45 protein-coding genes, 1 tRNA gene and 1 pseudogene (2 of these 47 only partly in view) are annotated in these 57,671 nt (G+C 60.7%); 34 read left to right on the forward strand and 13 right to left on the reverse strand.

Going from position 1 to position 57,671, the window contains the following annotated elements; all coding sequences use genetic code 11:
- The 3 genes from BLLJ_RS02285 to BLLJ_RS02295 all read left to right on the forward strand — a co-directional run.
- On the forward strand, positions 1-1,182 hold the 3' portion of the coding sequence (locus BLLJ_RS02285) for an ABC transporter substrate-binding protein (protein WP_013582425.1). 171 nt of this gene lie to the left of the window's left edge; 1,182 of the gene's 1,353 nt are visible here — the last part of the coding sequence; the start codon falls outside the window, past its left edge; the stop codon is at positions 1,180-1,182.
- Positions 1,183-1,513: 331 nt separating this feature from the next.
- Positions 1,514-2,857: an ABC transporter substrate-binding protein gene (locus BLLJ_RS02290; protein ID WP_007053697.1), complete on the forward strand. Its 1,344-nt coding sequence runs from the start codon at positions 1,514-1,516 to the stop codon at positions 2,855-2,857.
- Positions 2,858-2,972: 115 nt separating this feature from the next.
- A complete protein-coding gene (locus BLLJ_RS02295) occupies positions 2,973-4,394 on the forward strand; it encodes an ABC transporter substrate-binding protein (RefSeq protein ID WP_032682473.1) in 1,422 nt (473 codons plus the stop codon).
- A gap of 59 nt (positions 4,395-4,453) precedes the next feature.
- Here the strand turns inward: BLLJ_RS02295 and BLLJ_RS02300 are convergent, their stop codons facing one another.
- Positions 4,454-5,224, reverse strand: a complete 771-nt coding sequence (locus BLLJ_RS02300; RefSeq protein WP_007051273.1) for a type III pantothenate kinase — start codon at positions 5,222-5,224, stop codon at positions 4,454-4,456.
- A 125-nt stretch (positions 5,225-5,349) separates the two neighbouring features.
- On the opposite strand from BLLJ_RS02300, the gene BLLJ_RS02305 reads away from it, so the two are divergent.
- From BLLJ_RS02305 to BLLJ_RS02335, 7 genes are all read left to right on the forward strand, one after another.
- Positions 5,350-6,969, forward strand: a complete 1,620-nt coding sequence (locus BLLJ_RS02305) for an ABC transporter substrate-binding protein (protein WP_007053695.1) — start codon at positions 5,350-5,352, stop codon at positions 6,967-6,969.
- A 64-nt stretch (positions 6,970-7,033) separates the two neighbouring features.
- Positions 7,034-8,011: an ABC transporter permease gene (locus BLLJ_RS02310; RefSeq protein WP_008783137.1), complete on the forward strand. Its 978-nt coding sequence runs from the start codon at positions 7,034-7,036 to the stop codon at positions 8,009-8,011.
- Positions 8,008-8,910, forward strand: coding sequence for an ABC transporter permease (locus BLLJ_RS02315; protein WP_007057803.1), 903 nt, complete (start codon positions 8,008-8,010; stop codon positions 8,908-8,910). Before BLLJ_RS02310 ends, BLLJ_RS02315 begins: the two co-directional genes overlap by 4 nt.
- The gene (locus BLLJ_RS02320; RefSeq protein ID WP_013582427.1) at positions 8,907-9,698 is read left to right on the forward strand and encodes an ABC transporter ATP-binding protein; all 792 of its coding nucleotides are present in this window, start codon (positions 8,907-8,909) and stop codon (positions 9,696-9,698) included. Before BLLJ_RS02315 ends, BLLJ_RS02320 begins: the two co-directional genes overlap by 4 nt.
- On the forward strand, positions 9,691-10,476 hold the full coding sequence (locus BLLJ_RS02325) for an ABC transporter ATP-binding protein (protein ID WP_008783136.1): 786 nt from the start codon (positions 9,691-9,693) through the stop codon (positions 10,474-10,476). Before BLLJ_RS02320 ends, BLLJ_RS02325 begins: the two co-directional genes overlap by 8 nt.
- A gap of 483 nt (positions 10,477-10,959) precedes the next feature.
- Entirely contained in the window at positions 10,960-12,027 is a 1,068-nt protein-coding gene (locus BLLJ_RS02330) for a pyridoxal-phosphate dependent enzyme (protein WP_013582428.1), read from the forward strand.
- Between the two features lie 91 nt (positions 12,028-12,118).
- Positions 12,119-13,303: a cystathionine gamma-synthase gene (locus BLLJ_RS02335; protein ID WP_007053689.1), complete on the forward strand. Its 1,185-nt coding sequence runs from the start codon at positions 12,119-12,121 to the stop codon at positions 13,301-13,303.
- A gap of 137 nt (positions 13,304-13,440) precedes the next feature.
- On the opposite strand, the gene BLLJ_RS02340 is transcribed toward BLLJ_RS02335, so the two are convergent.
- A complete protein-coding gene (locus BLLJ_RS02340) occupies positions 13,441-15,165 on the reverse strand; it encodes a L,D-transpeptidase (RefSeq protein WP_013582429.1) in 1,725 nt (574 codons plus the stop codon).
- Positions 15,166-15,324: 159 nt separating this feature from the next.
- Here BLLJ_RS02340 and recQ point away from each other — a divergent pair, with 159 nt between their 5' ends.
- From recQ to BLLJ_RS02355, 3 genes are all read left to right on the forward strand, one after another.
- Positions 15,325-17,280: a DNA helicase RecQ gene (gene recQ / locus BLLJ_RS02345; RefSeq protein WP_032740612.1), complete on the forward strand. Its 1,956-nt coding sequence runs from the start codon at positions 15,325-15,327 to the stop codon at positions 17,278-17,280.
- Between the two features lie 112 nt (positions 17,281-17,392).
- A complete protein-coding gene (locus BLLJ_RS02350) occupies positions 17,393-17,887 on the forward strand; it encodes an S-ribosylhomocysteine lyase (RefSeq protein WP_007051263.1) in 495 nt (164 codons plus the stop codon).
- Between the two features lie 154 nt (positions 17,888-18,041).
- On the forward strand, positions 18,042-18,584 hold the full coding sequence (locus BLLJ_RS02355) for a GNAT family N-acetyltransferase (RefSeq protein ID WP_007051262.1): 543 nt from the start codon (positions 18,042-18,044) through the stop codon (positions 18,582-18,584).
- Between the two features lie 257 nt (positions 18,585-18,841).
- Here the strand turns inward: BLLJ_RS02355 and BLLJ_RS02360 are convergent, their stop codons facing one another.
- Positions 18,842-19,981 carry a glycoside hydrolase family 172 protein gene (locus BLLJ_RS02360; protein WP_013582431.1) on the reverse strand — a complete coding sequence of 380 codons (1,140 nt, stop codon included), beginning with the start codon at positions 19,979-19,981 and terminating at the stop codon, positions 18,842-18,844.
- A gap of 107 nt (positions 19,982-20,088) precedes the next feature.
- Between BLLJ_RS02360 and BLLJ_RS02365 the strand changes: the two genes are divergently transcribed.
- On the forward strand, positions 20,089-21,360 hold the full coding sequence (locus tag BLLJ_RS02365) for an IS30-like element ISBlo4 family transposase (protein ID WP_008783747.1): 1,272 nt from the start codon (positions 20,089-20,091) through the stop codon (positions 21,358-21,360).
- A gap of 203 nt (positions 21,361-21,563) precedes the next feature.
- On the opposite strand, the pseudogene BLLJ_RS10880 reads toward BLLJ_RS02365, so the two are convergent.
- Together BLLJ_RS10880 and BLLJ_RS02370 are read right to left on the reverse strand one after the other, a co-directional pair.
- A pseudogene (locus BLLJ_RS10880) lies at positions 21,564-21,728 on the reverse strand (transposase); the annotation flags it as partial.
- 221 nt (positions 21,729-21,949) lie between these two features.
- Entirely contained in the window at positions 21,950-23,410 is a 1,461-nt protein-coding gene (locus BLLJ_RS02370) for an APC family permease (RefSeq protein ID WP_007051261.1), read from the reverse strand.
- A gap of 188 nt (positions 23,411-23,598) precedes the next feature.
- Between BLLJ_RS02370 and alr the strand changes: the two genes are divergently transcribed.
- From alr to BLLJ_RS02405, 7 genes are all read left to right on the forward strand, one after another.
- A complete protein-coding gene (alr, locus tag BLLJ_RS02375) occupies positions 23,599-24,957 on the forward strand; it encodes an alanine racemase (protein ID WP_013582432.1) in 1,359 nt (452 codons plus the stop codon).
- 192 nt (positions 24,958-25,149) lie between these two features.
- Positions 25,150-26,436: a deoxyguanosinetriphosphate triphosphohydrolase gene (locus BLLJ_RS02380; protein WP_032740616.1), complete on the forward strand. Its 1,287-nt coding sequence runs from the start codon at positions 25,150-25,152 to the stop codon at positions 26,434-26,436.
- A gap of 163 nt (positions 26,437-26,599) precedes the next feature.
- Positions 26,600-28,708 (forward strand): DNA primase, encoded by a 2,109-nt coding sequence (dnaG, locus tag BLLJ_RS02385; protein ID WP_032740618.1) that lies wholly within the window; start codon positions 26,600-26,602, stop codon positions 28,706-28,708.
- Between the two features lie 191 nt (positions 28,709-28,899).
- A complete protein-coding gene (gene pdxS / locus BLLJ_RS02390) occupies positions 28,900-29,775 on the forward strand; it encodes a pyridoxal 5'-phosphate synthase lyase subunit PdxS (RefSeq protein ID WP_007053677.1) in 876 nt (291 codons plus the stop codon).
- Positions 29,776-29,860: 85 nt separating this feature from the next.
- The gene (pdxT, locus tag BLLJ_RS02395) at positions 29,861-30,499 is read left to right on the forward strand and encodes a pyridoxal 5'-phosphate synthase glutaminase subunit PdxT (RefSeq protein ID WP_007056414.1); all 639 of its coding nucleotides are present in this window, start codon (positions 29,861-29,863) and stop codon (positions 30,497-30,499) included.
- 57 nt (positions 30,500-30,556) lie between these two features.
- On the forward strand, positions 30,557-32,221 hold the full coding sequence (locus tag BLLJ_RS02400; protein ID WP_013582435.1) for an aminotransferase-like domain-containing protein: 1,665 nt from the start codon (positions 30,557-30,559) through the stop codon (positions 32,219-32,221).
- Between the two features lie 353 nt (positions 32,222-32,574).
- Positions 32,575-33,507, forward strand: a complete 933-nt coding sequence (locus BLLJ_RS02405; RefSeq protein WP_013582436.1) for an isoaspartyl peptidase/L-asparaginase family protein — start codon at positions 32,575-32,577, stop codon at positions 33,505-33,507.
- Between the two features lie 124 nt (positions 33,508-33,631).
- On the opposite strand, the gene BLLJ_RS11505 is transcribed toward BLLJ_RS02405, so the two are convergent.
- The gene (locus tag BLLJ_RS11505; protein ID WP_007053676.1) at positions 33,632-33,754 is read right to left on the reverse strand and encodes a hypothetical protein; all 123 of its coding nucleotides are present in this window, start codon (positions 33,752-33,754) and stop codon (positions 33,632-33,634) included.
- 301 nt (positions 33,755-34,055) lie between these two features.
- Here BLLJ_RS11505 and BLLJ_RS02410 point away from each other — a divergent pair, with 301 nt between their 5' ends.
- Complete coding sequence (locus tag BLLJ_RS02410; RefSeq protein WP_007053675.1) at positions 34,056-35,243, forward strand: anion transporter; 1,188 nt, start codon at positions 34,056-34,058, stop codon at positions 35,241-35,243.
- Positions 35,244-35,267: 24 nt separating this feature from the next.
- On the opposite strand, the gene BLLJ_RS02415 is transcribed toward BLLJ_RS02410, so the two are convergent.
- Positions 35,268-35,528 (reverse strand): hypothetical protein, encoded by a 261-nt coding sequence (locus tag BLLJ_RS02415; protein WP_007053674.1) that lies wholly within the window; start codon positions 35,526-35,528, stop codon positions 35,268-35,270.
- Between the two features lie 180 nt (positions 35,529-35,708).
- Positions 35,709-37,964: an alpha-L-arabinofuranosidase C-terminal domain-containing protein gene (locus BLLJ_RS02420; RefSeq protein WP_260457765.1), complete on the reverse strand. Its 2,256-nt coding sequence runs from the start codon at positions 37,962-37,964 to the stop codon at positions 35,709-35,711.
- Positions 37,965-38,115: 151 nt separating this feature from the next.
- On the opposite strand from BLLJ_RS02420, the gene BLLJ_RS02425 reads away from it, so the two are divergent.
- Entirely contained in the window at positions 38,116-38,985 is an 870-nt protein-coding gene (locus BLLJ_RS02425; RefSeq protein WP_013582438.1) for a MurR/RpiR family transcriptional regulator, read from the forward strand.
- A gap of 86 nt (positions 38,986-39,071) precedes the next feature.
- Here BLLJ_RS02425 and BLLJ_RS02430 read toward each other — a convergent pair whose 3' ends face one another.
- On the reverse strand, positions 39,072-40,280 hold the full coding sequence (locus BLLJ_RS02430) for an ATP-binding protein (RefSeq protein WP_015713385.1): 1,209 nt from the start codon (positions 40,278-40,280) through the stop codon (positions 39,072-39,074).
- A 76-nt stretch (positions 40,281-40,356) separates the two neighbouring features.
- On the opposite strand from BLLJ_RS02430, the gene BLLJ_RS02435 reads away from it, so the two are divergent.
- The 4 genes from BLLJ_RS02435 to BLLJ_RS02450 all read left to right on the forward strand — a co-directional run bounded on the left by BLLJ_RS02435 (position 40,357) and on the right by BLLJ_RS02450 (position 44,171).
- Positions 40,357-40,430 (forward strand) — tRNA-Arg (locus tag BLLJ_RS02435).
- A gap of 251 nt (positions 40,431-40,681) precedes the next feature.
- Positions 40,682-41,437: an ABC transporter ATP-binding protein gene (locus BLLJ_RS02440; RefSeq protein WP_013582439.1), complete on the forward strand. Its 756-nt coding sequence runs from the start codon at positions 40,682-40,684 to the stop codon at positions 41,435-41,437.
- Positions 41,434-42,600, forward strand: coding sequence for a COG1361 S-layer family protein (locus tag BLLJ_RS02445; RefSeq protein ID WP_007051243.1), 1,167 nt, complete (start codon positions 41,434-41,436; stop codon positions 42,598-42,600). Before BLLJ_RS02440 ends, BLLJ_RS02445 begins: the two co-directional genes overlap by 4 nt.
- 11 nt (positions 42,601-42,611) lie before the next feature.
- Entirely contained in the window at positions 42,612-44,171 is a 1,560-nt protein-coding gene (locus BLLJ_RS02450; RefSeq protein WP_013582440.1) for an ABC transporter permease, read from the forward strand.
- On the opposite strand, the gene BLLJ_RS02455 is transcribed toward BLLJ_RS02450, so the two are convergent.
- Positions 44,155-46,344, reverse strand: coding sequence for a 1-deoxy-D-xylulose-5-phosphate synthase (locus BLLJ_RS02455; protein WP_013582441.1), 2,190 nt, complete (start codon positions 46,342-46,344; stop codon positions 44,155-44,157). The genes BLLJ_RS02450 and BLLJ_RS02455 overlap by 17 nt on opposite strands.
- A 173-nt stretch (positions 46,345-46,517) precedes the next feature.
- Between BLLJ_RS02455 and BLLJ_RS02460 the strand changes: the two genes are divergently transcribed.
- The 4 genes from BLLJ_RS02460 to BLLJ_RS02475 all read left to right on the forward strand — a co-directional run bounded on the left by BLLJ_RS02460 (position 46,518) and on the right by BLLJ_RS02475 (position 49,711).
- Positions 46,518-47,510 carry a zinc-binding dehydrogenase gene (locus tag BLLJ_RS02460; protein ID WP_013582442.1) on the forward strand — a complete coding sequence of 331 codons (993 nt, stop codon included), beginning with the start codon at positions 46,518-46,520 and terminating at the stop codon, positions 47,508-47,510.
- A 101-nt stretch (positions 47,511-47,611) separates the two neighbouring features.
- Positions 47,612-48,112 (forward strand): 5-(carboxyamino)imidazole ribonucleotide mutase, encoded by a 501-nt coding sequence (gene purE, locus BLLJ_RS02465; RefSeq protein WP_007057689.1) that lies wholly within the window; start codon positions 47,612-47,614, stop codon positions 48,110-48,112.
- A complete protein-coding gene (gene purK, locus BLLJ_RS02470) occupies positions 48,096-49,274 on the forward strand; it encodes a 5-(carboxyamino)imidazole ribonucleotide synthase (RefSeq protein ID WP_007051237.1) in 1,179 nt (392 codons plus the stop codon). The genes purE and purK overlap by 17 nt, the downstream gene beginning before the upstream one ends.
- A gap of 8 nt (positions 49,275-49,282) precedes the next feature.
- Entirely contained in the window at positions 49,283-49,711 is a 429-nt protein-coding gene (locus BLLJ_RS02475; RefSeq protein WP_007051236.1) for a Fur family transcriptional regulator, read from the forward strand.
- Between the two features lie 34 nt (positions 49,712-49,745).
- On the opposite strand, the gene BLLJ_RS02480 is transcribed toward BLLJ_RS02475, so the two are convergent.
- Positions 49,746-49,961, reverse strand: a complete 216-nt coding sequence (locus BLLJ_RS02480) for a hypothetical protein (protein WP_007053664.1) — start codon at positions 49,959-49,961, stop codon at positions 49,746-49,748.
- 261 nt (positions 49,962-50,222) lie between these two features.
- Between BLLJ_RS02480 and BLLJ_RS02485 the strand changes: the two genes are divergently transcribed.
- The 3 genes from BLLJ_RS02485 to BLLJ_RS02495 all read left to right on the forward strand — a co-directional run bounded on the left by BLLJ_RS02485 (position 50,223) and on the right by BLLJ_RS02495 (position 55,236).
- Positions 50,223-51,146: a metal ABC transporter solute-binding protein gene (locus BLLJ_RS02485; protein WP_008783577.1), complete on the forward strand. Its 924-nt coding sequence runs from the start codon at positions 50,223-50,225 to the stop codon at positions 51,144-51,146.
- Between the two features lie 260 nt (positions 51,147-51,406).
- A complete protein-coding gene (locus BLLJ_RS02490) occupies positions 51,407-53,506 on the forward strand; it encodes an LTA synthase family protein (protein WP_013582443.1) in 2,100 nt (699 codons plus the stop codon).
- 92 nt (positions 53,507-53,598) lie between these two features.
- Entirely contained in the window at positions 53,599-55,236 is a 1,638-nt protein-coding gene (locus tag BLLJ_RS02495) for an aldehyde dehydrogenase family protein (RefSeq protein WP_007051231.1), read from the forward strand.
- Between the two features lie 373 nt (positions 55,237-55,609).
- Here BLLJ_RS02495 and purD read toward each other — a convergent pair whose 3' ends face one another.
- Both purD and purM read right to left on the reverse strand, forming a co-directional pair.
- The gene (gene purD, locus BLLJ_RS02500) at positions 55,610-56,878 is read right to left on the reverse strand and encodes a phosphoribosylamine--glycine ligase (protein ID WP_007051230.1); all 1,269 of its coding nucleotides are present in this window, start codon (positions 56,876-56,878) and stop codon (positions 55,610-55,612) included.
- A 26-nt stretch (positions 56,879-56,904) separates the two neighbouring features.
- Positions 56,905-57,671 carry the 3' portion of a phosphoribosylformylglycinamidine cyclo-ligase gene (purM, locus tag BLLJ_RS02505; RefSeq protein ID WP_010081095.1) on the reverse strand. It continues 271 nt past the right edge of the window, so 767 of the gene's 1,038 nt are visible here — the last part of the coding sequence; the start codon falls outside the window, past its right edge; it ends in the stop codon at positions 56,905-56,907.

The raw sequence follows: 57,671 nt of genomic DNA on the forward strand, positions 1-57,671 counted from the left end.
GGATTCGAGGCCAAGAACCCGAACATTAAGGTGAAGGTGACCAACGCCGGCACCAACAAGGACGAGTACAACGCACTGTCCAATGCCATCGAGGCAGGCTCCGGTGCTCCGGACATCGCCCAGATCGAATACTACGCACTGCCCGAATACGTGATTCGCGGCCACCTCGAGAACCTTTCCGATCTCGGTGCCTCCGATTTCAAGGACTTCTACACCCCGGGCACGTGGTCCTCGGTGAACATCAATGACGGCGTCTACGCCCTGCCGATGGATTCCGGCCCGATGGCCTGGTTCTACAACAAGGGCGTCTTCGACAAGGCCGGCGTCGATCCGACTCAGGTGCGCACGTGGGACGACTTCTACGAGGCCGCCAAGAAGATTCGCGCCGTGGACTCCTACATCACCTCCGATTCCGGTGACGCCGGCTTCTTCGACTCCATGACCTGGCTGGCCGGCGCGACCCCGTTCGAGACCTCCAAGGACGGCGGGACCGTGACCATCAACCTGACCGGTGACAAGAACGTCAAGACCTTCACCGACTTCTGGCAGAAGATGATCGACGAAGATCTCATCGACACCAAGACCGTCGGCTGGACCGACGATTGGAACAAGGGTCTGGATGACGGCTCCATCGCATCCCTGCTGACCGGCGCTTGGATGCCGTACAACCTGCTTTCCGGCGCTCCGAACGGTGACGGCAAGTGGCGCATCGCCCAGATGCCGACCGCAGACGGCTCCGAGACCAACTCCGAGAACGGTGGTTCCTCGCTGGCCATCGTGAAGTCCGACGACAAGGACAAGGTCGCCGCCGCCTACAAGTTCATGGAATACGCCTGCCACGACGCCGAGGGCATTAAGACCCGTGTTGACGGCGGTGCCTTCCCGGCCGACAACGACACCCTCAAGTCCAACGACTTCCTCAACATGACCTCCCTGACCGACTCCGACGGCAAGGCCCACGAGTACTTCGGCGGTCAGAAGTTCAACGAGGAGCTGGCCAAGGCCGCAGCCAATGTGTCCACCGGCTACAAGTTCCTGCCCTTCGAGGTCTACGCTCGCGGCAAGTTCGGCGACTACGCCGGCGATGCCTACACCGGCAAGACCACGCTCTCCGATGCCGTGGCTTCCTGGCAGAAGGACCTGCAAGATTACGCCAAGCAGCAGGGCTACCAGGTGAAGTAACGGCAATCACAGCAGACTTCCTCCTGTGGTTTCTGTAGCGGGAGGTTGCGATAACAGGGTCGGGCACTCTTCGGAGCGCCCGATTTTCTTATGCCATGGGAGCAGTGGCGCGCGGATTGCGATACCAAGATGGCGTGTTGCCGAAGAATGTGTATAATAAAAGATGTTATCGCAACCATAGCTACAAAGTGGCGAAACAAAGCCGTTTTGTGACTACTGAACCATAGAGTGATGGTTCACGATAGCATGACGACGAGGAGAGTTGCCATGCTGTTGTGGTGACAATCACTGCAGACCGCCGAAAGGCGATCCAAGGAAGGAGAACAGAACGATGAAGTTCACCGTTGCTAAGAAGGCCATTGCACTTACCGGTGCGGTTGCCATGCTGGGTTCCGTTGCCGCCTGCGGTTCCGACACCGCCAGTGGCAAGCCGGCTCAAGATAAGGACGTTACCGAAATCACCGTGTGGGCTTGGGAGCCCACGCTGACCCAGGTTGCCAAGGACTTCACCAAGAAGACCGGCATCAAGGTCGATCTCAAGAACGTCGGCACCAACACCAAGGAATACACCCAGCTTGATAACGCCATCGAGGCTGGCTCCGGTGCTCCGGACGTCGCTCAGGTTGAGTACTACGCCATCCCGCAGTACGCCATCAAGGGCAACCTGCTGGACATCACCGACAAGACCTCCGGCTACTCCGACTTCTACACCCCTGGCCCGTGGGCTTCCGTGCAGTTCGCCGGCAAGGTCTACGGCCTGCCGATGGATTCCGGCCCAATGGCCTTCTTCTACAACAAGGAGGTCTTCGACAAGGCCGGTGTTGACGCCGAGCAGATCAAGACCTGGGATCAGTACTACGACGCCGCCAAGAAGATTCACGCTCTGGGCGACAACTACTACATCACCTCCGACACCGGTGACGCCGGCTTCTTCGACTCCATGACCTGGCTGGCCGGTGCAAAGCCGTTCCAGACCTCTTCCGATGGTTCCGAAGTCACCGTCAACCTGACCGAGGACAAGGGCGTCAAGACCTTCACCGACTTCTGGCAGAAGCTGCTGGACGAGGGCCTGCTCGACACCAAGACCGCTGGCTGGTCTGAGGACTGGTTCAAGGGCATGGTCGACGGCACCATCGCCTCCCTGTTCACTGGCGCTTGGATGCCTGCCAACCTGGCCAACTCCGCTGCTGACGGCGCTGGCAAGTGGCGTGTGACCCAGATGCCGACCGCTGACGGCTCCACCACCAACTCCGAGAACGGTGGTTCTTCGCTGGCTGTGCTCGCCTCCACCAAGAAGGCTGACGCTGCTTACCAGTTCATCGAGTACGCCAACCACGGCGACGGCGTGGCCACCCGTGTGGCCGGCGGTGCATTCCCGGCTGACAAGGCCTCCATGGAGTCCGACTCCTTCAAGAACACCACCACTGTGAAGAACGCCGATGGCGAGGACGTTGACTACTTCGGTGGTCAGAAGTACAACGAGGTTCTGGCTCAGGCTGCTGAGAACGTGTCCTCCGACTACCAGTTCCTGCCCTACGAGGTCAAGGCCCGCACCATCTTCGGCGACTACCTTGGCAAGTCCTACACCGGCGACCAGAAGCTGACTGACGGTATCGCCGCTTGGCAGAAGGCACTGCAGGATTACGGCAAGGATCAGGGCTTCACCGTGAAGTAAGCCTTGAACCCTCGCTGAGACTGCCTAGCTAATCTCACCTGATACACAAAGCCTCGTGACGAATCCCGTCACGGGGCTTCTACCGTTTTAAGCCCCGCCTAGTACACTCGTCACCATGCGAGTGATCGGACAGCGAATCAAAAGAATGGCAACCATAGCAGTGACTGCCATCCTTTCCGTATCCTTGGCCTCGTGCGGGCAGTCCACCACCGATAACCGCACGGAAATCAGCGTATGGAGCTGGGAACCGAGCATGGGCGAGGTCATCCGCCGTTTCGAAAAAGCCAATCCGGACATCCGCGTGAAATGGACCAACATCTCCGGCTATGGCAATCTCAACACCGCCATTCAGGACGGTTACGGCACGCCGGACGTGGCTCAAATCGAATACTATGCACTGTTGCAGTACGCGGTCTCCGGCCAATTGCTTGATCTGACCGACAAAATCGGCTCGGATTATTCCAACTTCTTTACCCTCGGCACATGGTCGTCCGTGCAGCTCGCCGGCCGTACCTACGGGCTGCCCATGGATTCGGGCCCGATGGGCTTCTTCTACAACGAAGACGTGTTCCGCCAAGCCGGCGTGGACGCCACCAAGATCAAGACTTGGGATGACTACTATGAGGCTGCCAAAAAGCTCAAGGAGATTGGCGTGTACATCGCCGCCGACTCGGGCGATGGCAGCTTTTACGATGCCATGGTCTGGCTCGCCGGCGGCCAGCCGTTCCACACGTCGGCCGACGGCAAAACCGTGACCATCGATTTGGATGAGGACGCCGGCACCCAACGGTTCACCGAATTCTGGCAGAAAATGATCGATGAGGGGCTTGTTGACACCACCTCCGCCACATGGTCCGACCGATGGAAGCGCCGTGTGGGCACCGGTACCATCGCCTCCGTATTCTCCGGAGCCTGGATGCCGTCGCTGCTGCTGTCCAATGTGCCGGGCGCGGCCGGTCTGTGGCGCGTGGCTCCCATGCCCACCTATGATGGCCAGCCCACCAACGCCGAAAGCGGCGGGTCGGCACTGACCGTACTGCAATTGACCCGTAAGCCGGATGCGGCTTATCGTTTCGTGGACTTTGTGGCGCATGACGCCCAAGGCATTAGCGCGCGTGTGGATGGCGGTGCTTTCCCGGCCGATTATGCCACCCTGAATTCCGCTGATTTTTTGGATAAAACCACGATTACCAATGACCGGGGCATTGAAATCCCGTATTTCGGCGGGCAGAAGTTCAACCGTGTACTGTCGGAGGCCGCCGAGGATGTGTCGGTCGGATACCAGTATCTGCCGTTCGAAGTGTATGCGCGCAGTGACTTCAAATCGACGGTGGGCCAGGCATACGAGTGGTCCGGCAGTTTCCACGCCTATCAGCAGCGACAGGAAGCCATTGAGATGGGTATGAAGGACAAGGAAGGCAACCCGCTCGAACCATTGGAGAAGCCCGGCAAGAGAGTCAGTCTCTCCGACGGCCTGGCCCAATGGCAGAAAGACCTCCGAGAATACGGCCTCAATCAGGGCTTTACGATTAAGTAGGGATTCGGGGTTGGATCGGAATCGACCGCGCTATACGCGGCCGATTCCTGCATACTACGTCACTTCACATTGCGCGAGTAGATGTGCGCCATGCCCTTGAAAATCAAATCCGGGTCATACACGTCAATCAGCTCGGTGTCATTCTCAAACACTCGACCGAGGCCACCGGTGGTGATCACCTTGAAATCCTCGCCTCCGAGCTCTTTGCGGAACTGACGAATCGTGCGCTCCACACCGCCCAAGAACGTGTAATACAAACCGGCCTGCATGCAGGTCTTGGTGTTGGTGCCCAGAATCGTATCTGGTCGCGTAATTTCCACTTCCGGCAGCTGGGCCGTATCTCCCCACAGAGCGGCCGCACCGGCACGGATGCCGGTGGTGATGACGCCGGAATCGACCACGCCCTTGTCGCTCACGTGTGTGAACGTGGTGGCGGTGCCGAAATCAGCCACCAGCACTGGGCCGCCATACTCGTAATAGGCACCGGCGCAGTCGGCCAGAATATCCGCACCCAGCGATTTCGGATCGTCAACGCGCACGTTCATACCGGTCTTGATGCCCGGTCCCACCACCATCGGATCAATGTCGAGGAATTTGACGATGGACGAACGGAAGGAGTGCATCACTTTCGGCACCACCGAACAGATGATCACATCGTCCACATCGGATGGCTGAAAACCGCTCATTCTCAGGAATTCAGTCAGAAACAGCCCATACTCATCAGACGTATGGTTGGCTTTGGTGGTGATGCGGTAGGTGCCGGCGATGGTATCGCCATCCAAAAAGCCCAGCACGATGTTCGTATTGCCGATATCAACGGCGACCAGCATGATAACCCTCCAGATTCAAGATGGATTTCATGCGCAATTCTACAGTCCCATGGCTATGATGGCCTGCGGTGGTCGACCCAGCGTGGCGGCCAACCGTAGAACACAACATATACAGAGGAAGAACCATGTCTCAAGACAATGGTGCGCACATCGAAGACGGCGCAACCACAGATGCGAGCCTTGCCTCGCGTGCAAAGAATCCGAAAAAAAACGGCCCGAAGTGGTGGCTGATCTCACTGATTGCCGTCATCGTGGCAGTGGCGGTCGTCATCGGCGTCACGCTCGCTTTCGGCGGTAAGAAAGATGACAAGTCGGCCTCGTCCAGCAACCAATATGCCGACACCGTGACCATCGGCCTCAAACTGGCCCCCACCAATCTGGACATCCGCAACACCGCCGGCTCCGCGCTTGACCAGATCCTGATTGGCAACGTATACGAAGGCATCGTGGCACGTGACTCCAAGAACCAGGTCGCTCCCGCCATCGCCTCCAGCTGGGAGACGTCCAAGGACGGCCTGACCTACACCTTCCACCTCAATAAGAACATGACCTTCTCCAATGGCGACAAACTTGACGCCGAGGACGTGGCCTGGTCCATCAACGAGCTGATCGCTAAGGGCTACCACGACGCCGACGCGCTCGCCGCCGTCAGCAAGGTGGAGGCCAAGGACGCCGACACCGCGGTGATCACGCTCAAGACGCCGAACTCCAACCTGTTGTGGACCCTGACCGGTCGCGCAGGGCTCGTGTTCGACAAGGATGCCAAGTATGACCTGAAGACGCAGGCCGTCGGCTCCGGCCCCTACACCGTTGCCAAGTTCGTGGAAAACAGCTCGATCACGCTGAAGGCCAATGAGAAGTACTGGGGCAAGAACAAGGCCAAGACGCCCACTGTGGTCGTCAAGTATCTGGCCGACGACAACGCCGCGGTCAATGCGCTGAAGTCCGGTGACGTGCAGGTGCTCGCCCCGATTACCGAGAACCTCGCCGAACCGTTCAAGTCCGATTCCGCCAAGTACACGGTCAAAGCCGGCAACGGCACCGACAAGTTCGTGCTCGGCTTCAACAACGCTTCCGGTTCCAAACTGGCTGACAAGCGCATTCGTCAGGCCATCCGTTACGCCATCAACCACAAGGAGCTCATCGCCTCTCGCGGCGGTGCGGACAAGGCGCTCGGCGGCCCGATCCCGTCTCTCGACCCCGGCTACGAGGATCTGACGAATCTGTACCCGTATGATCAGAACAAGGCCAAGTCGCTCATGGCTGAAGCCGGCTATTCCACCGACAAGCCGCTTCAACTTACGCTGACCTACGCCAACATCTACGGCACCGAGCTCGGAGACCAGCTGCGCTCCCAGCTCAAGCCCCTCGGCATCGACCTGAAGGTGAATGTGGTGGAGTTCTCCACGTGGCTGCAGGATGTGTACACCAACCACACCTTCGATATTTCGCTGGTGGACCACAACGAAAGCCACGACTTCGCATCGTGGACCGATCCGACATACTATTTCGGTTACGACAACAAGAATGTGACCAAGCTGTACAACGAGGGTGTTGCCGCCACCTCCGACAAGGAGCGTGATGCCAAGTTCGCCGCGGCCGCCAAGCTTGTCTCCGAGGATGCGCCGGCCGACTGGCTGTTCAACTACCGCATCACCACCGCCACGGCCAAGGGCGTTGAAGGATTCCCCTTCGACCTCAACCAGACCGTTCTGCCCCTCTACAACGTGACCTACACGAAGTAGTTCGTTACAGCAATGAGCTCCCTCAGTGAGGGGGCTCATTGTTAATCCAAGTAAAGTAGGCATTATGCGATTCGTGTTGAAACGGCTGGCGTTATTCGTGGTGGCGTTGTTCGGCCTGTCCGTGGTGGTTTTTGCAGCATTGCGCATTCTGCCTGGCGATGTGGCCTCCGTGATGGCCGGCGTCAACTCGCCGCCTGAGCGTGTGACCCAGCTACGCGAACAACTCGGTCTGAATCGGCCATTGATTGCACAATACTTCGATTGGATGAGTGCGCTGGCCCGTGGTGACTTCGGCACTTCAATCCTGACTGGTCGCTCCGTAACCTCCTTGGTAGGCGCACGTGCGTCCATCACCTTTCCCCTGATTATTCTTGCCCTGCTCATCGCCTTGGTCATCGGCTTGCCGCTGGGCTGTGCGGCGGTACTGGCCCGCAGCGCAACGGTGCGTGCGGTGTTTCATGTACTGGCTATTGTCGGCGGTGCCGTACCTGCGTTGTGGGGCGGTCTGCTGCTGATTCTGTTGTTCGGGCGCGGCGTAGGATTGCTTGATGTGTTTCCCTCGCAAGGGTTCCCGCTGGATGGTTGGGGCGCACCCGGTTCGGCGATATCAGCGTTGGTATTGCCGGCTGTATCGGTCGGCATCATCGTGGGAGCATCGCTTATGCGATACACGCGCGCGGCCTTAGGGGATTTAGCCAGTTCCGGCTACATCGATATGGCACGCTCGTGTGGCATGACGCGCACTCAGGCGGTGTTGCGTGTGGGATTGCGGTTGGCAACCCCGCAGCTGGTGTCTGTTATCGGGCTGACCTTCGCTTCGATGGTCACTGGCGTGATGGTCATCGAAAACCTGTTTGCGTTACCGGGCATCGGCAACGGTCTTGTGACCGACGTGGGCAACCGCGACCTGATTGCCGTGCAAAGCGAGCTGTTCCTGCTGGCCGCGTTCTTTTTGACTGTCGGCCTCGTGGTCGATTTGTTCCACCGCGTGCTCGACCCGCGTCTGAAAACCGCTACCGCCATTACGGAGGTGACCGCATGAGCAATGTTCGTCGTGCGACGACTGGTGGTCGACGGGCTGCCTTCGTCATCGTCCTGCACTCTATGTGGCGTCGTGCCGAGGGCAAATTCGCACTTATCGTGCTCGCTCTGTGGTTGCTCATTGCCATCGTTTCCCTGTTCTGGACCCCGCAATCGCTGTGGGCCACTGATGGCTACCATGTATGGGCCAAGCCGTCCGCCGAGCACTGGCTCGGCACTGACGGCACCGGCGCGGACGTGTTCAGCTGGCTGCTGGCCGGCTCACATACCAATCTTGTGATCGTGCTGCTGACCGTAGTGGCATCTATGGCTTGGGGGCTGCTGCTCATCGCGGCCATGGTGGCACGCAATGCGGCGCTCGCCAGTTCTTCGGTAGTGGTAGTTGATGCGTTGATTTCCGTTCCCACCGTGTTGATTGCGTTGATTCTGGCTGTGCCGTTGGGAGCGTCAATCGCGGTGATTGTGATCGCCTGCGGCTTCGGATATGGGTTGAATCTGGCTCGTGTGGCTCGCCCCGCAGCGTTGCTGGCGGCCCGCTCGTCGTATGTGGAATCGGCCTTGGCCAATGGTGCCAGCGGGTGGCGTGTGCTCATAAGCCATGTTATGCCGAATATTCTGCCGGTATTGGCTGTGCAACTGTCATTGTCGGCGGGCACGGCGGTGTTGGCTGAGTCGGGGCTCACTTATCTCGGTATCGGTGTGCCGTCCGGTGTGCCGAGCTGGGGGCATTCTCTGGCCACTTCGGTCAAACTCATCAACGTGTTCCCATTAACCGTGGTGTGGCCCGGCCTGATCGTCACGGTTGTGGTTGTGGCGCTGAATATTTTTGGTGATGTGCTGCGCGATGCCATCGATCCGGTCACCAACCCCGCATTACGTGAAATAGGAGGCGAACGATGAGCGTCGATGTTCGCGGGTTGAAAATCACGATTGGCGGCAAACCAATCGTCTCTGATGCGGATATGACCATTGCCGACGGTGAACGAGTCGGCTTGATCGGTTCTTCAGGCTCCGGAAAATCTATGATTGCCAAGGCGATGCTGGGGTTGCTGCCCCTGACCGCTGTGACTAATGGGTCGATTGATATGGGCAGCACGGAAATTATCGGAGCTTCCGAACGTGCGCTTGCCGACCTGCGCGGCCGGTATGTGGGTGCGGTGTTCCAGAATCCGGCTGCCTCGCTGAACCCGGTGATGACCGTGGCGCAGCAGATCGCCTTGCCATTGCGGTTGCACTATGATCTGACCAAGGTCGAACGAGCCGACCGAGTGAATGCCTTGTTGAGCAAGGTCGGGCTGGATCTCGATATGGCCGGCAAATACCCGCACGAACTGTCCGGCGGCCAACAGCAGCGCGTGGGCATCGCCACGGCGCTGATCACCTCACCGCGATTCATCATCGCGGACGAACCCACCACCGCACTCGACTCCATCACGCAACGCCAGATCGTGGACCTGCTGACCTCGCTGGTGGACGACGCCGGTGCCTCCATGCTGTTCATCACCCACGATTTCTCCGTACTCGCGCGTGCCACCACCCGCTGCTACGTGCTGGACGCCGGCCGCATCGTCGAATCCGGACCCACCGCCGACCTGCTCGCCGCGCCGACCACACCACAAGCCCAGCGCCTGGTCGCCGCCGCCCAAACCCTCACCCTCCACACCCCCAAGGAGGATTCGCATGAGTAACAGCAGTGTGCCGCTCCTCTCCGCCCACTCCATCACCAAATCCTTCGGCCCGCGCACCGCACGCCACCAAGTCCTCTTCGACGTCTCCGCCGACGTCCACGCCGGCGAATGTCTGGCCGTGATCGGCGGCTCCGGATCCGGCAAATCCACGCTGACCCGCATTATGCTGGGCTTGGAATCCGCGGACTCCGGCAGCGTGGAATACGAGAGCCAATCCATTGTCGGCGGCCGAAAATCGCCGGGATTCGCGGCCCTGCGCCGCGAATCGGGACTGGTGTTCCAGGACCCGTTCTCCTCGCTCGACCCACGTTGGCGAGTCGCCAAATCAGTGGCTGAACCGCTGAGTCTGCAACGGCGTGACCTGAACAACACCGATATCGACGAGCGAGTGGCCGCGGCTCTGACCATGGCAGGCCTTGAACCGGCAGACTTCCTGAACCGGTACCCAATCGACCTGTCCGGCGGCCAGGCGCAGCGCGTGGTCATCGCCCGCGCTATCATCAACGAGCCCAAAGTGATCCTCGCCGATGAGCCGATGAGCGCCATCGACGTGGCCGCGCGCATTCAGATCCTCGACACCTTCGCCGCCATCCGCGCGGCCCGGCCGAGCACCGCCATCATCATGGTCTCCCACGATCTCGGCGTGGTACAGCACATCGCCGACCGCATCCTCGTGCTCCATGACGGGCGTCTCGAAGAGACGGGTTCCACCGCTGAAGTGCTCGGCAACCCCCAATCCGATTACACCCGTCAGCTCATCGAGGCAGCCTCGTTATAGACCTTTTTTGGCTCCCTCTCTGAGGGGAGCTGTCGAACGCAGTGAGGCTGAGGGGAGTTACGGGTGCCGTCGTATTCCCCTCAGTCCGCTTCGCGGCCAGCTCCCCTCAGGGAGGGGAGCCGAGGCCGCCGGCGACACGCGCTTGTCGCGGGTTGTGCTATGGTGTGAGACATGCAGATTATCTCATGTTGTTGTCGCTAACCGACGCCCCTGGGCGAGCGGTCAGTGACGCATAACTTGAGATAGAGCATTCGAATCGCGGCAAATCTGTCGCATGAATTTTCATGAAATCGATGGCACGAGTGTAACCGTGTAACGCGCGAGTCGTGGTTAACATGAAAAACCGATTCACTTTCCGGCTTCACCGTACAGTGAGCGGGGATACTCGATTTCAAACTAAAGCCACAGTCCATTCGTCTGGGAACGTCGGTTCACGAACGCAACGCAGCAAAACCCCACAACCCCAGCAACGAAGGACTTCACATGACCATCCACAACAGCCTCGCAGAACTCATCGGCAACACCCCGCTCGTCAAGCTCAACCACATTCCGCAGGCGGCCGGCGTCAAAGCCACCATCGCCGTCAAAGTCGAATACTTCAACCCCGGTGGATCTTCCAAGGACCGCATTGCCGAACGCATCATCGACGCCGCCGAACAGTCCGGCCAACTGAAGCCCGGCGGCGTGATCGTCGAACCCACCTCCGGCAACACCGGCGTCGGCCTGGCCCTGGTCGCCCAGCAGCGCGGCTACCGCACGATTTTCACCCTGCCGGACAAGGTCTCCGAATCCAAGCGCGCGGTGCTGCGCGCCTACGGTGCCGAAGTCATCGTCACGCCAACCGACGCCGGCCCGGACGACCCGCGCTCCTACTATCAGGTCGCCGAACGACTGGCCAATACGATTCCCGGCGGCTTCCGCCCGAACCAGTACGACAATCCGAACGGCCCGCTGAGCCACTACTACACCACCGGACCTGAGATCTGGGAGGCCACGGACCACAAGGTCACGCACTTCGTGGCCGGCATCGGCACCGGCGGCACCATCTCCGGCACCGGCAAGTACCTCAAGGAAGCCTCCAACGGCGCGGTCAAGGTCATCGGCTCCGACCCGGAAGGCTCCATCTACTCCGCTTCCTCACGCGACGAAGTCCACCAGTACGATATCGAGGGCGTAGGGGAGGACTTCTATCCCAAGGCCTTCGACCGGAACATCACCGACGACATCGTGCGCGTGTCCGACGCCGAAGCCTTTGAAATGACCCGCCGTCTGGCCGGCGAGGAGGCGCTGCTGGTCGGCGGCTCGTCCGGCATGGCCGTGGTCAGCGCCATCAAGTACGCGCTTGCCAATGATTTGGACGAGAACCAGATCGTGGTGGTGCTCGCCCCTGATTCCGGCCGCAGCTACTTGGAGAAGATCTTCAACGACGACTGGATGCGTGCCAACGGCTACGGCGACATCGTGGAGCGCACCAGCAAGCCCTCCCTCGCCGAGCAGTACCTTAACGGAGCTCCCTCTGATGAGGGAGCTGGGGACGGACTCCATAACTAGCTATCAAAAGAATCAATACCAACATCCGCACTAACCAACCGCACCTGTTCTACCTTCGAATACGGAACGATCCCGAAAGGAACCCAATATCATGTCCGCTGAATACAACGCCAAGTTCGCCAACACCGACATCGCCACTCGCGCCATCCACGCCGGCCAGGAGCCCGACCCGACCACCGGTGCGGTCGTCACGCCGATCTTCGCCACCTCCACTTTCAAGCAGGATGGCGTGTTGGGCCTCAGGGGAGGCCACGACTACTCCCGCTCCATCAACCCCACTCGCACCAGCTTCGACGAGCAGCTCGCCGCCGTGGAAGGCGGCAAGTACGCGCTGAGCTTCTCCTCGGGCTTGGCCGCCATCGACGTGCTGCTGCGCTCCACCATCAAGCCCGGCGACAACATCCTGCTCGGCAACGATGTGTACGGCGGCACCTACCGCCTGCTCTCCAAGGTGTTCGTGCCGTGGGGTGTGGGCCTCGACGTGGTGAACATCACCGATCTGAAAGCCGTGGAAACCGCATTGGCCTCCAAGCACTACCAGTATGTGTGGGTCGAGACCCCGTCCAACCCGCTGCTCAACATCACCGACATCGCGGCCACCACCGAAGTCGCCCACAAGTACGGCACCAAGGTCGCTGTCGACAACACCTTCGCCTCGCCCGCCCTTCAGCACCCGCTGGCCGATGGCGCCGATGTGGTGGTCTACTCCACCACCAAGTACATCGGCGGCCACTCCGACGTGGTCGGCGGTGCCGTGGTGGTCAACGATGAGGAGACCCGCGAGAAGGTCGCCTTCCTGCAGAACGCCGCCGGCGCAGTGCCCTCCCCGTTCGACTCCTGGCTGGACATCCGCGGCCTGAAGACCCTGGATCTGCGCGTCAAGCGCCACAGTGCCAACGCCCTGAAGGTGGCCGAATGGCTCGAATCCCAGCCCTCTGATGTGATTGAGCGCGTCTGGTACCCGGGCCTCGAGTCCCACCCGGGTCATGAAATCGCCGCCCGCCAGATGCACGGCGGCTTCGGCGGCATCGTCTCCGTGCAGCTCGCGGCCGGCGCCGAGGCGGCCAAGCACTTCGTGGACCACACGCAGATCTTCACACTGGCCGAATCGCTCGGCGGTGTGGAAAGCCTCATCGAGGTGCCCGCCGCCATGACCCACGCCTCCGTGGCCGGCACCACCCTGCAGGTGCCCGCCAACCTGGTGCGCATTTCGGTCGGTATCGAGAACGCCGACGACCTTATCGCCGATCTCAAGCAGGCGTTGGATCGTATCTGACCGTACTGACGGTACTGGTGGCACCGTATTGACGGTGCCACCACGCTTATCGGCGGACTCGCTATCGATTGGTACCTACAAAAAATCCCCGGCCCACAAGGGTCGGGGATTTTCCGTTATCGATTAAACATATTGAATCAGCTGGCGTTGCCGCCCTGCCATCCAGTGGCATCCGCACCAGCCGGGCGCAACGTCTGACCGGAAGTCGGTGTGGTGCCATCAACGACCACACGAGTGCCGATGGTGGCAAAGTCGTACATCCACTTGGCATCGGCCACCTGCATGTTGATGCAGCCGTGCGAGCCTGGGATACCCTGCTGCACATAGATGGGGTGCTCGCCCCACATGTATGCAGGAACACCGTGCAGAGCCTCGCCGCCGTTATAGTAGGAAACCCACGGCGTGCCTGGCTGGTTGTAGCCTTCGCCAACCATGGTCTGCGATTCGTACTTGAGATACACGTAGAACGTGCCGGTATCGGACAGCATGGAACCATCGGCGGTGGGCTTGCCAGAAGCGATGTTGAACTTCTTGACCACCGTGGTGCCCTGATATGCAGTGGCAGTCTGGTTCGTCAGATCAACATGAACCCACTTATCGCCATTTGCCGTATCGAAGTTATGAGGCACCTCGACCTGCTTGACATCATACGGGCTGTCTTTCACAGCCACAGTGGAATCAGTGGACTGGTTCTGCTCGATGGCGGTAGCCAGACGTTCGGGGGCGTCCCCGGCGCCAGTCACTTCAATACCATCCACGCCGAGTGTCTTATCGGCACCAATTTCCACGCCGCCTTCGTCTTTCGGCGTGATGTAGACCTCGCGTGTCACCTTGGGAACAGTCAGTTCTTTGGTTACGCTGTCACTGGTGACGTACTTGGTGATGGCATCGCGGTCGACTACCAGACTCATGGTGCCTTCCGCCTTATTCACCGTGGGCTTGAGGAATGAGGCAATGGTATCGGCCGGGATGGTGACGCTCTTGTTCACGCCGTTGTCTACGGTCAGTTTGAGGCCAAGCCTGGCATTGGCGTCAAACTGTGTTTGCTGTGCGCTCGCGTCATCAATCGGATTCTTTGCGGTCTGTAGCTTGACCGGCACCGTCGCATTTTCGCCCGGGGTCGCGACGGCCTCCTTGACTGCAGCATTGACAACATTGGTATCCGGGCCCTTGCCGTCCTGACCCGCGGTGTAGTCGAACTGTTTGGTGCTCTTGTTGTAGACAACGGTGGCAATCTGCGCTCGGTCGGCCTCATCGACCAGGCCGGCGGTGACGAATTGTTCGGCAGTCTCTTTGTCCGTGGTGGCGGTCAGAGCGATATGCGGCTGATCGAAAATATTGAGCTTGGCCACGTCGCCGGTCTTCGCGTTCAACAGCGCATCTACGGTTTTATCCGTGTCGACGGTGACGCCAAGGTCCTTCAGCGAGGCTTTGACGCTGTTGCCTTCGGCGGTGAACGTCACTGTGGTGTTATTCAGCTGCTGCTTCACAGTATTCGCAAGTTCTTCGCGGGTCTGGCCCATGACAGAGACATTGCCCAAATGAACACCGGGCGCAGCCTTGTCTTGGAAGTACCAACGTCCGACGAAGAAATAGGCTATTAATGCGGCAAGCAACACTGCAAATATGGTTATGATGGCAATCCGTGCGGCCTTGCCATGTGATTTAGCGGTGGTAGATGCCATAACATGTTCACCCACATAGGCTGTATTATCGGCATGGTTATTGGTGCCATTGTCACTTTGCTGTGGTGTGGCGGTACCTGAATCCGCGGCTGCGAACAGCCCATCGGTGGCCACAGGCTGCAGCACCGCCGTCTCCTGATCGTCAGGAGAGGAGAAGGAAAATGTATCGTTGGCCATCAAAATGCCCCGTCTTAGTTCTCTCAAAGCGGCATATCGTGCGATATGCCGGGAATAACGTTCCTTGACGCATAATAATACGGAAGGGCTACGTACATCGTTGCGAGGTATTCCGTTATACGCTGAAATCCAGCCGCGGTCGGCCTACACTGGTCGTTTATGACAGCACATCAGGCGGCGCTGGAGGCGCTCACACGATACTTCGGCTATGACTCGTTTAGGCCCGGACAGCAAGGAATTGTCGAGGCTTTGCTTGCCGGACGCGATGTCTTGGGCGTGATGCCCACCGGCGCAGGCAAGTCCGTGTGCTACCAGATTCCCGCCGCGCTCAGCCCGGGTATGACTTTGGTCATATCTCCCTTGATTTCCCTGATGCGCGACCAGGTCGATGCGCTGAACGACCTCGGTCTGCCGGCCGCGTTCATCAATACCACTCAAACTCCCGACGAGCAGGCGATGGTGTTCGCCCAAGCCGCCGCCGGGCAGATCAAACTGCTGTACGTGGCCCCGGAACGCTTGGAAACCGGGCGATTCCGCGACTTTGCCGCCCGTACGCCGATCTCGCTGATCGCCGTGGACGAAGCCCACTGCGTCTCCCAGTGGGGTCAGGACTTCCGCTCGTCGTACTTAGGTATCGGCGATTTCATCGCCGGGCTGCCGCAGCGTCCACCGGTGGGTGCGTTCACCGCCACCGCCACCGAACGGGTGCGCCGGGACATCGTGGGACTGCTGGGATTGCGGAATCCGGCCGTCACCGTTACCGGATTCGACCGGCCGAACCTGTATTTTGATGTGGTCAAACTGGAAACCAAATACAAGGCCGCATGGGTGGCGCGGTATGTGGCCGACCATCCGGACGAATCCGGCATCGTCTACTGCGCCACCCGCAAGACCACCGAAGCGCTCGCCGACACGCTGAACCAGATGGGGCATCCGGCTGTCGCCTACCATGGCGGCATGTCGCCGGACGCGCGTGAGGTGGCCCAGCGCGACTTCATCACCGACAAGGTGCCGGTGGTCGTGGCCACCAACGCTTTCGGCATGGGCATCGATAAGTCCAACGTGCGTTACGTCATCCACCACAATCTGCCCGAATCCATTGAGGCCTACTATCAGGAGGCCGGCCGCGCGGGCCGTGACGGCGAGCCCAGCCGATGCACGCTGCTGTGGAATGAGTCAGACATCGTCACCCGGCGTCGGTTGCTGGATAACGATTATGAGAACGAACGATTGACTCCCGAAGAGCAGGAGATCGTTCGCCAGTCCAAGCGCCGGCTGCTGGACGGTATGGTCGGCTACTGCCGCACCACCGACTGCCTGCACCGGTATATGACCCGGTATTTCGGTCAGGAATTGTCGCCGAATGCTGGTTCCACGGCGGGTGAAGACATTGCGGCGGACTCTTCGCAGTCCGGCAGATGCGGTGCCTGCTCGAACTGCGAAAGCACGTTCGAGACCATCGACGTGACCCGCGTGGCGCAGGCGATCAGCCGTTGCGTGCATGACGTGGGGCAGCGCGTCGGTTCCGGCAAGATCGTCAAGATCCTGCGCGGTTCGCGGGCACAGGATCTGGCATGGCTGAACCCGGAGCGGATGCCCACCTTCGGCATGCTCAAGGACGTGAACGAGGCTCGCGTGCGCGACGTGTTGAGCCAGATGGCCACGGACGGGTACCTGTCAATTGCCGAAGGGCGTATGCCAATCGTCATGTTCGGTGCGCGGGCGGCCGAAACCGCCGCTCCCGACTTCCACTATGAGATCAAACGGGTGGAACGCAAGTCGGAGGCGGCCGGTTCCGGTCGGAGCGGGGGAGTGGCTGATACTGCCGATTCCGCCAATGTTCCCGGCGATGCGCTGGGCTCGTATATCCCGGACGATGACGAGGAATCGCTGTTCCAGAAGCTACGCGAACTGCGACGCACCATCGCCCAGGAAATCGGCAAGCCGCCGTACATCGTGTTCTCCGACAAGACCTTGCGCGACATGGCCCGCATCAAGCCGGTTACCAACGCGCAATTTCTGGCGGTCAACGGCGTCGGTCAACACAAGCTCGACCTCTACGGCCAGCGCTTCATGCAAGCCGTCGCCTCGTTCAATGCCGGGAGTGCGTCATAACAATCTCCTATAGCGAACTGCGGAGTATTTGCGGGCGTTCTTGGGCTGGCTCGACTACGATGACTGTTCGATGCTTCATGACCGAACACTCGGCAAGTAGAAAGGCAACAGCATGGCAGAAGAAACGGCCGAAAAGCCCGTCGTCGAATCATTCCAGCTTGATCACACCAAGGTCAAGGCGCCGTACGTGCGTTACATCGACACCGAAACGGGCCCTCACGGCGACGTGATCTCCAACTATGATCTGCGCCTGACCCAGCCGAACAAGCAGGCCATCCCCACCGGCGGCCTGCACACCATCGAACACACCATCGCCGTGCTGCTGCGCGAACGTATCCCGGGCTACATCGACTGCTCGCCGTTCGGCTGCCGCACCGGCTTCCACCTGCTGACCTGGGGCACCCACCCCACCGAGGAAGTGGCCAAGGCCCTGAAGGAATCGTTGGAGTTCATCGCGTACAAGGCCACGTGGGATGACGTGCCCGCCACCACCGAGAAGAGCTGCGGCAACTATCGCGACCACAGCCTGTTCACCGCCAAGGAATGGGCCAAGCAGATCCTTGAGGAAGGCATCAGCTCCGACCCGTTCGAGCGCAAGGTCGTCTGATCGCAAGCCAATCGGCATGGAAGAACCCCGCCCCCGCATACCACGCGGACGGGGTTTCTTTGTGCCTATGTTTGTGCCTATGGCATGGTAGGTTTGCCGTCAGTTAATCGTTGGCCGCTGCACATCGGTAGCTTGGCATGTTGGAGAGGTGGAAGTGACTCAGTCGAACGCTGCAAACAAGGCGACAGGCCGCCGTTTCCGCCACGCCACCATGCGCGATCTGCCGCAGATGCAGAAAATCTACGCACGCGCACGCGCGTTGATGGCCGCCAACGGCAACCCCACCCAGTGGGGCAACGAATTTCCGCGTGAATCGATGATTGAGGACGACATCGCCAACCAGCGTACGATGCTGCTGGTCGACACCTGCAATGGCCACGAACGCATTCTGGCCCAGTTCGCCCTGTGCCCGGGCGAGGATCCGACCTACGCCAAAATCGACGGCGCCTGGCTGGACAACGACGCCTATGTGACCATCCACCGCATCGCCGCATCCGGTCTGGTGCGCCACGCGGCCCGCGACTGTATCAGGTGGGCCCTGAAGCACTACGGCAACGTGCGCGCCGACACCCACCCCAATAACAAGGCCATGCAGCACGTGCTCGAAAGCTCCGGCTTCGCCCGTTGCGGCCTGATCCAGCTGCTCGACCGGCCGGTCGACACCACCAGAATCGCCTATCAGCGCCACGAGTGGTGAGTGTGGCTGCCGGCTGATGTGCTCGTTTCTGCACCGTCATCGGTTTCTGACGGTAGAATCAGTGTGTGAGAAGAACACGTTGGGTCGGGGGCGTCGTGACGGTGCTTGCGGCTGTCATGCTGTCGTCGTGCGGCGGCGTCCAGTCGAATCCCGGGTAACACACCGTTGCCAATCCATTCACCGCGCAGGTGAATGGAGAAGACATGGCGATGCCTGTCGGCCGATGGAGCCCCATCGGCCGACAGGCATCGAGGAAGTCACCGTGGCCGGCGGAACGCGCGGTCGCCGATTGGGGCGAATGGCTTGTGTGGTTCGCTTTGGTACCAGTAGGCGACCGTGGCCACGTCGTCCTGTCGTTCGAAGTTGCCGGCTTCCTCGGTGCCGATCTGCTGCCATTCGACGCGCAGGTCTCGCTCGAAGTAGATCGGGTCGGGGATGTGCCAACGGTATAGGCCGCGGGTCACGGGGGTGGCAGTGTCCCAGTAGGCGCTTTCGCGTCCGGCGAGGTTCTGCGAGTAGAACGGGAAGCCGAGGTATGGGCCGGTGAAGGTGCGCTCGTGCATGCGGCCGTGTTCGTCGAATTCGGCGAAGCTCCAGGCACCGCCGAAGTAGTCCTCGGCGCCGGTGCTGCACCAGGTGGGGTATTTGCCGTCGCCGTCGATGTAGAACTTGAATTCGCCTTCGCCCCACCAGCGGCTTTCGAGCGCGGTGAGCGCCAGGTAGGTGCCGACGTAGGTGCCGTGTCCTTCGACGCCATCGAGCACCACGTAGTCGTGGGCGAGTTCGGTGACGCGTTGGCGGCGCCACTGCGCGTGGAAGCGCATCGTGTCGGCCGGCAGCTGGTCGTATTCGGTGTAGTCGATTTGGTAGAAGAACGCGGGCACGTCCTCGTTGTGGTCGTTGCGCAGCACGATGCGCGCGTGTTCGAACGGCATGGCGAAGTAGCAGTTGAAGCCCCGGTTCGGGTTGACCATGACGGGAATTGAGTTGATGGTGCAGGACTGGGCGTGTCCGCAGCAGAAGAAGTCGCCGATCGGGCATTGCACCGAGGGGGAGTCCTCGCCGTCCCAGTAGAATTCCAGGATCAGGTTGCGTAGCACGTCGGGGCCGGTGGGGGAGGTGCGGTCGGTTACCGTCATCCAGATGTGACGAATCACGCCGGGGTCCTCGACGTCCATCAATGTCACCGATTCCCCGGACCTCACCGTGCTGATGCAGGGGCTTCCCTTGCGGGAGGGGCCCAACGCGCTGGCCGCCATGGCCGCGCGGCCCTTGCCGCCGTCCGGGTTTTCGGCGTTGATGCAGCGGGTGCGGCCGGGGGTCCTCATGGCCACGGCATCCAAGGCGCCTTGTCCGAGCCCCGGCGCGGGGTTCGCTGTGGTGAATGCGTCGAGCATGATGCTTACTTCCTTTCCTGTCGCAGGCCCGTCCCGCCACGGCGTTTTGTCTGGGGGGCGGGTTCTAGTGATCGTTGCAACACCTGACCTACCGCAAGGAGGGTCAGGTGACCAGAAGCCACCGAAACGAAGACCGTGGCGGGGAACACCGTTGGACGTTCAACGGCGTCGAATATCCGACGAGGAAGCTGATGTGCGAGGCGAGACGCGCCGAGTACGTGCGCCTGCTGGACGAGGAAGGCATGAACTTCACCCAGGCCGCGCACGCGGTCGGCGTCTCGAAACGCACCGGCAAGGCGTGGCGCAACGGCAGGACGCGCGCCACGGGAAGGAACGAGAAACCCCTGGTGGACTGGTATCGTTCCACCATGGACAAACCCAAGACCCTCCATCCGCGCTACCTGAGCCAGGAGGAGCGCATCCAGATCGCGGACCGTCTGCGTCTGGGCGATTCGATCCGCGCCATCGCCCGCCTGCTGGGCCGCGACCCCGGCACGGTCAGCCGCGAGGTCGAGCGCAACAGGAATCCCGAGTCCGGCGGTTACGAGCCTTACCGCGCCCAGCAGAAGGCCGCGGACCGGCTCAAACGCCCCAAACCGCGCAAGGCGGCCGAGGGCACGCGACTGTGGGACGAGATCGCCGCCGGGTTGCGCAGGCATTGGAGCCCGGAGCAGATAGCCAACCGGCTGAGGCTGGACTTCCCGGATAATGGGGATATGCACGCGAGCGTCGAGACGATCTACCAGGCCATCTACCTGCAGGCCAGGGGCGAACTCAAGCAGGAGCTGAAACGCGCCATGAGGCAGGGGCGAACCGCCCGCAGACCCCAAGGCGGCCAAGGCCGCAAACCCCGTTTCCGCGAACCCATGGCCATGATCTCGGAGCGACCCCCGGAGATCGAGGACCGGGCGGTCCCGGGCCACTGGGAGGGCGATCTCATCACCGGCAGCCGCAACAAAAGCGCCATCGGCACGCTCGTCGAGCGCACCACCAGGTTCACGATCCTGCTGCACCTGCCCGACGGGCACGACGCCGAACACGTCCAGCAGGCCATCATCGACAAGATGCAGCACCTGCCCAAACTCCTGCGCAACAGCCTGACCTGGGACCAGGGAGCGGAACTCGCCCTGCACAAACGGATCGGCGCCTCGCTGGACATGGCCGTCTACTTCTGCGACCCGCACTCCCCGTGGCAGCGCGGCACCAACGAGAACACCAACGGGCTCCTGCGCCAGTACTTCCCCAAAGGCACCGACCTATCCGTCTACCCGGAGGACTACCTCGACGCGGTCGCCGAGGAACTCAACGACCGGCCACGCAAAACCCTCGGGTTCATGAAACCAAGCGAGAAGATCATCGAACTGCTCGACGCCGCGTGATAACCTCAACAACCGACAACGTGACCATGGAAGGCCGCTCAAACCTCAGGTGTTGCAACCACCACTAGAATCTGCCGGGTGAGCCGGGCTGCTGGGGGGGGTATTTCACGGCACCGGCGGTGATGCCCTGGGAGAGCTTGCGCTGGGGTAGTGCCCGATATCTTGCGCACTTTGGTCTTCGCCCGTCCCTGTGGCGATGATCGGTTCGCTTCCCGTACAGTCTCACCGAGTCTTGACATGTCGAGGTAGCGGCGCGTCGACCACTCGTTCGACGTGACATAGCGCACGCGTGCGCAGACGAGCATCAACGCGCTGCGTTCGTCGGGGAAGCTGCCGACCATGCGCGTGCGCCGTCTGACCTCGCGGTTGCGGGGGTGACCCTGGCGAGGACGTTGCGTTCGAAGTGCACCATGCACCGCTGGTAGCGGGCATCGCGTTCAAGGTCTCCTTGACGCTCTTGCGGACCATACGGTCCAGGGTGGTCTCCGACATGGCCTCATATCGCAAAAACCGTACGCTGAAAGTAACTCAGCGTACGGTTTTCACGAAAGCAGCCATCGGCTATCGGTCAGCCGATAGACCTCAGTCCTCAGTCCTCAGTCGCAGCGACCTTGGCGTCAGCCCCGGCCTTCTGCTCAAGGCCGAGCTTGGAGCGCTTGCGGCTGTAGCCGAAGTACACGATCAGGCCCAGACCGAACCAGACGGCGAAACGCACCCAGGTCTCCCAGTTGAGACCGGCGATGAGCACGAAGCAGAATACGATGGCCAGAATCGGGGTGACCGGCACGCCCGGCGCGCGGAAGCCGCGGGGCGCATTCGGCTGGGTCTTGCGCATCCATAGAATACCGGCCGACACGATGATGAACGCGGACAGCGTACCGATGTTCACCAGCTCGAACAGCACGTTGATGTTGATGAAGCCGCCGGCGAACGCGGTCAGCAGACCGAAGAACCAGGTGCCCTTGAACGGGGTACGGTACTTCTCGTGCACGTGGCCGAAGAACTTCGGGAACAGGCCGTCACGGCTCATGGCGTAGCAGATACGGGATTGGCCGTACAGCTGCACGAGCATCACCGTGGTCATGCCGATGAGGGCGCCCAGGTTCACGATCACCGCGAGCCAGTTCATGCCGGTCTCCAGAATCACGCCGGCCACCGGGGCGTCGATGTACTTGGCGAACTCCTTGTAGGGCACCACGCCGGTCATGATCAGGGTCATGATGACGTAGAGCACGGTGGAAACGGCCAGGGACAGCAGAATGCCGCGCGGCAGCGTCTTGTTCGGGTTGATGGTCTCCTCAGCGGAAGAGGACACGGCATCGAAGCCGATGAAGCTGAAGAACACGATGGAAGCGGCCGGCACGATGCCGTACGGCTGGGTGGAGCCGGGCTGGAAAGTGTAGATGCCGTACGGGGAGAACGGCTGCCAGTTGGACGGCTTGACATACCACACGGCGCACACGATGAACAGCACGATGATGGCGAGCTTGATGAGCACCATCACGTCATTGGTGCGCTTGGTCTGGTTGATGCCGATCGAGAGCACCCACGTGATGATCAGCACGATGACGAAACCGGGCAGGTTGAAGTAGGTGGTGACGTCCGGGTTGGTGCCGTAGGCGGCGGTCAGTTCGACCGGCAAATGCAGGCCGAAGCCTTCCAGCAGCTTGTTGAAGTAGCCCGACCAGCCGGCGGACACGGTGGCCGCCTGCAGGGCGTACTCCAGAATCAGGTCCCAGCCGATGACGAAGGCGATGAGCTCGCCGAACGCCAGATAGGCATAGGAGTAGGCCGAGCCGGAAACCGGCGCCATGGCGGCGAACTCGGCGTAGCACAGGCCGGCAAAACCGCAGCAGACGGCGGCCAGCAGGAACGATACGGACAGGGCCGGGCCGGCGGTCAGCGCGCCCTTACCGGTGAGCACGAAGATACCAGTGCCGATGATCGCGCCGATGCCGAGCATCGTCAGATCGAAGGTGCGCATCGTGCGCTTCAGGGGAGTGGATTCGGCGACAAGCTGATCCACGCTTTTCTTACGAAACAGATCCATGTTCTTCTCTCATGAAATCTAGGATTATGGGGCTGAACCGGACGGATTTCCGGGATCCCGGCACGCCTCAACGCCGGGAATCAAAGGCGGCTTCCGAGAAACCGCATATCGGTCATTAGTGTACGACTGCCGGGCGAAAACAGACGATTGCGACTACACGTCACATTCTCGCGCAACAATAGGTGTCTATGAGCATGAACGCAGCACCTGAAATCGCATTCTCGTCCGAGCAGGGCAAGGCCAACTATGCGGCCGCCCGCCGCCAATACCCCGCACAGGCCATCGTGGACCTCAAAACCATGCGCGACAACATGGCCCACCTGGTCTCCGTGGTCGGCGGGCCCGCTTCCGGCACGGCGGTGATGGGTGTGGTCAAGGCCGACGCCTACGGCCACGGACTGCTGCCCGCCGCCCTGGCCGCGCTCGCCGGCGGCGCCACATGGCTCGGCACCGCGCAGTCGCACGAAGCGTTGCTGCTGCGCAAGCTCGGCATCGGCCCCGACCGTTGCCGCATTCTGACTTGGGTCTACAACGGCACCGAAGTGCCATTTGATGAGCTGATCGCCGCCGACATCGACGTATCGGTCGGCTCCCTGCCCGGCATCGACGCGGTGGCCGCCGCCGCACGCAGGCTCGGCAAGCCCGCCCGCGTACACGTCAAGGTCGATTCCGGCTTCGGTCGCAACGGTTTCACGCCGGCCGGATTCGACGCCGCGCTCGCCAAACTCGTGCCGCTCGCCAAAGGGGGCGTGTTGCATATTGTGGGTCAGTGGAGCCATCTCGCCGTGGCCGATTCGCCCGATGTGCCCGAATTCGTGTCCTCCACCGACCGCCAGATCGAAACATTCAAGGACTTCACGCGCCGCATGGAACAGGCCGGCATTCCGCCGGAGATCCGTCACCTGGCCAACACGGCGGCCACTTTGGACCGCCCGGAGATTCACTTCGAACTTACCCGCCCCGGCATCGGCCTGTACGGCTACGAGCCCGATCCCGCGATGGGCACCCCGCGCGACTGGCATCTGACCCCGGCCATGCGCCTGCAGGCGCAGCTCGGCACGGTCAAGGATGTGGAGGCCGGCCATGGCATCTCTTATGGCCGCACCTACCTGACCCCGGACAACACCTCGACCGCTATTGTGCCGCTGGGCTACGCCGATGGCATCCACCGCTCCGCTTCCGGTTTCGATATGGAAGGTGCCAAGCACGTGGAGAAGCCGGGCGGCCCGGTGCGCATCATGACCACTGAAGGTCCGAAGCTCTACCGCGTGTGCGGCCGCGTGTGCATGGACCAGTTCATCGTGGACCTGCACGGATCCGCCGCCGAACTCGGCGTTCACGAGGGCGACACGGTCGAACTGTTCGGCCCGGGCCGCGGCGAGGATTACGTTGAGCCTACCGCCGACGATTGGGCCCGCGCCGCCGACACCATCAGCTACGAGATCTTCACCTGCCTGCGCAACCGCATCCCGCGCCTTTACGAGCATGCCGCCGAAGTACTGCCCGCCGCCGACCTCGCCAAACTCGACCCCGCGACGCTGCTATAAGGTGCATTAACGCCATACGGTGGCACCCCGTAATCCCTTCTTCCCGAATATGTGCCACTGATATGTGCTGAGCGTCACATATTCGGGAAATCGGCCCCAATCTCCCGAATATGTGCCGTTGAGTTGACGTCAGTGGCACATATTCGGGAAGTCGGGATTACTGCGGCCGATATGTGTGCCTATGCTTGGCATATGGAAACGACTTTGGATGGGGAACAGGTGCTGAGCGACGAGGGCTACAGCGCCTTCGACGAGGAGCGATGGGCACCCGAGCCGCCCAAATCCAAGTCACGCACTGCGTTCGAGCGCGATCGCGCGCGACTGATTCATTCGTCCGCTTTGCGGCGTTTGGGCGCGAAAAGCCAGATTCTGATTGCCGGTACCGACGATTTCGCTCGCACTCGACTGACGCATACGCTGGAAGTCGCCCAGATCGGTCGCCAAATCGGCGCATTGCTCGGCTGTGATCCGGACGTGGTCGACTGCGCCTGTCTGGCCCACGACCTTGGTCACCCGCCGTTCGGGCACAATGGGGAGCGTGCGCTCGCCGACATCGCCGGCAATATCGGCGGCTTCGAGGGCAACGCACAGACCATGCGTATCCTGACCCGGCTCGAACCCAAGATCTTTCACCCGGACGGGCGTTCGGCCGGCGTGAACCTGACCCGTGCGGCCTTGGATGCGGCCGTCAAATACCCGTGGACCTTGGCCGAAGCCGACCGACACCCGAAGGGGGAGCGGTCGAAGAAATTCTGCGTCTACCCGGATGACGAACCGGTGTTCCGCTGGCTCAAAATCGGCGCGCCCCAGGCCGCCAAACCCATGGAATGCCAGATCATGGACCTTTCGGATGATATCGCCTACTCCGTGCATGACGTCGAGGATTCCATCGCCACCGGCGCGTTCGATCCGATTGTGCTCGCCGATCCGAAGATGCTGGACCACATCATCGAGCAGACGCGCGCATGGTATGGGGCGAAGTGGGATGCCGACAAGCTGCTGGCCGCGTTCATGCGATTGCGCCGAGAGCATTTGTTCCCTGCACATTTCAATGGTTCGCGCGAATCGTTGGCGCAGCTTAAGAACATTACGTCCGATTTGATCGGCCGCTTCTGCTGGTCGGTGGAGACCGCCACGCGCGACACGTATGGGCCCGGGCCGTTGACCCGGTATTCCTCGAACATCGTGATTCCCGAGAACACGAATTACGAGATCGTGGCACTGAAGGGCATCGCCGTGTACTTCGTCATGGCGCCTCGCGAGCGCGAGCCATTCCATCAGGAGGAGCTCAAGATCGTATCGGATTTGGTCGATGTGCTTATGGCCGATTCGCCGCTCCCATCCGACGCTTTGGAAAGCCAGTTCCTGGCCGATTGGAATGAATCCACCAATGACAACGAGCGCCTGCGCGTCGCCATCGATCAGGTCGCAAGCCTGACCGACAACTCCGCTCTGGCCCTGCACTCCATCTTGTGCTGAGGGCGTGTTGGACGGGTGCTTCCCTCAGTCTCGCTGCGCGAGCCAGCTCCCCTCGGGTGAGGGGAGCTGTCGCTGTAGGCGACTGAAGGGAGTTTCGCGGAAGAAATGATAACCGACGGTAAAAATTTACCGTGTCTCAGGTGAGGCGGTACTCTAGAGACTTATGGTCGGAATGATTAAGAAAGAAGATGTCGAGAAGGTGCGCGCCGCCGCGGACCTGTATGACATTGTATCTGCGACCGTAACGCTTAAGCCCTCCGGCACCGGCACCTTCGTGGGCCTGTGCCCATTCCACGACGAGAAAACCGGCAGCTTCAACGTGCGCCCCTCACTCGGCGTGTGGCACTGCTTCGGCTGCGGCTTGGGTGGCGACGTATTCAAATACGTCGAACAATCCGAAAACATCGACTTCCGTGAAGCCGTGGAACTGCTCGCCGACAAGTACCATATCGAGCTGCACTACGAGAACAGCGGCAACGGCCCGAACCGCGAGAACACCGGCTCCAAGCGCACCCGACTGCTGGAAGCCTGCGAGGAAGCCCAACGCTTCTTCGTCTCCCAGATCCTGACCAAGGAAGCACTGCCCGCCCGCAAGCTGCTCGGAGGCCGCAACTTCTCCCAAGCCGACTGCGAACGTTTCGGTTGCGGCTACGCGCCCCAAGGTTGGGATAATCTTGTGCGCCACTTGGCCTCCAAGGGGTTTACGCAGAAGGAAATCCTCGACGCGGGCTTGGCCCGCCAAGGCCAGCGCGGCATCTATGACTATTTCCGCGGCCGCGTGACGTGGCCTATCCGCGATTCGACCGGCCGCACGCTCGGCTTCGGCGCGCGCAAACTATACGAAGACGATCAGATCGCCGCCAAATACATCAACACGCCGGATACGCAGCTCTACCGCAAAACCCAGGTGCTTTACGGCATCGATTTGGCGAAATCCGCCATCGTCAAGAAGCGGCAGGTGGTGATCGTCGAAGGCTATACGGACGTGATGGCCATGCACTTGGCCGGCATTGACACCGCCATCGCCACGTGCGGTACGGCGTTCGGCGCCGAGCACGCCAAGATTGTGCGCCGCCTGATCGCCGACGATTCGCTGGGTGCGGTCCAGCTGGTCGGGCCGTTGAAGGTCAAGGACCAGCCGTTGAGCTCGCGCATCGTGTTCACGTTCGATGGTGACGCCGCCGGCCAGAAAGCCGCGCTGCATGCCTTCGGCCTTGATTCGGCCTTCCTCTCCCAAACCTTCGTGGCCGTGGCCGACGACAATCTCGACCCGTGCGACCTGCGCATCGAGCGAGGCAACGAAGCAGTGCGCTCGCTGATCGCCCGCGCCAAACCGTTGTATGACTTCGTGATTGACGCCGCCATCAGCCGGTTCGATCTGACCTACACGCCCGGCCAAGTGGGTGCGATGAAAGCCGTGGCCCCGCTGGTGGCGCAGATTCGCGACCGCTCCCTGTGGGACGCTTACGTGCGCAAGTCCGCGGGCCGTATCGGTGTGGACCTTGAGGTGATGCGCCGCGAGGTGATGAACGCACGCCGGCAGATGCATGTACGCGATGAGGACGCCTACGCGCCCAAACGTCGATTCGAGCGTGACGAGCCGCGTGTGGAACCCGGCACCAACCCGTACGCCAATCCGGCCACGCGCAAGGCCTTGGAGCGCCGTGACGCCGCCGAACAGGCATATTTCAAGATCGACGACGCCGTATTCATCGCCGAACAGCAGTTCATGGCCGTGCTGATTCAGGTGCCGCGCGCCATCGACCGCACCATGTTCGGGCAGCTGACCATCGACCATTTCATGACTTCGGTGTTCCGCACCCTGTTCCAGGCGATCGCGGCCGCCGGCGGACTGCCATCCGACGATACCCCGCAGGGGCTGTGGATGCACAACCTTACCAAGGCCGGCGGGCCGATGCTCAATCAGGTGATCAACGAGCTGGCTGTCATGCCTCTGCCTCTGCCTGGCGACGACAGTGGCAACGGTGCGCAGCCGGTGCAGGCCAACGTGTCGGGAGGAGGTGTTGGCGTGAATGGCGGTGCCGCCGCAGTACAGCTGCGTCCTGCCACGCCGGAGGAGCAGCGCTACGCCACTGAGCTTCTCACCCGATTGTTGGACATGGGCTTCATGCGCCAGATCGGTTTGGCCAAACGCCGCATGGCCCAACTGCCCGACGGCGAAGAGAAGATAACCCTCCTCGGCCAAATCGCCCGCATGGAAACCGCCCGCAAAGACCTCCAAGCCCAAATCTACGGCAACACCATCGGCTAATACCCCCCCACTGATTGCGCGCATCCTCGAATACGTGCCGGATGCATAAGTCCATACAACCGGTTGCCGGATTGGATGGGTGCAGAAGTTGCGGATTGGCCCCATCCAAATTGGACTGGTTTGGGTGGGCCAATCCAATCCGTTCAATAATGAAGCGCGATACCAAGCAGCGTCGAAACGAAGGGAAACTCATGACGCAGAATCGTGCGGAACTCAACCGTAATCTGGCCCAGATGCTCAAGGGTGGTGTGATCATGGACGTCACCACGCCCGAACAGGCGAAAATCGCGCAGGATGCCGGCGCATGCGCGGTGATGGCGCTGGAGCGCATCCCCGCTGACATTCGTGCCGCCGGCGGCGTCTCCCGTATGAGCGATCCGGCCATGATCAAGGGCATTCAGGAAGCTGTCTCCATTCCGGTCATGGCCAAGGTGCGTATCGGCCACATCGCCGAGGCCCGCATTCTGCAGGCCATCGAAATCGACTACATCGACGAATCCGAAGTGCTTTCCCCGGCCGACGACGTGTACCACATCGACAAGAACCAGTTCGACGTGCCGTTCGTGTGCGGCGCGAAGAACCTGGGCGAGGCACTGCGCCGCATCGCCGAGGGTGCTGCCATGATTCGTACCAAGGGCGAGCCCGGCACCGGCGACGTGATTCAGGCCGTGCGCCACATGCGCACCATGAACAAGCAGATTCGCGAACTCGTCGGCCTGCGCGACGACGAGGTCTACGAGGCCGCCAAGCAGCTGGCCGTGCCCTACGATCTGGCCAAGTACGTGCACGACAACGGCCGTCTGCCCGTCGTGAACTTCGCCGCCGGTGGCGTGGCCACCCCGGCCGACGCCGCCCTGATGATGGAGCTTGGTGCCGAAGGCGTGTTCGTGGGCTCCGGCATCTTCAAGTCCGGCGACCCGGCCAAGCGCGCCGCCGCCATCGTCAAGGCTACCGCCAACTGGCAGGACGCCGATCTGCTCGCCAAGCTGTCCGAAAACCTCGGCGAAGCCATGGTCGGCATCAATGAGGACGAGATTCAGACCATCATGGCCGCTCGCGGCGAGTGAGTGCATTACCTTGGCTCCCCTCTTTGAGGGGAGCCAGGAAAGGGTGACGCTCCCGCCAGCGGGAGTCAAGGCCCAAGGAGACAACATGGTTGTAGCTGTTGAATATATTTCCAAAGAAGAATCCGCGGACGCCAAAAACGCCAAGCACGGCGTGACCGGCATCCTGGCCGTACAAGGCGCATTCGCCGAACATGCGGCGGTGCTGGACAAGCTCGGTGCGCCGTGGAAACTGCTGCGCGCAGCCGAGGATTTCGATGAATCCATCGACCGCGTGATTCTGCCCGGCGGCGAATCCACTACACAGGGCAAGCTCCTGCATTCGACCGGACTGTTCGAGCCGATCGCCGCCCACATCAAGGCAGGCAAACCGGTGTTTGGCACTTGCGCCGGCATGATTCTGCTGGCTAAAAAGCTCGACAATGACGACAACGTCTACTTTGGCGCGCTCGACGCCGTCGTACGCCGCAACGCCTATGGTCGTCAGCTCGGTAGTTTCCAGGCTACTGCCGATTTTGGTGCAGCGGATGATCCGCAGCGTATCACGGACTTCCCACTGGTATTCATCCGCGGACCGTACGTGGTGTCGGTCGGACCCGAAGCCACGGTCGAAACCGAAGTCGATGGCCACGTGGTGGGCTTGCGTCAAGGCAATATCCTGGCCACCGCCTTCCACCCGGAACTCACGGACGATACCCGCATCCACGAGCTCTTCCTGTCGCTGTAGTCGATTCGTCTGCCGTTAGACTGGTATCCGATTGACGAATCAAGGAGACGATCTGCTATGCAGCTTGAGTTGAATCGACGCAGCAAGGTGCCGATGTACCGGCAGCTGGCCGCCGAGCTGCGTGAACAGATCGTCTCCGGCGCGATGGCCGAGGGCTACCGCCTGCCTCCCGAACGCGAGCTGTCCTCACGTCTCGAAGTCAATCGCACCACGGTGTTGCAGGCGTATCAGCAGCTCAAGGACGAAGGTCTTATCGCCTCCAAAGTCGGCAAAGGCACGTTCGTGCTGCCGGCTGCCTCCGCAAGCCGAACATCGCACACGTCAAACAGTGACTTCGGGAATGCAATAACGCGAACAACACGATCGTCGGCAGAAATGGGAACATCGCAAGCCTCCTCTTCCGGCGACGTAGAACGTGCTACCTCCACTGATTTCTTGACGACAGACCAGGGCAGCAGCTCTGCGGCGGTCCATACGATTCGTGAAAGCCGTTCGGTTCAGGGCCCGGAACCAACCGTCGTGCGTCCGCCATGGTCGGTGTTGTTCTCTGATTATTCCAACCGGTTTACCTACCATGACATCGCCTCGGCCGAGCGGGCGCAGCGCGGCGACACCATTATTGACTTCGCCACCGGTTCGCCGAACCCGGCGGATATCCCGGACGATCTGCTGCGCAAGGTCAGCATCGAAGCATTCGAATCGCGGGAATTCGACGGCCAACCGGAATCACCTATCGAGGGATTCGAAGAGTTGCGTGCGCTGCTTGCCGAACATATGCGCGCACGAGGCGTACAATGCGGCGTCCGCAACGTGATGGTGCTCTCCGGCTCCGAGCAGGGCATTGACCTCATCGTGCGTGCGTTCATCAACCCCGGCGACTGCGTGCTGGTCGAACAATCCACGTTCTTCCCGGCATTGCAGACCTTCCGTTCGGCGGATGCGCGCATCATCGGCGTTCCAGTGGACGAGCACGGTATGCGTACAGACCTGTTGGATGGGTATTGCGCGCGATTCCGGCCCAAGCTCATTTACACCGTCCCGACATTCCAAAACCCTACCGGTACCACGCTGCCGCCCGAACGACGCAGCGAACTCATCGACGTGGCGCGGCGCTATCAGTGTCTGATCGTGGAAGACGATGCTTACGGCGATTTGTGGTACGGCGGGGAATCGTCTGACGCACATCGCCCCATACTGCTCAAAGGCATGGAGAATGCGGGATACGTGATGTATTTGTCGACGTTCTCGAAAACCGTCACTTCGGGCCTGCGCACGGGATGGGTTGTGGCCGACCCGCATGTGATCAACCGGCTGGCGGCTCTGCGGCGCATGGTCGACCAGCATACGAGCACGTCATCGCAGCGCATCTGTCTGGAACTGCTTAAAGAAGGCCGCATCGCCGAACATTTGCGCGGTTTGATCAAGGCTTACCGCATTCGACGAGATGCAGCAATCGCAGCATTGGAGCGGTATGCGCCGGATGAAGTGTATTGGACCGTGCCTGCAGGCGGCTACTATATTTGGGTTTCCTTACCGGACGGCGTGCGCTCTCTGGATGTATTGGAATCCTGCCGTTCCCAAGGCGTCACGTTCATGCCGGGCAGCGTGTTCGACGTTGACGAAATGGATGATTCCCATATTCGTCTCAACTTTGTGCGCCCGGATGCTGCTGACATTGATACCGGCATTCGAATCATTGGCGAGACGATAGCACAGATGTAGCCAAGTGACTGGCTCATTGCGGTTGTCGAGTTTTTTGATGGCTGCATACCCACATCGATGGGTGCATTCGACGAATGAATAAGCGAGGAAGCCATCATCAGTTCGCTGTGGCATGCGCATAGCGTTGTCGGGCGAACGGGGCAGACCACGTGGTCGTTGCGTGACCTGGCCGATCGAGCCGGCATCGCATTGCCCCTGGCGTAGTGGCGAGGTGGCGCAGTAACGAGTCACGCCATCGCGAGCCGATGATGCGAAATGCGGAACCGGTCGCGGCCATCAACGGCTATCATACATGCGGAAGCAACGATACGTTGGCGTCAGCACATCCATCTGACTCCAGAAAGGGACACGATATGACCACATCCTCCGTTTCGCCGGTGACCACTGAACTGGCGGGCAGCGAAACCGGCATCACGTTTATCATTCACGCCGGAGCGGGCAGTCGTGGCAAGCACAGCACGCCTGAACGCATCGCCCAGGTCGAACTTGATCTGCAGCGCGCCCTCGATGCCGGATACCAGTTGTTGGAATCCGGAGCACCGGCGCATGAGGCTGTGGTCGCCGCCATCCACGTCATGGAAGACGCTCCCGAATTCAACGCCGGCCGTGGTGCCGCCCTGACCAGCGATGGCATCGCCCAGATGGACGCCTGCCTGATGACCGGCGATGGCGAGGTCGGTGCGGTCACCGGCGTAAGCACCGTGAAGAACCCGATCGATGCGGCGCGTGCCGTCAAAGAGCAGACCAAGCATGTGCTGTTCGCGGACCCGACCGATGCCGAGATCGCCGATTGGGGCGTCGCGACCGAAAGCAACGAGTACTTCATCACCGAACAGCGTCGTCAGTCCTTGGCCGAGGCTCAGTCCGGTGGCGATGAGTGGGAGAAGCATGGCACCATCGGTGCCGTGGCGCGCGATGCCGAGGGCAATATCGCCGCCGGCACGTCCACTGGCGGCATCACCAACCAGATGCACGGTCGTGTGGGTGATTCGCCGCTGCCTGGTTGCGGCACGTTCGCCAACCAGTCCACGGTGGCGGTGTCCTGCACCGGCATCGGCGAGGCGTTCATCAAGGTGGTCGCCGCCCATCAGGTGTCGGATCGTGTGCGTTTCTCCGGCGAGAACGTCGAGGATGCCGCGACGGCCACTTTGGACGAAGTCGCCGCGCATCATGGCGATGGCGGCATGATCGTTCTGCCGGCGGTCGGCCGTGGCGTGGTCGCCTACAACAGCGAGATGATGAACTTCGGATACCGTAGCGCGCAAGGAGGTAAGGTGCAGGGCTGATTGCCCCCTGTATTGCGGCATATATCATAATGGCCGGTGTGCTGCGGATTCTTGGTAAGGAATCCGCAGCACACCGGCCATTCATGTATGCGGCAAGTGCCGCCGATCAGTGCGGCAGTGCGCGCTACTTGGTGATCGTGTTGTACGTGGGCATGTTCGTGTAATCGAACTGCACGTTCTTCACGTTCTGTGCAGACACGGCGGCGAAACGTTTGACCGGGAATACTGGGGTAATACGCAACTTCATCGCTCCTCTTCCTCGAATGAAACTGTGTTCCATTGCTATGAGCCAGCCACGTACGGTATTCGTGTCTGGCCTGCCACACAATGATGCAGCCGTATATACGGGCACAGCATTGCGCGGCAGTTCATTGTATGGAAGACATGCAAACTCAATGTTTCCTTGTCCAAATAAAAAAACGAGCGCGGCTGATGTGCGGCACCGGTCCAAAAACTCATGTCCGCCAGCGCAACGCGACTACGTACCTTATGCTGGTCTGCGCGTAAAATAGAATGGCTGCGATATTGGGTTATTCACGGAGGAATGGATGCGACGCTGGCTGATCAATGTAGCCAAAAATGAGACGATTCTCATCGTCGCCGCAATACTCGCCCTGATTTCGTGTTTCATTGTGCCGCCGGACGCCGATTACAAAAGCTACATTCACGCCAGCACCATCAGCCAGCTCATCTGCCTGATGATTGTGGTGTGCGGATTCCAGCGTATCGGCGTGTTCCGCATCATCGGTTCGCGATTGCTGGAGAAGGTCAGCACCATGCGCGGACTGGTCATTACGCTTGTCGCTTTGACGTTCTTTTCCGCGATGTTCATCACCAATGACGTTGCGCTGGTCACGTTTGTGCCGTTCGCGGTGGCCGTGCTCATCATGGCTGGGCAAGAGGATAAGACCATCCTCGTGGTCACGCTGATGACCATTGGCGCGAACGTGGGCAGTATGCTCACCCCGATCGGCAACGCGCACAACCTGTATCTCAAAGCCCTGACCGGCATGCCGACCATGGAATTCCTCGGCATCATGGCACCGTATTCCGGCACGGCGGCCGTGTTGCTGGTCATCGTGATTTCCGTGGTGTTTGGCGGCAAACCGGTCGGCGACCTGGGCGACCTCGAAACCGGCGTGCTGGCTCCCGAGCGCAACAAACACCAGCCCGACGAGATTCGTATCACCGGCTACGGCGCCGGTTATGGCGGCTGGCGCACCATCGTCTACTCGCTGCTGTTCATCGTCTGCCTACTGGCCGTCTCCGACGTGATTCCCCTGTGGGTGATGTGCGTGATCGTGGTCGTCGTGTTCCTGTTCACCGATCGGCGCGTATTCAAATACGTGGATTGGGGACTGCCGCTCACCTTCTGCATGTTCTTCATCTTCATCGGCAACATGAAGCGCGTGCCCGAATTCTACGAACTGGCGCGCTCGCTGGTCGGCGGCCATCCGCTGGAGGTGGCGGTCGGCTCCAGCCAGGTCATCAGCAATGTGCCCACCACGATTCTGCTTTCCGGCTTCTGCGACCAATGGCGCGATCTGATCATTGGCACCAATTTGGGCGGCATGGGTACGCTCATCGCCTCGATGGCCTCGCTTATTTCTTACAAGAACGTCGTGCGCCAATACCCGCACAAGAAAGGCCGGTATCTGGCCGTCTACTCCGCCGTCAACGTTCTGTTTTTGGCCGTATTGCTGACCTTGAGCTGGATCATCGAGCCGAGTCTCTGAGCCGCCGTTGTGGGTTGGGCCGGTCTACCGCGCGTATACGGTGGGGGAGCCGGTCAGTCGGCTCATGGCCGACTGCGGGATGTCGTGGATGCGGCCGATGGTGGCATCCAGCGTGGATACGCCGGATACGCCGTCTGTGTTGGCTGTGTTGGCTGCAGAGGTGATGCTGGATACGCCGACTGCGGACGATGATACGGCCGCAACCATCGGCTGACGATAGGCGTTGGAGTTGCGGGCCAGCCGGGCGAGCGCAGGGCGCTGCCTGCGGAACAGATTGATAAACATACCGCATACTCCTTCATCGTTGGCCGGCGGTCTTCTGGCCGCCGTGGTTTCCATCCTGCCCTCCCGTGCTTGTATTCGCTATGGGGGATAGCCCCTATTATTCCCTGAATCTGCACGATTCCCCCTCATCCTTGAGGGTGATTCTAACGGCAAAGGAATCGGCCTAATGGCCGATGTCGATCAGCGCGAAGCCACCAGCGTGACGCTGTACGGCTTGATCTTCATCGCCAGCAATGAAGACGGCGACGGCAATGTGTAAGCCCGACGTTCCGGCACAATCGCCCCCGAAGCCTCGCCGCGGTATCCGATAGTGGTTTTCGCCGTCGGACTGGCGCTTAACGTCGTCACCTCCAAACGCACCGGTCGCGATGGCGAGGCGCCCAGCCCGGCCAGTCCGCGCGCGATTTCCAACGTCACATCCACCGGGGAATCGGAGGTATTGACGATTTTGATGTAACGGCAGGCGTCATCCCCGTCATGCCCGGTGGCACTGACATACAGATGTTTGGCGGGGCGTGACGCGGTCTGCTCGATGGACACGGCATATGTCGTGTCGCCCAGATGCGTGGAAAACAGCCGCTCCACCTCATAATTCACCGTGGGGTTCACATGCGCCGGATTGAGTTCGATAAGATTCTGCGCCCACCCCTTAGCCGGGATATGCGCGAGCAGCGGTGCATAGGAGGTCATGCGCACCACGTCGGAATTGCGCTCGCAACCGGTCAGGAACGCGGCCTCGCCGAGTGCCGACTTCCACGTGTTCGCGCCCTGTTCGGTCTGCGGTTGGCCGGCAAAATAGCCGTTGGCTGAATATTCGCCGAAATAGACGCCGGCGCCGCAACGCGGGTAAGCGTCGAATCGTGACGCTTGGTATGCAAACCATTCGGGGGAGTGGTAAGAATGTTCGTCGATGATAATCGCGTCACCGGTGGCGGAATCATGTGCCCCGGAATCGGTTGCGGCCAACGCTCGCGCATGGTCCCAGCTGCGCTTCATCGCCGGCTGGAAGGGGAACAGTCCGGCGCTCATCACACACAGCATATCCGGGTATCGTTCATGAATGGCCTCGCTGATCATGTCAAACTTGGCCACGTAGTCAGCCCCGAAGTTTTCGTTGCCCACGCCGATCATGTCCAAGCCGAACGGCTCAGGATGGCCCATATCACGCCGGACCGCGGCCCACGAGCTGGACTCCGGATCGCCATTCGCGAATTCGATGAGGTCCAGGTAGTCCTGAATCACATTGTTGCGGAAGGTGGCCGAATTGATATCCATGTGGCGCGGATCTCGGCCGGGCGACTGGCATGCGATGCCGGCGAACAGAGTAGGCAGCGGCTTGGCCTTGAGGTCCTCGCACAGGCAGAAATATTCGTAGAAACCGATCTGATAGCTCTGCGAATAGCTGGAACCATCCGGCATCTTGAACGACCACATCGAATACTGTTGGCGTCGCGCGGCCAGAGAGCCGACGGTATCCTTCCAGCGATACTCATTGCCGGGCGTCACACCTTCGACGATGCAGCCGCCGGGGAATCGCAGAAACGCTGGATGCAACGCCTGAATGGTCTCCACCAAATCGCGGCGCAGCTTGCCGTAACGCCATTTCGGGTCGCCCGCGCCCCAATAGTCCGCATCCATGAACTGCACCAGATCCAGATCGAACGTGGTGCGTTCGCCGGCGTCAATGGTGATACGCAGCTTGCCGTAATCGGTGTTCAGTCCGGTTACGTCGGCGTTGAACCGGTACCAGCCGTCACGGCCGATGACGATGGCACCATCCGACGAATCCGGACTGATCGAAACGCCGGAATCCTGCGCATCGGCCCCATCGTCCTGCCTCAGACCGGTCTCTTCCGTATCGTCAAGCGGATCGGAGTCCACGATATACGACAATCGAGTGATACTGGTGAGCGGCAGGCCGTACCTATCGACCACGCCGACGGACAGCTCGGCCCGCCCATGAACCGGACGTACCGCGAGACTGACGGAATAGGTGTGGTCGGCGACGATGGAGAACGCGGGCTCGCCCCCGTTGTCGCCGCCTCCGTTATAGCCGAGGTTTTCCAGATATGCAGGGCCGGTTTCGGAAGGAACATCGGACGTGATGCGAGCGTATCGGCTATGTGCGTGAATTGGCGGGGCGGGGCAGTCGGTGGTCACCCGCTGGCCGTGAATCCCGCGTATCTCACTGCCAAGGCCGGCGGCGGAACAGTTGATGAAATCCCAGAAACGCAGGGAATCAGCCTGCGTACGCCACCGTTCGGCACCGGCCATACGCCACGTGTGATGGTCGAGATAAACGCCGTCAAAACTGTAGTTGTTCACCATGTTGGCGTTCAGCCCGCCATCCGCACCATGGTTGATGTCCTCGAAGAACACGCCGTACAGTCGCCCGCTTGTGTGATGGGTGGGGCTTCCCACGCTAATCCGCACCATGGTTTCGATTGTAGAGGGAATGGAGCGGAAAGGTAAACGGAAGAGTTCGCTCACCGTTCATGTTGCGGTCAATCCAAGTCGACTGTTCGCCGGTATACAGCCGGTAACCTCGAAACAGGAATGGAAAATACGGACGACTAGGAGCGCGGCTGTGCAATCCTCGGTGGGAATACGTGAGCGCATCGACCACGTGTATCCGTCGCTGCGTCCGGCGGAGCGCGCCGTAGCCCAGTATATTCGGAATCATATCGAGGAGGCGGCCGACCTGACCGTCGGTCAGATGGCCGACATCGCCCACGTCAGCCAGCCGACGGTGATTCGGTTCGCCCGCAAGCTCGGCTTCGGCGGTTACCGTGAACTGCGGTACGTGTTGCGCAACCCGGCCGCCGAACACAAAGTGACCTTCAATCCGCTGGCCGGATTCGATCTGAATCCGTGGGATGGCGAAGATGAGATTCCCGGTAAAGCGGCCGATGGCGCGAAGGCGCTGATCGACGAGCTGCACAGTGCGTTGGACCCCAAGGCCTATCGCAAGGCGGTCGCCCTACTCGCCGAATCGGAGTTCATCGACATTTTCGGCGTGGAGAATTCGTTGACACCGGCGATGGATCTGTTCACCAAGCTCGGCTACCTGGGACTGACATGCCGTCTCAATACCGACGCTTACCTGCAGCAGATCGGTGCCGGGCACCTGCCCCACGGCGCTGTGGCCGTCGCCTTCTCCCATTCGGGCAGTTCGGCGGATACGGTCAAAGCGTTGCGATTGGCGAAGTCGCATGGCGCGAAAACCATCGCCATAACCAATGCCATCGGCGCGCCGCTGGCCAGCTGGGCCGACGTGACGTTGCTGACGGGTCGTGATTCGCACACGATCTATGGCAATGCGATTTTCTCGCGCGTGGCCGATACCGCGCTCGTGGACATGCTGTACATGGGCGTGATTCTGTCCGACTATGGCCGGTTCTCCACCGCGCTCGACGAATCCGGTCGCATGATTCGCGACCGCGTATTCGAGAACTGAGCTGCTGCTTTATCGCGCCTTGGGCCGTATTGCTCTGGTCGTTGCTGCTTGGGTTGTTGACGATTTGGTCGTTGTCGCCCTGGTCGCTACCGTCCTGAGGCATGTGCCAGCGAATACGTAGTGGACTTGGCGTGCGTATGACGTTCGATCTTGCCGCTCAACTCCAGCTGGTCCAAGAGCTGCGTCATCTGATCCTTGTTCAGGCCAAGCGCTTTCTGCATGGTTTTACGGCTGAGCTTCACACCGCGGAACGCGAGGAAATTGAGCGTGAACTGTTCCAACGTTTGAGGCGACGGTTCCAGCGTTGCCGTATCAAGCGGGCGGGTACTGGCCTGATCGTCACCGTCCGGGCGTTCGCCGAATCCACTGCCGAGAATCAGCGTCTGCAGTGGCGCGCAGCCGATGATGCGTGCGCCGGCCAAAGCATCTGCGGCGTTATCCGTCATGCGCTGAATCGTGGGGAATGAGTACATTTTGGCATGCTGTGCTTCGTCAGTGGTGCTGGGCGCGGCGGAAGCATCGGCATCGGTCCGATGCGAGGACGCGGCCTCGGCCGATACAGGGATAGGCAGTACCATTGCCACCGAAGTGGGGCCCACGCGCAGTTGCGGACTGACCGCGCTCTGCGCGTAGGCGTCCATAATGCGTTGAATGCCGGTACCGCAGTTCTCGCAGAGGCCCAAATCGGCGAACAATTCAGCCAAACGCGGGGTGCGTGGCTGGCATACGCCGTTGAGTAGATCGTTGATTTCCAAACCATCGGTCAGGCCGCCGAGCGACACGATTTCCAAGCGGGAATCGAAGATATTGATCAGTGTGGGGCCGGAGTACGTGTAATCGCGATGTTCCAGTGCGTTGACCAATGCTTCGCGCAGGGCTATGGCCGGGTATTGGCCGGATTCGTTGATGCCGTTCAGCAGGGCGCTGGCTTGGTCGAGCTGGCGCAGCACCGAGCCGGTGAATGTGTGACGTTCGCGAATGGCGTTTTTGCCATTGCCCTCGAAAATGGTGGCCTTGATAACGAACGGGCATTGGTTGGACAGCAGGGTGGCAAGCGACGATTCGGTGGTGCTGGTGAAGGTGTTGTTGGTGCCGGTGTTGGTGATGCTGCCGGCGGGGACATTACCGGCATCGGCAGAGACGGATGCAGCCATGTTGGTCACAACCGGGCTTTCCCAATCCTTGCCTTCACTGGCAAAACGATCCTGTGCGTATGTGAAAGTGAGCTCACCGCTATCGCCTGCGACGGTCTGGCCCGATGCGGCGTGATCTACGTTGCTCTCCGTTGTCCCCATATCGCCGATGGTACCGGTGCAAGCCGACGTTACGCCGAGGTGTTTTACACCCCTACGGCTAGACTTACACGAGTTTGGCCCCGTAGCTCAGCTGGATAGAGCATGTGACTTCTAATCTCAAGGTCGACGGTTCGAGCCCGTCCGGGGTCACGATGTAATAAGCCCTTGGTCCCTCATCGTTTGTGAGGGGCAGGGGCTTTTGAATATTATGCCGGTCTGGGTCCGTCTGGAGCCTGAACTGTCGACCTTGAGATTAGAAGTCACATGCTCATCACCACCATCCGGGAACACCCTTAAGGGGTGCGTCTCCTGCATAACGGCTATACTCTGACTTGAGATGTGCTGAATAATAACCAGCTATCGCGCGTCCGCCAATGGCGACGAACGAGGGAAGAAGGCCCGTGCCACGAGCAATCATCGAGGTAAGAAACCTACGCAAGGAATACCCCGTCGAGGATGAGACGGTGGTGGCGCTTGACCGTGTCAATCTCAGTATCCCGCAAGGCCAGATCTGCTGCATTTTCGGCGAATCCGGCTCCGGCAAATCCACGCTGCTCAACCAGTTGGCCGGCATGGAAAAACCGACGCGCGGCGGCGTGAGAATCGGCGGCGTACCCGTCAGCAAACTCGACGAGCGTGAGCTGGCGGCCTTCCGCCAGAAGCATCTTGGCTTCGTATTCCAGTCGTACAACCTGCTGCCCAATCTGACCGCGCTCGAAAACGTGGCAATGCCGCTGATGTTCCGCGGCGTGCCCAAGGAACAGCGCGAACGTGCGGCGCGTGGCGTGCTCACAAGGGTCGGTCTGGGACATCGTCTCAGCCATTACCCGCGCCAGATGTCGGGCGGCCAACAGCAGCGCGTCGGCATCGCCCGGGCGTTTGTGACCAAGCCCGAGGTGGTGTTCGCCGATGAGCCGACCGGCAACCTTGACTCCAAAACCAAAACCGAGGTCATGACGATGATCTGCGCATTCGCCCATGACTTCAACCAGACCATCGTGCTGGTCACACACGATCCGCAGATGGCCTCATACGCCGACCGCATTGTCACCTTGCTCGATGGCCGCATCACCAGCGATCGGCTCAACACCGACCTTTCCCGCCCAACTGTTCCGTCCACGCCGTCCGCCCAAAGAACCCAAGGAGTTGACCGATGAAGCACCTCTCCCACCGCACCATCGCCATCATCGTCGCGTTGCTCTCCACGCTGTCACTGGCACTTGCCGTCATCTCCCTTCCGCACCAGGCGTACGCAGTCGACGGCACAGACGGCACAAGCGGCACGAACAGTACGTCTCAGGGAAGCGACGGCGATTCCGCGCCAATCGCCGGCCCGGTGCCGAACATCATCGTCACCAACTTCACCTATGGCGGCGATTCCGTGGCCGCCGGCGCCGATTTCAACCTCGACTTCACCTTCCAGAACATGGGTCAGGTGGCGGTGACGAACATGGTCATCACCGTGGACGGCGGCGAGAGCTTCGCCATCGCGGGAGGCACGAACACGTTCTACGTCGACGCGCTGTGGGGCGGTTACGCCATGACGCAAAGCGTGCCGATGCAGGCGCTCGCCTCCGCGAAAAGCGGTGCCCAGCCCGTGACCGTGAACTTCCGATACGAGTATGTGGACGCCAGCGCCCGCTCCTCAAGCCAGTCCGATGTCAAGATTTCCGTGCCGATCAGTCAGCCTGACCGGTTCGAAATCAGTGATCCCGTAGTGCCCGACCAGGTGATCGCCGGTCAGGAAAACACGGTCACGATGGAATATGTGAACAAGGGCAAAGGCGATATCGCCAACGTCGAGGCCACGATGGAGGGCGAAGGTTTCGATGCCACGATGAAAACCCAGTACGTGGGCAATGTGGCTTCCGGCGCCACCGGCACGATTGGTTACGCCTTTACGCCGCACGCGTCAGGCGAGCTGAAGACCACGCTCAAAGTCACGTACGAGGATTCCGACGGGCAGACCAAAACCAAGGAATTCCCGCTCGCCATACCCGTAACCGATATGCAGCCGGTGGATGATTCCGACATGGCCGATCCGAACATGGACCAGAGCGCCAATCAGGGATTGCCGGTGCTGGTGTATGTGGTCATCGTCGTGATCGCCGTGGTCATTATCGTGGTGATTGTGCTGCTCGTGCGTCGCCGGCGCAAGCAGAAGGCCAAGAAGAACGATATTGATGAGGACTGGGATGATTGGTCCGAAGGCAAGGATGATAAGACCGATACCGACGTGACGGATGGTGCTGCGGCAGACACCGCTCCTATTGCACCAGCCTCACCAGCCTCACCGGCCGGCCCGTCCCACAAGGCCTGAAAGGCCCGACCATGCGATTCGGCGACATACTGCGGCTTTGCAGACAAAACCTATGGCGGCGTAAATCCCGTACGATTCTGACCGTGCTGGGCGTTATCGTCGGCTGCTGCTCGATTGTGCTCATGGTCTCTTTGGGCCAGGGCATTAACGAGCAGAACGAGAAGATGCTCAAATCGATGGGCGATCTGTCCATCGTCACCGTGTACACCAACGGTTATGCCGGTCCGATGGGCGGTGGCGGTTCGTCCGAGATGGGCGATACCAAGCTCGACGACAAGGCCGTGGAATCCTTCCGCGCGATGAGCGGCGTATCCGGCGTGACGCCGATGATGAACTTCCCTTATAACGTGACGGCCAGAGCCGGCGCGGGCGGCCGTTACCTCTACGATTACGTGCAGATCATGGGCATCGACATGACCCAGTTCGACCAGATGGGCTACAAGCTCGTCGGTGGCGAGAAGCCGGTCAAAAAGGATCAGGTGCTTGCCGGCGAATGGTTCGCCTATGGTTTCATGGACACCCTGAAGAACGGCGAACAACGCACCAGCACACGCGGCGGTCAGTATTCCTCATGCACGTTTGACCAGACCACCGGCCAGTGCGAGGAAGACCAGGACGAGGATCCGTTCTTCGATCCGCTCGCCACGCAAATCAGTCTGACCACCGGCACCAATTATCAGGGCGACCAGTACACCATGAACATGTACGGCGGCGGTGGCGGCACAGGCGGTGCGGGTGGCAACACCGCGGGTCAGTCGGAAAACGTCACCTTTGATGTGCGGGCTTCCGGCATTGTGGCGGGCGACTACAACAAAGGCTATGCCACCTCCGACGGTCTGGTCATGGATTTGCAGGCGTTGAAGGAACTGGCCGCCAAAGTCGATCCAGCCGCCGCCAAAAAAGCCACCGCCTATAATCAGGTGCTGGTCAAGGCCGCCGACCTCAAGTCCGTGCCCGAAGTCGAATCACAGATCAAAGCGTTGGGCTACGAGACCTCCTCCTATGAAGACATGCGTAAGTCGTTGGAAGAACAGTCGCGCGCGATTCAGCTGATTCTGGGCGGTATCGGTGCGGTTTCGCTGTTGGTTGCGGCCATCGGCATCGCCAACACAATGGTTATGTCCGTAACCGAGCGCACGCGCGAGATCGGCATTATGAAGGCGCTTGGCTGCTACGTTCGTGACATTCGCGTCATGTTTCTTGCGGAGGCCGGCGCGATCGGATTCTTCGGCGGATTGGTCGGCTGCGTGCTGAGCGGACTGATATCGCTGGGCATCAACGTTGTCGGCGCGTTGTATGCGGGCGGCATGAGCGGCGGCATGTCTGGCGGTATGGTCAGCGGTGCAGGCGGGGGCTCCGGCGACGGTACCGGTGGCGGAACATCTATCTGGACCATACTCTGGCAGGCGATAGTTGGTGGCGAGAATGTGACCCGTTATTCGGTGATTCCGTGGTGGCTGTTCCTGTTCGTCGTACTGTTTTCCACGCTGATCGGCTTGCTGTTCGGCTTCGGCCCGGCCAATAAAGCCGTTAAAATCCCGGCCCTAGACGCCATCAAAAACAACGAGTGATCGCCTCTGTCACCTGCTCCACCGTTAGTCCATAACGTTCGTTCAGTTCGCCCAGCGGCACGCGGTCGGTAAATTCCTTGGCTGCGCCGAAGTTCAGCACATGAGGATTACGGCTGCCGTCCGAGACATGATGATTCGCATAATATGCGGTCACTTTCTCGCCCCAGCCGCCTTCAAGCTGCCCGTCTTCAAGGGTGATGACCTGCTGGTGGCCATCACGCAACGACTCCAGTACGTCTGAATCCAGCGACGTGCACTGGCGCGGGTCGATAACCGTTGCCGTGATGCCATAATCGGCAGACAATGCGGCGGCCGTCTGCTCCGCCAACGGATACGCATTGCCCAGTCCGATAATCGCGACGTGCGAGCCCGTCTGATTGACCCGCCAATCCAGCATGTGACGCACACCGGCACGCTGAGCCGTTACGCTAACGGTCCCGCGGACTGTTGCGGCAGATATGCCCCCGCTGGCGGAGCTGACGGAGACTGGCAGCGAAGTTGACTGGGGGCGGTCAGCGATCTGCCCACCCGTCACCGGCAGCAGCGTCGCATCCCGTTCCGCCGCCAGAATCGCCTCGCCCGGCACTCGAATCACCGCCGGACCAGCAGGGGCGTCCGCCGAACCGGCCGGCGCGGTAGCCCATGCCAGATCAGCCAGATAGTCGCGAGCCGAAGTCGGCACCAGCATCGTAACCCCTGGAATATTGGAGAACATCGTCACGTCATATGCGCCGGAATGCGTATTGTCCGAACCGGACAGGCCGCCCAGAAAATCAAGTACCGTGACCCGCGAACGGTTCAGGCTCATCTCCTGGAAGAACTGGTCGTACGCGCGCTGGAAGAAGGACGCCGTGGTGGCCACCACCGGCGTGCCACCCGCCCGTGCGATGCCGGCAGCGTACGCCACGGCATGCGATTCGGTGATGCCCGTGTCCACGTAATGTGCGCCCGCGCGCTCTCGGAACTCATGGGTGATGCCGTTCGAGCCCGGCGTGGCGGGGGAGATGACCACGAGTCCTGGCTCGGCGGCGAAACGCGGTTCGAGCGCGGCCATCGCCATTTTGCCGTAATGCTTGCGCGGATCGTCCGGCTTGCCGATTGCGGCATCCGGATTCTGCCAATGCGAGGCCTCGCACTGGCCTTCATGTGGTTCATGGTCGGACAGGTTGCAGTGATCCGAATGCCACGGCTCGCTGTGGTTCACGTTATCGGTGGGGTGCACGCCGGTGGGGGAGTCGAGTGAGACCGGTAAGGTCGAGGCGTTTTGTTGATTGGCGTGAGTCTCCTCACTGTCATATCCCGCGCCCTTCAACGTATGAATATGGACCACCACCGGATGATCGATGCCGCGCACCTCTTCGAAGGCCGAGACCAGCGCGGCGACGTCGTTGCCGGATTCCACGTACCGGTAATCCAAGCCAAACGCGTTGAACAGATTCGGCTGGGCGGTGCCACCGGACGCGCGCAGGCGGGCGAGCGGACCGTACATGCCACCGAAATCGCCGGCAATCGACATCTCATTGTCGTTGAACACAATGATGAGATTGCCGCCCTGCTCAGCCGCGTTGTTCAGTCCTTCAAACGCCACGCCCGAACTCAGCGAACCATCGCCGATCACGGCGATCACATTGCCGATGCCGCTGTTCGGGCCTTCCATATCGCGGGTTTTCGCCAAACCGCAAGCCAATGAAATCGAGGTACCGGTGTGACCGAGCACGAACTGGTCGTGTTTGCTTTCGTCCGGATTGGTGAAGCCGGTCACCTCGCTGAAACGGTCCGGGTCCAGATAGGCGGCGGCGCGGCCCGTGAGCATTTTATGCACGTAGCTTTGGTGGGATACATCGAACACGATGCGGTCACGTGGCGAATCGAATACGCGGTGCAGGGCCACCGTGGCCTCCACCATGCCCAGATTGGAGCCGATATGACCGCCGTGTTGGTGGCCATATGCCAGCAGCGTGGTGCGAATCTCACGGCAGAGTTCGGCGAGCTCGTTGGGGGCAAGGGCCTTGACATCGGCCGGGCTGGCAATGCGGCTCAGCAGATGGGAGTCGTCGCCATGGGAAGGGGTAATGCTCGGGGGTATGTCGTGAAGGCGTGCGGTCCTCTCGGCAGCGCCGGAGACGGCGAAGGAATCGCTTGAATCAAATCCGTTTCCTGACGCGCTGCGCATACCCTCGAATCTCCCTTCGCTAGTCTTTCCGAAGTTGAATGCTAACGCCCGGCATTGTCCGAGGTCCACATGACGAAGCAATGCCCCCAACATCTCCGTAAATGGGTGATTCGTTCGCTGCGCGATGTGGGACAATGAATGCGGTAATTCCTTTTGATACCAAGGAGCGCGCAATGAAGGCCGTATACGCATCCACCGTCAACCATGCCGATCCGCTTGCCGCGTTGGCAGTGGGCGAGCAGCCCGAACCCCAGGCCCGCCCGTTCTGGTCGACCGTTTCGGTGCGCGCGGTGACCGTAAACCATCACGACGTCTGGTCGCTACAGGGTGTGGGTCTCGCCGCCGAACAGACGCCGATGATCCTGGGCACCGATGCCGTGGGCATTCTGGACGAGGACATCCCCGGCAAGCATGGGCTCAAGGCCGGCAGCGAAGTGGTGCTGTACACGTTCGTCGGCACCGATGGCGCGGGCGTGGCCCCGGGCGAGCGCCGCACGATCCTCTCCGAGAAATATCCCGGCACGATGGCCGAGAAGACTTCCGTGCCGTCCGCCAACGTGTTCGCCAAGCCCGCAAGCCTCACCACGGCTGAGGCGGCCGCACTCGGCACCAGCTGGCTGACCGCCTACTCGCTGTTGTTCGATGCCGCCGGCATCAAGCCGGGCGACTCCGTGCTCATTCAGGGCGCGGGCGGCGGCGTGTCCACTGCGGCCATCCAGCTCGCCCATGCCGCCGGTCTGGAGGTGTTCGTCACCTCGCGCGACGCGGACAAGCGCTCCAAGGCGCTGAAACTTGGCGCGAACGCCGCGCTGGAGATCGGTGCCCGCCTGCCGCGCAAGGTCGATGCGGTGATCGAGTCCGTGGGGGCGGCCACATGGGGCCATTCGGTGCGGTCGGTGCGTCCCGGCGGCACCATCGCCATCTGCGGCGCCACCACCGGCGACCAGCCCGGTGCGGAGCTCACGCGACTGTTCTTCCAGGACATTCGCGTGCAGGGCTGCACCATGGGTTCGCGCGAGGATTTCGCCCGGCTGCTGCGCTTCGTGGAGCACGCCGACCTGCATCCGGCGATCGACTCCGTGGTCAGCGGGTTGGACGCCGCCCCCGAGGCGTTCGCCAGAATGATCGCCGGCGACATGTTCGGCAAGATCGTTATTGAGCTGTAAGCCTCACAGAATTATGTATTGAGAACGATTCGCTGCGTGGCTTAACTCCGCTATCAGGAGTACAGTGGGCCTTATTCTCAATAACTAGGGAGTAAATGATAATGGCAAATGAATCCAAGCCCGAAGTCGCAGTGGTCATGGGATCGGCCAGCGACTGGGAGACCATGAAGCGTGCCTGCGATATTCTCGACCAGTTCGGTGTCGTCTACCACAAGCAGGTCATTTCCGCGCACCGCACGCCCGAGCTCATGGCCGAGTTCGCGCACAATGCCCGCGCCAATGGCCTGAAGGCCATTATCGCCGGTGCCGGCGGTGCCGCCCACCTGCCGGGCATGATCGCCGCGCAGACCACGCTGCCCGTAATCGGCGTGCCCGTGCGCTCCCACGCCCTGTCCGGCTGGGATTCGCTGCTGTCCATCGTGCAGATGCCTGGCGGCATCCCGGTGGCCACCACCGCCGTCGGCAACTCCGGTGCCACCAACGCCGGCCTGCTCGCCGTGCAGATGCTCTCCGCCTTCGAGCCGGAACTGGCCGACAAGCTTGAGGATTACCGTAACGAACTGAAGGAAAAGGTGGCCGAATCCAATGCCCAGCTTGTCTGAAGAAACGGGCGGCCGCGTCTCCATGCTGATGCCGGGCTCGACCATCGGCATCATCGGCGGCGGCCAGCTCGGCCGCATGATGGCTCTGTCCGCCCGCTACATGGGCTTCCGCGTCGGCGTGCTTGACCCAACGCCGAACTGCCCGACCGGTCAGGTGGCCGACTTCCAGATCACCGCCGAGTACGATGACAAAACCGCCATCCATGATCTGGCCGTGCAGTCCGACGTGCTCACCTACGAGTTCGAGAACGTGGACGCCGGCGCCATCGACGAGGTGCGCGGCATCACCGCCACCCCGCAGGGCACCGACTTGCTGCGCGTGACCCAGCACCGCGTGCGCGAGAAGCAGTTCATCAACGACCACGGCACCGCCACCGCACCGTGGCGCGCTGTCAACAACTTCGATGAGCTTGACGCCGCATTGGGTGATATTCATTATCCGGCCGTGCTGAAGACCGTGTCCGGCGGCTACGACGGCCACGGTCAGCTCGTGCTGCGTTCCGACGCCGACTTGGAGAAGATCCGCTCCCGCTCCGACCGTGGTGGTGGCTTCCCGCCGAGCATCCTGGAAGGCTTCGTCGACTTCGCATTCGAGGCTTCGATTCTGGTCTCCGGCAACGGCAAGGACTTCGTCACCTTCCCGATTGTGCGTAACGAGCACCGCAACAACATCCTGCATATGACCATCGCCCCCGCCGAGGTGTCCGAACATGTGGCTCGCGAAGCGCATGAACTGGCGATTCGCCTGGCCAAGGGCTTCGAACTGGCTGGCACGCTGGCCATCGAACTGTTCATCACCAAGGACGATCAGGTCATCGTCAACGAGCTCGCCCCGCGCCCGCACAACTCCGGCCACTACACCATCGAGGCCTGCTCGATGGACCAGTTCGACGCCCACATCCGCGGCATCGCCGGCTGGCCCCTGCCCAAGCCCAAGCTGCTCTCGCCGGCCGTGATGGTCAACGTACTTGGCCAGCATGTGGAACCGACGCGCGCGCTGATCGCCACCCACCCGGAGTGGAATGTGCACGACTACGGCAAGGCCGAAGTGCGCCACGACCGCAAGATGGGCCACATCACCGTGCTCACCGACGACCCGGCCAAGACGGTCGCTGACCTTGAGGCCACCGGCTGCTGGGACGACCTGAAAAAGAAGGCGTGACCTTACCGATGGTTGAACATATCGAACGCCAGACCAAGCAGAAGGACGCGATTCGCGCCGCCTTGGCCGACTGCGAGGAGTTCATCTCCGCTCAGGACCTGCACCGCAGGCTGGAGGACGAAGGCTCGAAAATCGGCTTGGCCACCGTATACCGCCAGCTCAACGCCTTGGCCGATGCCGGTGCCGCCGACACGATCCGCCTGGACGGCCAGCAGCTGTTCCGCCTATGCGGCGACGACGGACATCACCACCACTTGGTGTGCAGGCGGTGCGGCAAAACCGTGGAAATCGACCCGCCCAGCGAGGCTTGGCTGCGCAAAGTGGCCGACGGTCACGGCTTCACCGTTGAATCCCACACCTTGGAGGTCTTCGGACTGTGCTCTGATTGCCAAAAGGAGCAGAAAGCGCAGAAGGCTCAGAAAGCAGTGAGCGAATAACAAATGGGATCGGCTTCAAAGCCGATCCCATTTGTTATTCCGCTGCTATTCCACTGACTTCAGCGCGCCGAGCATGCTGTTTCTTTGAGGTCGTGTTCTGCACGATGCCTTTCACGCCGTCCAGCTTCATGAGCTTGGCGCTGCGCGACTCCACATTGGAGGTCTCGTGGTTCTTGAGCCGCACCATATAGGCGTTCGACTGGTGCTGCTCGCCGAACACGTGCTTATAGCCACCCGAAGTCATGAACATGAAATGCCCGAAGTAGGGAAGCCGGCTTGTCACGCAGCTTGCGTTTGGCCGCTACCCAGGCCGGTACCACGGTGCTCGCCCAGGCCAGCAGGAACGCCGCCAGGGTGATGGCAGGGTGGAACGCCAGCATGACACGCCGATGTAAATGCAAATGATAATAATTCTCAATACATGTTATTCTGTCGTGTTGGTGGCTGGGCGATGATGCAGCAACAGCAGCATCGCCCAGCCGTTCGGCTAATTAGAGAGGAAAACCCAATCATGTCCATCATGTCCAACGCCAAGCGCGCGCTCGCCATCGCGGCCGCCGCGGCGACCCTGCTCTCGATGGCCGCCTGCGGTTCCAGCAACGCCGCCAGCGGCAAGTCCGATTCCAGCGGCGCCGCGTCTTCCGGCAAGATCGAGGTCGTCGCCTCCATCAACCAGTGGGGTTCCGTGGCCGAAGACCTCGGCGGCAGCAACGTCGAAGTCACCAACATCATGACCAAGACCAACGTCGAGGCGCACGATTACGAGCCCACCAGCCAGGATGTCGCCAAGTTCGGCACCGCCAAGGTAGCCGTAGTCAACGGCGCCGATTACGACCCGTGGGCCACCAAGGCCGCCCAGCCGACCAAGGCCACGCTGGTCACCGCCGCCGAAACCGCCGGCATCAAGGAAGGCGACAACCCGCACGTCTGGTTCTCCGCCAAGGTGCGTTCCAACACCGCCGACGCCATCACCGCCGCCTACCAGAAGGCCGACCCGAGCCACAAGGACGACTACGCCAAGCTCAACAAAGAATGGCACGCCAAGGAAGACCAGCTTGAGTCCAAGATCAAGGAGACTTCCGCCAAGACCGAGGGCCTGCCGTACGCCGCCACCGAATCCGTGGCCTGGTACCTGGCCGACGACCTCAAGATGACCGACGCCACTCCGAAGGGCTACGCCCAGGCCTCCGCCAACGAGAGCGAGCCGACCCCGGCCGACATCAAGGACTTCCAGGACACCCTGAAGGCCGGCTTCATCAAGATGTTCGTCTTCAACAGCCAGGAAGCAAACTCCACTACTGACCAGATCACCGGTGCCGCCAAGGACGCCAACGTGCCGATCGTGGAGCTCGCCGAGCAGATGCCGAAGCAGTACACCAACCTGCTCGACTGGATGAGCGCACTGGTCGACCAGTTCGCCGCCGCCGTGAAGTAATGCGGCAGTAGCCGTCAATCCGCAACAGCGATAAGGGGAATAATCAAGTCAGATAGCGAGGCGTTGTCTAGGGGAGAACAGAACACTTCGCTATCAGGGATAGGCTCCTTATATATCAGGGTGCTTCGGGGATGTCCCGAGGCACCCTTTGCGTTAGGGTGAATAGTTAGGAAACGGTAAGAAAAATAGTGGAACTATGGATTTTCCAAGGTTCAGCGGCAACAATATGCCCTTGAAAAGTCACATACGGAAACAGGCGAATGAGCGAGAACACTAGTAATACCACCACAGTGAAACCCCATTTCAAGCTTTGGGCCAAAAAGGTCGAAGCCAATGAAGTCACGCCCCAACACCCCCACAAGCCCTTCCCCGGCTGGGTGTATGGCGTGCTCTTCGTTATCTTCGACATCATTGTCGTGACGGCGCTCGAAGTGGGCGTTTCGTCCAGCTCCACCCGTGTGCAGCTGTCCAGTCCGACCGTCGGATTCGGCTTCGTGAGCAAGATGTGGACCGACGGCAATTTCGTATTCGTGCTCAACGTGATACTTGTCGCGTTGCTGTACCTCATGTTGCTGATGCTGTTCAACCGGTTCTGGACGGCAAGCATCGTGATTCTCGCGGTCGGAATCATCGTGGCCGCCATCGAACATTTCAAGGTCGAGATCCGTTACGAGGCCATTCTGCCCGCCGATCTAGGCTTCCTTGGCTCGAACACCGGCAACATGCTCACCTTCATTCCGGCCGGTGCGCATGTGACCATCCTCGTGGCACTCGGCGCGTTCGCCGTACTGCTCGCGCTGATTCTGGTGCTGCGTCATTTCGATGGGCGCAAAGGTCGCATGATTCGTACGGATAACCTGAGCCTGAACCTCACCTCCCGTCTGATTCTTCTGCTGCTGCCGATTCTGGTGTTCGCGTTGTACTGCATTCATGTGAGCACCACCGATTCGCTGGCCAACAAGTTCTCCCGCGCCTTGGGAGACACGCCATCCATGTGGGATTCCGTGTATGACGCGCAGCGCAATGGTCCGCTCGTGGCCTTCACCCGCCAGCTCAACCCGAAGATCATGGACAAGCCGAGCAACTACTCCGAGGAGACCATGAAGAAGGTCGCCGCTCGCTATCAGAAGGAAGCGGAGACAATCAACGCCTCCCGCACCAACAACCTCACTGATTCGACAGTGGTGTACGTGTTGTCCGAATCCTTCTCTGACCCGAGCCGCGTGCCGGGACTGAAGACCAATAAGGATTCGATGCCCAACATCCGCAAGATCAAGGCGGGCACCACCTCCGGCCTGATGCTCTCCTCCGGCTACGGCGGAGGTACGGCCAATCTCGAATACATGGGACTTTCCGGCCTGAGCATGGCCAATTTCGAGTCCTCCCTGTCCAGCCCGTACCAGCAGCTGGTCCCGAGCCAGCATTGGACTCCCACCATCAACCAGCTGTGGGGCGCGCCCGTCAACTCGCTCGGCTACCACCCGTACGAATCCAGCATGTACTCGCGTGCCACGAACTACAAGAAGTTCGGCTTCTCGCACTTCTACACGTTGACCGGTCCGGACGTGATCAAGTATCAGGACAAGATCGACGAGTCGCCGTACGTCTCTGATAAGTCTTCCTATGATTCTGCGTTGGAAGGCATCAAGTCCGGCAAGACGAACAAGTTCATTCAGATCATTACCATGCAGAATCACATGCCCTACCACGAGTGGTATGAGAATAACGACTACACCGCCGAATCCACCACGGGTACGCCGCTGGGTGATGATGAACAGCAGTCGATTGAGACCTATCAAAAGGGTGTGGAGATTACCGATCAGGCCACTCAGGAGTTCCTGAACGAACTGGATGCGCTGGATAAGCCCGTCACCGTAGTGTTCTACGGCGATCACTTGCCGGGCATCTACTCGTCCGCCAGCGAGGATGACAACAACTCCTTGGCCCTGCACCTGACCGATTACTTCATCTGGTCGAATAAGGCTTCCAGCTCCCAAGGCAATAAGGCAAGCGATGCAGCCTACTCTTCGCCGAACTTCTTCGTGGCACAGGCCGCCGATCACATGAACGCCAAGGTCAGCCCGTATCTGGCGTTCCTGACCGAAATGCATTCCAAGATTGCCGCTATGGAACCGCCTGTGGTCAACAAGGTCCAAGGCTGGGATCGTATTCCCGAAGGCCAGAACATCTATCTCGACCAAAACGGCAACCCGATGTCCACCGATGACTTCGACAAGGAAACCAAGCAGTTGCTTGCCGACTACAAGCTCATCCAATACGACATCACCGCCGGCAAAAACTACCTCAAAGACACAGATTTTATGACGCTGCCTACAGACAGCCTAGTAGGCTGTCTGTAGGCAGCGTGCGAGCCGACAGACGAGCCAGCAAGGCGCGGGGCGTAGCCCGTCCAAAATTGCAGTAGCGCTGCCGTAAAGCAGGGGGTGCTTTCATGACGAACCAGACTTTCGAACAACTGAAGAAGACTTACGAATCCGGTCGTACCCGGCCGCTGGCATGGCGCCGCGCGCAGCTGAACGCACTACGCCGTCTGGTTACGGAGAACCGTGATGCCTTTGTCTCCTCGGCTATGGCTGACTTGGGCAAGCCCGCGGCTGAAACCGTGCTCATGGAACTGAACCTGGTGGCTGGTGAAGCACAGTTCGTGCGCAATCGTCTGAGCCTTTGGACCGCCCGGCATCCCAAAGCGATGCATTGGATGTTGCAGCCGGCTGCCGGATGGACGATTGCCGAGCCCAAAGGCGTGGTGCTCATCATTTCACCGTGGAATTATCCGGTGCTGCTGGCCTTGGAACCAATGGCTGATGCGCTCGCTGCCGGTAACGCCGTCTGCTTGAAACCGTCCGAGCTTTCACCGAATACGTCCAAGCTCCTTGCTGAGTTGGTGCCGCAATACCTTGACTCCGAGGCCGTGCGCGTGGTCGAAGGCGGGCCCAAGGAAACCGGCGAACTGCTGAAATGCCCGTTCAACCACATCTTCTATACCGGTGGCGGCCACGTCGGCAAAATCGTCATGCGCGCGGCGGCCGAGCATCTGACGCCGGTCACGCTGGAACTCGGCGGCAAGTCGCCATGCTTTGTGGATCGCACTGCGGACATCAATGTGGCTGCACGCCGCATTGCGTGGGGCAAATTCACCAATGCCGGGCAGACTTGCGTGGCACCCGACTATGTGCTCGCCACGCCGGATGTGGCCGAGGCTCTGGCCGAGCGCATCGCCGTAGCCATCACCGAATTCTATGGCGAAGATCCGAAGGCCTCGCCTGATTTTGGTCGTATTATCAACGATCGTCATTTTGAACGACTGTGCAAGCTATTGCCGGTCGGCACCGTGCCGCCTGAGGAGCCGAGCTCGCCGCTGGTGCAGGTGGCATCGGCGGTAGGCGCGGCCATGGATATGGTTGGGCGGCGCTTCAATGCCGTGACTACTGGGCGCGGTGGCGCGGGGGAGATGGCCGGCAGCGCGAACAATGCGGCGAAGCCGACGGCCGGTTCGAATATGGCAGCCGCTGATGATGGTGCGACTGCCTCGGCCGCTGTTGAGCCGAGCGAGATTCACAAGGTGCCCGGCGTGTTCGACCTGGCCGGTCGAATCGTTTGCGGCGGCAAGGTCGATCGTGCCGCCCGGTATATCGCGCCTACCGTGCTGTACGGTACGTCGCCAGATGCGCCAGTAATGAAGGAGGAGATTTTCGGGCCGATTCTGCCGATTCTGGTGGTCGAGGATGCCGAGTCCGCAATCCGATTCATCAACAAGCGGTCCCGGCCGTTGGCTGCATATGTGTTCTCGCGCGATCACGAGGTTCGGCTGACTTTCGAACGTCAGACCAGCTCCGGAGCCTTGGGATATTCGCTGCCGTTGGGCCATCTGCTGTCCAGCCGGTTGCCGTTCGGTGGCGTGGGCGCGTCCGGCATCGGCACCTACCACGGCAAAGCAGGCTTCCTCACCTTCAGCCACGTCAAAACCGTGGTTACCAAGCCGCAGTTCCCCGACACTCTGCGCCTCGTGTACCCGCCCTTCAATGAAGCCAAGGCCAAACTGTTCGACATCATCGCCAAATTCAGCTAGCGTGATATCGCTCGCTGATATTGGGTGATGGCGTTGTCATAGTGACGTTCGCTGTCCCGGTAATTACGTCAATCGATTGATTCGTGTACCGGGCCAGATTTTTCTGTCCTAGTATTTGATTTCGGGTCATTTTTGCTTACCGGGACAAAACTGACGCCGGAAGTATCGTCCGCGTATTACGAAAATGGCGGAATAGTGCGGTTTCGTATGGAAGGGAATTTCAAATATTCCTATATTCGAGGGGTTCAGCTGTCCTGGTTTGCGAAAAAGAGCCGAAATCGGCTACCGGGACAGAAAAATCTGGCCCGGTAGCCACGTCAATCGATTGACATGTCTGCCAGGCCAAAAATATGCAGCAGATGCGCCGCTTCTGTTACTTCAGGGCTTTGAAGCCGATGTCGTGGCGGTAAAACAGTCCGCGCAGCTCGAGCTTGTCGATGATTGCGTAGACCTTGTCCTGGGCGGACTTGATGTCCGGAGCGGAGGTTTCGACGAGCAGCACGCGGCCAGAGTTGGCCACAAGGTTACCGTGCTCGTCAGAGGCGACGCCGGCGTAGTAGACGTGCGAATCCTCGTCGACTTCGATTTCGGGCACACGGGCACCCTTGATGACGTTCTCCGGGTAGCCGTTGGAGGCGATGACCACGCCGAGGGTGGCGTTGGACTCATCCCAGGTGAATTCGGGGGTTTCGCCGTCGAGAATGGCGGAGATGCCGGCACCGAGGTCGGAGGTGAGCTTCGGGAGCACGACTTCGGTTTCCGGGTCGCCGAAGCGGGCGTTGAATTCGATGACCTTCGGGCCGTCGGCGGTGGCGATCAGACCGGCGTACAGGATACCGGTGAATGGCGTACCTTCCTCGGCCATGCCTTCGACGGTGGGGCGCACGATTTTCTCGATGGCCTCGTCGACCACGGACTGCGGAATCTGCGGCACCGGGCTGTAGGCACCCATGCCACCGGTGTTCGGACCCTCGTCGCCATCGTGGGCGCGCTTGTGATCCTGGGAGATGGGCATCGGCCAGAAATCGGTGCCGTTGACAAAGCTCATCAGGGAGAATTCCTGGCCGTCCAGGAAGTCCTCGATAACGACCTTGGCACCGGCGGAGCCGAAGCGATGGTCGATGAAGATGTCTTCGAGTGCGCGCTGGGCGGTGTGCTCGTCCATGGCCACGGTCACGCCCTTGCCTGCCGCCAGACCGTCGGCCTTGATGACAATCGGGGCACCGTGCTCGTGTACGTAGTCCTGCGCCATCTCGAGATCGCTGAAGGTCTTGTATTGGGCGGTCGGGATGTTGTGTCGGTCCATGAGCTGCTTGGCGAAGTCCTTGGAGCCTTCAATCTGGGCGGCGGCCTTGGACGGGCCGAACGCCTTGATGCCGGCGGCGGCGAAATCGTCCACGATGCCTTCGATCAGCGGGACTTCCGGGCCTACGAACACCCAGTCATAACCATTGTTCTTCACGAATTCGATAAGTGCGGCGTGATTCGACTGGCTCAGCTGCGTGGTGTGGATGCCGTCCTTGAGCATGCCCGGGTTGCCGGGAGCCACGGTGACTTCGTCGATGCTCGGTGCCTTGAGCAGCGTGTAGGCAATGGTGTGCTCGCGCGCGCCGGAGCCGATAACCAATACTTTCTGACCCATGTTGTTCCTTTCCTGCGGAAAGCGAGTTACTTCAGTACGATTTGCGTGCCGGTGGTGTCGGCGGTGATGGAGCCGAGCACGTAGGCGGGCTCGTTGTTGTCGGCGAGCAGCTTCAGCGCCTCGTCCTTGCGAGCGGGGTCGATGGCCAGCACCATGCCGATGCCCATGTTGAAGATGTTGTACATCTCCTTATGATCGATGTTGCCGGCCTTCTCCAGCACGTCGAAGATCGGGAGCACGGGCCAGGTGCCGAGCTCGATTTCGGCGGCCAAGCCGTCCGGAATCATGCGCGGGATGTTCTCGATGAAGCCGCCGCCGGTGATGTGGGCCACGCCCTTGACCACGCCCGCCTTGAACAGGGGAGAGAGGGCCTTGACGTAGATCTTGGTGGGGGTGAGCAGCACGTCGCCGAGCTTTTCGCCGCCCAGCTCGTCGAGTTCGGTGTCCACGGTGTAGCCGGCCTGCTCGAACAGGGCCTTGCGCACCAGGGAGAAGCCATTGGAGTGTACGCCGGTGGAGGGCAGGCCGATGAGCACGTCGCCTTCAGCGATGGTGGAACCGTCCACGATGGCGGACTTTTCGGCAACGCCGACCGAGAATCCGGCGAGATCGTATTCGTCTTCGTCGTACATGCCCGGCATTTCGGCGGTTTCGCCGCCGACCAGCGCGGAACCGGCCTGTACACAGCCGTCGGCCACACCGGCCACGACCTGCTCAAGCAGTGCCGGGTCGTTCTTGCCGCAGGCGATGTAGTCAAGGAAGAACAACGGCTCGGCGCCCTGGGCGGCGATGT

Source organism: Bifidobacterium longum subsp. longum JCM 1217 (assembly GCF_000196555.1).
In the GTDB taxonomy this organism is placed as follows: Bacteria; Actinomycetota; Actinomycetes; order Actinomycetales; family Bifidobacteriaceae; genus Bifidobacterium; species Bifidobacterium longum.

Excerpts from the sequence above, each read along its gene's own strand:
- BLLJ_RS02330 (WP_013582428.1), top strand. The coding sequence starts at position 10,960 with ATGACCATCCACAACAGCCTCGCAGAACTCATCGGCAACACCCCGCTC.
- BLLJ_RS02320 (WP_013582427.1), top strand. The coding sequence starts at position 8,907 with ATGAGCGTCGATGTTCGCGGGTTGAAAATCACGATTGGCGGCAAACCA.
- purD (WP_007051230.1), bottom strand. The coding sequence starts at position 56,878 with ATGGGTCAGAAAGTATTGGTTATCGGCTCCGGCGCGCGCGAGCACACC.
- alr (WP_013582432.1), top strand. The coding sequence starts at position 23,599 with ATGAGCATGAACGCAGCACCTGAAATCGCATTCTCGTCCGAGCAGGGC.
- BLLJ_RS02450 (WP_013582440.1), top strand. The coding sequence starts at position 42,612 with ATGCGATTCGGCGACATACTGCGGCTTTGCAGACAAAACCTATGGCGG.
- BLLJ_RS02445 (WP_007051243.1), top strand. The coding sequence starts at position 41,434 with ATGAAGCACCTCTCCCACCGCACCATCGCCATCATCGTCGCGTTGCTC.
- BLLJ_RS11505 (WP_007053676.1), bottom strand. The coding sequence starts at position 33,754 with ATGAAGTTGCGTATTACCCCAGTATTCCCGGTCAAACGTTTCGCCGCC.
- BLLJ_RS02475 (WP_007051236.1), top strand. The coding sequence starts at position 49,283 with ATGGTTGAACATATCGAACGCCAGACCAAGCAGAAGGACGCGATTCGC.
- BLLJ_RS02490 (WP_013582443.1), top strand. The coding sequence starts at position 51,407 with ATGAGCGAGAACACTAGTAATACCACCACAGTGAAACCCCATTTCAAG.
- BLLJ_RS02360 (WP_013582431.1), bottom strand. The coding sequence starts at position 19,981 with ATGCTCGACGCATTCACCACAGCGAACCCCGCGCCGGGGCTCGGACAA.
- BLLJ_RS02380 (WP_032740616.1), top strand. The coding sequence starts at position 25,150 with ATGGAAACGACTTTGGATGGGGAACAGGTGCTGAGCGACGAGGGCTAC.
- BLLJ_RS02370 (WP_007051261.1), bottom strand. The coding sequence starts at position 23,410 with ATGGATCTGTTTCGTAAGAAAAGCGTGGATCAGCTTGTCGCCGAATCC.
- BLLJ_RS02400 (WP_013582435.1), top strand. The coding sequence starts at position 30,557 with ATGCAGCTTGAGTTGAATCGACGCAGCAAGGTGCCGATGTACCGGCAG.
- BLLJ_RS02455 (WP_013582441.1), bottom strand. The coding sequence starts at position 46,344 with ATGCGCAGCGCGTCAGGAAACGGATTTGATTCAAGCGATTCCTTCGCC.
- BLLJ_RS02325 (WP_008783136.1), top strand. The coding sequence starts at position 9,691 with ATGAGTAACAGCAGTGTGCCGCTCCTCTCCGCCCACTCCATCACCAAA.
- BLLJ_RS02290 (WP_007053697.1), top strand. The coding sequence starts at position 1,514 with ATGAAGTTCACCGTTGCTAAGAAGGCCATTGCACTTACCGGTGCGGTT.
- BLLJ_RS02315 (WP_007057803.1), top strand. The coding sequence starts at position 8,008 with ATGAGCAATGTTCGTCGTGCGACGACTGGTGGTCGACGGGCTGCCTTC.
- dnaG (WP_032740618.1), top strand. The coding sequence starts at position 26,600 with ATGGTCGGAATGATTAAGAAAGAAGATGTCGAGAAGGTGCGCGCCGCC.
- BLLJ_RS02350 (WP_007051263.1), top strand. The coding sequence starts at position 17,393 with ATGGCAGAAGAAACGGCCGAAAAGCCCGTCGTCGAATCATTCCAGCTT.
- BLLJ_RS02485 (WP_008783577.1), top strand. The coding sequence starts at position 50,223 with ATGTCCATCATGTCCAACGCCAAGCGCGCGCTCGCCATCGCGGCCGCC.
- BLLJ_RS02430 (WP_015713385.1), bottom strand. The coding sequence starts at position 40,280 with ATGGGGACAACGGAGAGCAACGTAGATCACGCCGCATCGGGCCAGACC.
- BLLJ_RS02420 (WP_260457765.1), bottom strand. The coding sequence starts at position 37,964 with ATGGTGCGGATTAGCGTGGGAAGCCCCACCCATCACACAAGCGGGCGA.
- BLLJ_RS02480 (WP_007053664.1), bottom strand. The coding sequence starts at position 49,961 with ATGTTCATGACTTCGGGTGGCTATAAGCACGTGTTCGGCGAGCAGCAC.
- BLLJ_RS02305 (WP_007053695.1), top strand. The coding sequence starts at position 5,350 with ATGTCTCAAGACAATGGTGCGCACATCGAAGACGGCGCAACCACAGAT.
- BLLJ_RS02300 (WP_007051273.1), bottom strand. The coding sequence starts at position 5,224 with ATGCTGGTCGCCGTTGATATCGGCAATACGAACATCGTGCTGGGCTTT.
- BLLJ_RS02495 (WP_007051231.1), top strand. The coding sequence starts at position 53,599 with ATGACGAACCAGACTTTCGAACAACTGAAGAAGACTTACGAATCCGGT.
- BLLJ_RS02460 (WP_013582442.1), top strand. The coding sequence starts at position 46,518 with ATGAAGGCCGTATACGCATCCACCGTCAACCATGCCGATCCGCTTGCC.
- purK (WP_007051237.1), top strand. The coding sequence starts at position 48,096 with ATGCCCAGCTTGTCTGAAGAAACGGGCGGCCGCGTCTCCATGCTGATG.
- BLLJ_RS02310 (WP_008783137.1), top strand. The coding sequence starts at position 7,034 with ATGCGATTCGTGTTGAAACGGCTGGCGTTATTCGTGGTGGCGTTGTTC.
- purE (WP_007057689.1), top strand. The coding sequence starts at position 47,612 with ATGGCAAATGAATCCAAGCCCGAAGTCGCAGTGGTCATGGGATCGGCC.
- BLLJ_RS02340 (WP_013582429.1), bottom strand. The coding sequence starts at position 15,165 with ATGGCCAACGATACATTTTCCTTCTCCTCTCCTGACGATCAGGAGACG.
- pdxT (WP_007056414.1), top strand. The coding sequence starts at position 29,861 with ATGGTTGTAGCTGTTGAATATATTTCCAAAGAAGAATCCGCGGACGCC.
- BLLJ_RS02295 (WP_032682473.1), top strand. The coding sequence starts at position 2,973 with ATGCGAGTGATCGGACAGCGAATCAAAAGAATGGCAACCATAGCAGTG.
- BLLJ_RS02415 (WP_007053674.1), bottom strand. The coding sequence starts at position 35,528 with ATGTTTATCAATCTGTTCCGCAGGCAGCGCCCTGCGCTCGCCCGGCTG.
- recQ (WP_032740612.1), top strand. The coding sequence starts at position 15,325 with ATGACAGCACATCAGGCGGCGCTGGAGGCGCTCACACGATACTTCGGC.
- pdxS (WP_007053677.1), top strand. The coding sequence starts at position 28,900 with ATGACGCAGAATCGTGCGGAACTCAACCGTAATCTGGCCCAGATGCTC.
- BLLJ_RS02410 (WP_007053675.1), top strand. The coding sequence starts at position 34,056 with ATGCGACGCTGGCTGATCAATGTAGCCAAAAATGAGACGATTCTCATC.
- BLLJ_RS02405 (WP_013582436.1), top strand. The coding sequence starts at position 32,575 with ATGACCACATCCTCCGTTTCGCCGGTGACCACTGAACTGGCGGGCAGC.
- BLLJ_RS02335 (WP_007053689.1), top strand. The coding sequence starts at position 12,119 with ATGTCCGCTGAATACAACGCCAAGTTCGCCAACACCGACATCGCCACT.